This is a genomic window from Phenylobacterium sp., from assembly GCF_037189685.1.
GTDB lineage: Bacteria > Pseudomonadota > Alphaproteobacteria > Caulobacterales > Caulobacteraceae > Phenylobacterium.
In genome coordinates, this window is sequence record NZ_JBBCIT010000028.1 from 57,672 (window position 1) to 115,342 (window position 57,671).

Annotated in this window: 48 protein-coding genes (2 of these 48 cut by a window edge); 17 read left to right on the forward strand and 31 right to left on the reverse strand. The window is 69.1% G+C overall.

The features are described 5' to 3' along the window. Positions 1-962, forward strand: partial view of an acetyl-CoA hydrolase/transferase C-terminal domain-containing protein gene (locus WG212_RS16035; protein WP_337188117.1) — the 3' portion only. Its footprint begins 262 nt before the window's first position; only the last 962 of its 1,224 coding nucleotides appear in the window; its start codon lies beyond the left edge, outside the window; it ends in the stop codon at positions 960-962. Next, on the forward strand, positions 959-2,113 hold the full coding sequence (locus WG212_RS16040) for a CaiB/BaiF CoA-transferase family protein (RefSeq protein WP_337188118.1): 1,155 nt from the start codon (positions 959-961) through the stop codon (positions 2,111-2,113). The genes WG212_RS16035 and WG212_RS16040 overlap by 4 nt, the downstream gene beginning before the upstream one ends. Here WG212_RS16040 and WG212_RS16045 read toward each other — a convergent pair. The 4 genes from WG212_RS16045 to WG212_RS16060 form a co-directional block, all read right to left on the reverse strand. Next, positions 2,110-2,523, reverse strand: a complete 414-nt coding sequence (locus tag WG212_RS16045) for a Zn-ribbon domain-containing OB-fold protein (RefSeq protein ID WP_337188119.1) — start codon at positions 2,521-2,523, stop codon at positions 2,110-2,112. The genes WG212_RS16040 and WG212_RS16045 overlap by 4 nt on opposite strands. 2 nt (positions 2,524-2,525) lie before the next feature. Then, positions 2,526-3,722 carry a thiolase domain-containing protein gene (locus tag WG212_RS16050; protein ID WP_337188120.1) on the reverse strand — a complete coding sequence of 399 codons (1,197 nt, stop codon included), beginning with the start codon at positions 3,720-3,722 and terminating at the stop codon, positions 2,526-2,528. 124 nt (positions 3,723-3,846) lie between these two features. Further along, entirely contained in the window at positions 3,847-5,382 is a 1,536-nt protein-coding gene (locus WG212_RS16055; protein WP_337188121.1) for a long-chain-fatty-acid--CoA ligase, read from the reverse strand. Positions 5,383-5,588: 206 nt separating this feature from the next. Next, the gene (locus WG212_RS16060) at positions 5,589-6,059 is read right to left on the reverse strand and encodes a hypothetical protein (RefSeq protein WP_337188122.1); all 471 of its coding nucleotides are present in this window, start codon (positions 6,057-6,059) and stop codon (positions 5,589-5,591) included. Positions 6,060-7,026: 967 nt separating this feature from the next. Between WG212_RS16060 and WG212_RS16065 the strand changes: the two genes are divergently transcribed. Beyond that, positions 7,027-7,665 (forward strand): helix-turn-helix domain-containing protein, encoded by a 639-nt coding sequence (locus WG212_RS16065; RefSeq protein WP_337188123.1) that lies wholly within the window; start codon positions 7,027-7,029, stop codon positions 7,663-7,665. A gap of 134 nt (positions 7,666-7,799) precedes the next feature. Here WG212_RS16065 and WG212_RS16070 read toward each other — a convergent pair whose 3' ends face one another. Both WG212_RS16070 and WG212_RS16075 read right to left on the reverse strand, forming a co-directional pair. Next, entirely contained in the window at positions 7,800-8,576 is a 777-nt protein-coding gene (locus tag WG212_RS16070; RefSeq protein WP_337188124.1) for an enoyl-CoA hydratase/isomerase family protein, read from the reverse strand. Between the two features lie 137 nt (positions 8,577-8,713). Next, entirely contained in the window at positions 8,714-9,508 is a 795-nt protein-coding gene (locus WG212_RS16075; protein WP_337188125.1) for an SDR family oxidoreductase, read from the reverse strand. Positions 9,509-9,973: 465 nt separating this feature from the next. On the opposite strand from WG212_RS16075, the gene WG212_RS16080 reads away from it, so the two are divergent. Together WG212_RS16080 and WG212_RS16085 are read left to right on the forward strand one after the other, a co-directional pair. Next, on the forward strand, positions 9,974-10,399 hold the full coding sequence (locus tag WG212_RS16080; protein WP_337188126.1) for an OB-fold domain-containing protein: 426 nt from the start codon (positions 9,974-9,976) through the stop codon (positions 10,397-10,399). Next, positions 10,399-11,547 carry a thiolase family protein gene (locus WG212_RS16085; protein ID WP_337188127.1) on the forward strand — a complete coding sequence of 383 codons (1,149 nt, stop codon included), beginning with the start codon at positions 10,399-10,401 and terminating at the stop codon, positions 11,545-11,547. Before WG212_RS16080 ends, WG212_RS16085 begins: the two co-directional genes overlap by 1 nt. Before the next feature lie 124 nt (positions 11,548-11,671). On the opposite strand, the gene WG212_RS16090 is transcribed toward WG212_RS16085, so the two are convergent. The 11 genes from WG212_RS16090 to WG212_RS16140 all read right to left on the reverse strand — a co-directional run bounded on the left by WG212_RS16090 (position 11,672) and on the right by WG212_RS16140 (position 25,225). After that, on the reverse strand, positions 11,672-12,937 hold the full coding sequence (locus WG212_RS16090) for an acyl-CoA dehydrogenase family protein (protein WP_337188128.1): 1,266 nt from the start codon (positions 12,935-12,937) through the stop codon (positions 11,672-11,674). A gap of 13 nt (positions 12,938-12,950) precedes the next feature. After that, positions 12,951-14,081: an acyl-CoA dehydrogenase family protein gene (locus WG212_RS16095; protein ID WP_337188129.1), complete on the reverse strand. Its 1,131-nt coding sequence runs from the start codon at positions 14,079-14,081 to the stop codon at positions 12,951-12,953. A gap of 92 nt (positions 14,082-14,173) precedes the next feature. Beyond that, positions 14,174-15,022 (reverse strand): enoyl-CoA hydratase-related protein, encoded by an 849-nt coding sequence (locus WG212_RS16100; RefSeq protein WP_337188130.1) that lies wholly within the window; start codon positions 15,020-15,022, stop codon positions 14,174-14,176. 83 nt (positions 15,023-15,105) lie between these two features. Beyond that, a complete protein-coding gene (locus WG212_RS16105) occupies positions 15,106-16,140 on the reverse strand; it encodes a nitronate monooxygenase (RefSeq protein WP_337188131.1) in 1,035 nt (344 codons plus the stop codon). Between the two features lie 88 nt (positions 16,141-16,228). Further along, the gene (locus tag WG212_RS16110) at positions 16,229-17,023 is read right to left on the reverse strand and encodes an SDR family oxidoreductase (RefSeq protein ID WP_337188132.1); all 795 of its coding nucleotides are present in this window, start codon (positions 17,021-17,023) and stop codon (positions 16,229-16,231) included. 177 nt (positions 17,024-17,200) lie between these two features. Continuing rightward, positions 17,201-18,718, reverse strand: a complete 1,518-nt coding sequence (locus WG212_RS16115; RefSeq protein WP_337188133.1) for an MFS transporter — start codon at positions 18,716-18,718, stop codon at positions 17,201-17,203. A gap of 147 nt (positions 18,719-18,865) precedes the next feature. Continuing rightward, the gene (locus tag WG212_RS16120) at positions 18,866-19,678 is read right to left on the reverse strand and encodes an enoyl-CoA hydratase/isomerase family protein (RefSeq protein WP_337188134.1); all 813 of its coding nucleotides are present in this window, start codon (positions 19,676-19,678) and stop codon (positions 18,866-18,868) included. 53 nt (positions 19,679-19,731) lie between these two features. After that, the gene (locus tag WG212_RS16125; RefSeq protein ID WP_337188135.1) at positions 19,732-20,922 is read right to left on the reverse strand and encodes a CoA transferase; all 1,191 of its coding nucleotides are present in this window, start codon (positions 20,920-20,922) and stop codon (positions 19,732-19,734) included. A 69-nt stretch (positions 20,923-20,991) separates the two neighbouring features. Then, positions 20,992-22,545, reverse strand: coding sequence for an acyl-CoA synthetase (locus WG212_RS16130; protein ID WP_337188136.1), 1,554 nt, complete (start codon positions 22,543-22,545; stop codon positions 20,992-20,994). Positions 22,546-22,799: 254 nt separating this feature from the next. Continuing rightward, positions 22,800-24,011, reverse strand: coding sequence for a CoA transferase (locus WG212_RS16135; RefSeq protein ID WP_337188137.1), 1,212 nt, complete (start codon positions 24,009-24,011; stop codon positions 22,800-22,802). Beyond that, a complete protein-coding gene (locus tag WG212_RS16140) occupies positions 24,011-25,225 on the reverse strand; it encodes a CoA transferase (protein WP_337188138.1) in 1,215 nt (404 codons plus the stop codon). The genes WG212_RS16135 and WG212_RS16140 overlap by 1 nt, the downstream gene beginning before the upstream one ends. A 538-nt stretch (positions 25,226-25,763) precedes the next feature. Here WG212_RS16140 and WG212_RS16145 point away from each other — a divergent pair. After that, positions 25,764-26,900: an acyl-CoA dehydrogenase family protein gene (locus tag WG212_RS16145; protein WP_337188139.1), complete on the forward strand. Its 1,137-nt coding sequence runs from the start codon at positions 25,764-25,766 to the stop codon at positions 26,898-26,900. Between the two features lie 36 nt (positions 26,901-26,936). Here the strand turns inward: WG212_RS16145 and WG212_RS16150 are convergent, their stop codons facing one another. After that, entirely contained in the window at positions 26,937-27,917 is a 981-nt protein-coding gene (locus WG212_RS16150; protein WP_337188140.1) for a nitronate monooxygenase, read from the reverse strand. Between the two features lie 162 nt (positions 27,918-28,079). Here WG212_RS16150 and WG212_RS16155 point away from each other — a divergent pair, with 162 nt between their 5' ends. The 5 genes from WG212_RS16155 to WG212_RS16175 all read left to right on the forward strand — a co-directional run bounded on the left by WG212_RS16155 (position 28,080) and on the right by WG212_RS16175 (position 36,035). Further along, a complete protein-coding gene (locus WG212_RS16155) occupies positions 28,080-28,700 on the forward strand; it encodes a TetR/AcrR family transcriptional regulator (protein WP_337188141.1) in 621 nt (206 codons plus the stop codon). Between the two features lie 313 nt (positions 28,701-29,013). Then, positions 29,014-32,070: a TonB-dependent receptor gene (locus tag WG212_RS16160; protein WP_337188142.1), complete on the forward strand. Its 3,057-nt coding sequence runs from the start codon at positions 29,014-29,016 to the stop codon at positions 32,068-32,070. A gap of 216 nt (positions 32,071-32,286) precedes the next feature. Beyond that, the gene (locus WG212_RS16165; RefSeq protein ID WP_337188143.1) at positions 32,287-33,453 is read left to right on the forward strand and encodes an acyl-CoA dehydrogenase; all 1,167 of its coding nucleotides are present in this window, start codon (positions 32,287-32,289) and stop codon (positions 33,451-33,453) included. 146 nt (positions 33,454-33,599) lie between these two features. Beyond that, on the forward strand, positions 33,600-34,820 hold the full coding sequence (locus tag WG212_RS16170) for a CoA transferase (RefSeq protein WP_337188144.1): 1,221 nt from the start codon (positions 33,600-33,602) through the stop codon (positions 34,818-34,820). Continuing rightward, complete coding sequence (locus WG212_RS16175) at positions 34,821-36,035, forward strand: CoA transferase (RefSeq protein WP_337188145.1); 1,215 nt, start codon at positions 34,821-34,823, stop codon at positions 36,033-36,035. A gap of 34 nt (positions 36,036-36,069) precedes the next feature. On the opposite strand, the gene WG212_RS16180 is transcribed toward WG212_RS16175, so the two are convergent. After that, positions 36,070-37,539: an MFS transporter gene (locus tag WG212_RS16180; RefSeq protein WP_337188146.1), complete on the reverse strand. Its 1,470-nt coding sequence runs from the start codon at positions 37,537-37,539 to the stop codon at positions 36,070-36,072. A 386-nt stretch (positions 37,540-37,925) separates the two neighbouring features. Here WG212_RS16180 and WG212_RS16185 point away from each other — a divergent pair, with 386 nt between their 5' ends. Beyond that, the gene (locus tag WG212_RS16185; RefSeq protein ID WP_337188147.1) at positions 37,926-38,771 is read left to right on the forward strand and encodes an SDR family oxidoreductase; all 846 of its coding nucleotides are present in this window, start codon (positions 37,926-37,928) and stop codon (positions 38,769-38,771) included. 34 nt (positions 38,772-38,805) lie between these two features. On the opposite strand, the gene WG212_RS16190 is transcribed toward WG212_RS16185, so the two are convergent. The 9 genes from WG212_RS16190 to WG212_RS16230 form a co-directional block, all read right to left on the reverse strand. After that, positions 38,806-39,219: a RidA family protein gene (locus tag WG212_RS16190; protein ID WP_337188148.1), complete on the reverse strand. Its 414-nt coding sequence runs from the start codon at positions 39,217-39,219 to the stop codon at positions 38,806-38,808. Between the two features lie 25 nt (positions 39,220-39,244). Further along, entirely contained in the window at positions 39,245-40,408 is a 1,164-nt protein-coding gene (locus WG212_RS16195; RefSeq protein WP_337188149.1) for an acyl-CoA dehydrogenase family protein, read from the reverse strand. Position 40,409: 1 nt separating this feature from the next. Further along, positions 40,410-41,228 carry an enoyl-CoA hydratase family protein gene (locus WG212_RS16200; protein WP_337188150.1) on the reverse strand — a complete coding sequence of 273 codons (819 nt, stop codon included), beginning with the start codon at positions 41,226-41,228 and terminating at the stop codon, positions 40,410-40,412. After that, complete coding sequence (locus tag WG212_RS16205; protein ID WP_337188151.1) at positions 41,225-41,704, reverse strand: MarR family transcriptional regulator; 480 nt, start codon at positions 41,702-41,704, stop codon at positions 41,225-41,227. The genes WG212_RS16200 and WG212_RS16205 overlap by 4 nt, the downstream gene beginning before the upstream one ends. Next, positions 41,704-42,456, reverse strand: a complete 753-nt coding sequence (locus tag WG212_RS16210; RefSeq protein ID WP_337188152.1) for an SDR family oxidoreductase — start codon at positions 42,454-42,456, stop codon at positions 41,704-41,706. Before WG212_RS16210 ends, WG212_RS16205 begins: the two co-directional genes overlap by 1 nt. A gap of 12 nt (positions 42,457-42,468) precedes the next feature. Further along, a complete protein-coding gene (locus WG212_RS16215) occupies positions 42,469-44,775 on the reverse strand; it encodes a bifunctional salicylyl-CoA 5-hydroxylase/oxidoreductase (protein WP_337188153.1) in 2,307 nt (768 codons plus the stop codon). Positions 44,776-44,872: 97 nt separating this feature from the next. Further along, the gene (locus tag WG212_RS16220; RefSeq protein WP_337188154.1) at positions 44,873-45,754 is read right to left on the reverse strand and encodes an enoyl-CoA hydratase-related protein; all 882 of its coding nucleotides are present in this window, start codon (positions 45,752-45,754) and stop codon (positions 44,873-44,875) included. Beyond that, a complete protein-coding gene (locus WG212_RS16225; RefSeq protein WP_337188155.1) occupies positions 45,751-46,161 on the reverse strand; it encodes an ester cyclase in 411 nt (136 codons plus the stop codon). The genes WG212_RS16220 and WG212_RS16225 overlap by 4 nt, the downstream gene beginning before the upstream one ends. A gap of 32 nt (positions 46,162-46,193) precedes the next feature. After that, positions 46,194-47,213 (reverse strand): hypothetical protein, encoded by a 1,020-nt coding sequence (locus tag WG212_RS16230; protein WP_337188156.1) that lies wholly within the window; start codon positions 47,211-47,213, stop codon positions 46,194-46,196. Between the two features lie 68 nt (positions 47,214-47,281). Here WG212_RS16230 and WG212_RS16235 point away from each other — a divergent pair, with 68 nt between their 5' ends. Both WG212_RS16235 and WG212_RS16240 read left to right on the forward strand, forming a co-directional pair. Next, positions 47,282-49,612: a molybdopterin-dependent oxidoreductase gene (locus tag WG212_RS16235; protein WP_337188157.1), complete on the forward strand. Its 2,331-nt coding sequence runs from the start codon at positions 47,282-47,284 to the stop codon at positions 49,610-49,612. Continuing rightward, positions 49,612-50,943, forward strand: a complete 1,332-nt coding sequence (locus tag WG212_RS16240; protein WP_337188158.1) for an MFS transporter — start codon at positions 49,612-49,614, stop codon at positions 50,941-50,943. The genes WG212_RS16235 and WG212_RS16240 overlap by 1 nt, the downstream gene beginning before the upstream one ends. Positions 50,944-50,949: 6 nt before the next feature. Here the strand turns inward: WG212_RS16240 and WG212_RS16245 are convergent, their stop codons facing one another. From WG212_RS16245 to WG212_RS16255, 3 genes are read right to left on the reverse strand one after another with little or no spacing between them, the layout of a single operon-like run. Continuing rightward, positions 50,950-52,533: an AMP-binding protein gene (locus WG212_RS16245; RefSeq protein ID WP_337188159.1), complete on the reverse strand. Its 1,584-nt coding sequence runs from the start codon at positions 52,531-52,533 to the stop codon at positions 50,950-50,952. Further along, entirely contained in the window at positions 52,508-53,455 is a 948-nt protein-coding gene (locus WG212_RS16250) for an alpha/beta hydrolase (protein ID WP_337188160.1), read from the reverse strand. The genes WG212_RS16245 and WG212_RS16250 overlap by 26 nt, the downstream gene beginning before the upstream one ends. A gap of 13 nt (positions 53,456-53,468) precedes the next feature. Then, positions 53,469-54,602, reverse strand: coding sequence for an FAD-dependent monooxygenase (locus WG212_RS16255; protein ID WP_337188161.1), 1,134 nt, complete (start codon positions 54,600-54,602; stop codon positions 53,469-53,471). Between the two features lie 150 nt (positions 54,603-54,752). Between WG212_RS16255 and WG212_RS16260 the strand changes: the two genes are divergently transcribed. From WG212_RS16260 to WG212_RS16270, 3 genes are all read left to right on the forward strand, one after another. Then, the gene (locus WG212_RS16260; RefSeq protein ID WP_337188162.1) at positions 54,753-55,241 is read left to right on the forward strand and encodes a MarR family transcriptional regulator; all 489 of its coding nucleotides are present in this window, start codon (positions 54,753-54,755) and stop codon (positions 55,239-55,241) included. A gap of 69 nt (positions 55,242-55,310) precedes the next feature. Beyond that, on the forward strand, positions 55,311-56,981 hold the full coding sequence (locus tag WG212_RS16265) for an AMP-binding protein (RefSeq protein WP_337188163.1): 1,671 nt from the start codon (positions 55,311-55,313) through the stop codon (positions 56,979-56,981). Beyond that, positions 56,975-57,671 carry the 5' portion of an SDR family NAD(P)-dependent oxidoreductase gene (locus WG212_RS16270; RefSeq protein ID WP_337188164.1) on the forward strand. 227 nt of this gene lie beyond the right edge of the window, so the window shows 697 of its 924 coding nt (coding positions 1-697); its start codon is at positions 56,975-56,977; its stop codon lies beyond the right edge, outside the window. Before WG212_RS16265 ends, WG212_RS16270 begins: the two co-directional genes overlap by 7 nt.

The following is a 57,671-nucleotide window of genomic DNA, read 5'->3' on the forward strand; positions in this document are numbered from 1 at the left end:
GCGAGGTCTCGCAAGCCTTCGCCACGGGCCGGATTCGTGCGGACGTCGTGCTGCTGCAGCTGGCCAGGGCGCCGGACGGCCGTCTGGGCGCCACCCTGTCCAACGACTATGCCCTGGCCGCCGCCAGCAGCGCCCGGGTCGTGCTGGCCGAGATCAACGCCCAGGCCCCCTGGTGCTGCGGCGCAGAGCTCGACCCCGACCTCCGTATCGACCGGCTGATCGAGACCGACCGGCCTCTCGTCGCACTGGACAGCCCGCCCCTCGGAGACGCAGAGCGCGCCATCGGCCGGCACGTGGCCGGCCTCGTGCCGGACGGCGCGACCCTGCAACTCGGGATCGGCGCCTTGCCAGATGCGATCCTGGAGGCGCTGACGGGCCACCGTGACCTCGGCGTCCACTCCGGCATGATCGCCGACGGGCTCGTGCCGCTGCTGGAAGCCGGCGTCGTCACCAACGCGCGCAAGTCACGCGACCGCGGCGTCACGGTCACCAACACCGCGTTCGGCACGCGGCGGCTGTTCGACTTCGTCGACCGCAATGCCGAGGTCCGGCTCGCGCCGGCCGCCTACACCCATAGCTTCGAGGCGGTCGCGGGTCAGGCGGGCATCGTCGCCATCAACGCCGCACTCGAGGTGGACCTGGAGGGCAATGTGAACTGCGAGGTGTCGGAGGGGCGGATGCTGGGCGGGACAGGCGGCCTGCTGGACTTCACGCGTGGCGCGCGGGCCGCGGACCGCGGGCGCGCCGTGACCGTGCTGCGCGCGACGGATCGCACGGGCGCCGTCAATCGGATCGTGCCCAGGGTCGCGGCCGTCACCGTGCCGAAGACCGACGTGGATGTGGTGGTCACCGAGTTCGGCGTCGCCGATCTGCGCGGGCTTGGTCGCCGCGGCCGCGCGGAGGCCTTGATCGCCATCGCCCCGCCCTCTGCGCGCGAGGCGCTTGCAGAGGCGTGCCGATGAAGGGGCAAGGGCCGCTTGCCGGCCTGAAGGTCGTCGAGTTCGCCGGCATCGGCCCGGCGCCCATGGCCGCGATGCTGCTCGCCGACCTGGGCGCGGAGGTCATCACGCTCGATCGGCTGGAACCCAGCGGCCTCGGCATCCCACGCCCGCCGAAGTACGACGTCTACCGGCGCGGCCGCCCGTCGCTTGCCCTGAACCTGAAGCACCCGGACGGCCTGGCGACGGCCCTCGACCTGATCGCCCAGGCCGACGCCCTGATCGAAGGCTTCAGGCCGGGCGCGATGGAACGCATCGGTCTCAGTCCCGACGCCTGCCACGCGCGCAACCCGAGGCTCGTCTACGGACGCATCACCGGCTGGGGCCAGACCGGCCCGCTGGCCCAGGCCGCCGGCCACGATCTCAACTACATCGCGCTAACCGGCGTGCTGGCCGCTTTGGGCCGTGCGGGCGAGCCGCCCGCGGTTCCGCTCAACCTGATCGGCGACTATGGGGGCGGGGCGATGCTGGTCGCGTTCGGCATTGCCTGCGCCCTGGTCGAGGCGGGCCGCTCGGGCAAAGGCCAGGTGGTTGACGCGGCCATGGCGGAAGGCGCCGCCACGCTCTTCGCGCCTTTCTACGGCCTGATCGCCGCCGGCCTTCACAGCCTGGAGCGTGGCGCCAACCTGCTGGATTCCGGCGCGCCGCACTACGAGGTCTACGAGACCTTGGACGGCAAGTGGGTGTCCGTCGCGCCCATCGAGCCCAGGTTCCGCGAGGTTCTGCTGGAACGGATGGGGTTCGCACCGGCTGAGTTCCCCGACGTGCGTGATCCGGCTCAGTGGCCCACCGGCAAGGCCTCGCTCAAGGCTCGCTTCGCCGAACGGACCCGCGCCGAATGGTGCGAGCTGCTGGAAGGCACGGACGCCTGCTTCGCCCCCGTTCTGGACGCAGCAGAGGCCCCCCACCATCCACACCATGTGGCCCGCCAGGCCTTTTTGGACATCGGGGGCGTCATGCAGCCCGCGCCTGCGCCACGATTCTCGCGGACGCCAGCCGGCAAGCCCGGGCCGGCGGATGCGCCCGGCGCGAGCAGCGCGCAGATCCTCGCCGGCTGGGGCGTCCCGCCCGCCCGCGTCGCGGCGCTGGCTGCGAGCGGCGTAATCCCCGCCTAGGCGGGGGCGAACACCGGGGCGGGAGCCCCGAGCTCGCCTTCCGTCGGCTGGAACTTCACTTTCACGCGCATGCCGATCCGCAGGTCGTCAGGACCGACGTCGACGAGGTTCGTCAGCATGTACGGACCTTCGTCCAGCTTCACGTAGCCGATGGCGAACGGCCCGGTCGGGGCGCGGCGCATGATCGAGAAGGTGTAGACCTCGCCGGTCCCTGGGCTGTCCTCCCACACGGTCTCGGGCGAGTGGCAGTGCGGGCACATGGCGCGCGGGTACCAGAACGCCTCCTTGCAGGCCGTGCAGCGCTTCACGAGGAAGCGTCCTTCCCGCGCCGCATTCCAGAATTCCTGGGTTTCAAGCGTAATCGCCGGCGACGGGATCGGCCGCGACAGGGTGGTGTTGGTCCCGGACATCCTCAGCCCTCCCGTTCCATGATCAGCGTCGCAGACCCGTGGCGCGTGCCCAGCAGGCCGCCGGTGCCGTGGGCAAGCGCGAGGTCGCAGTTTGGAACCTGCACTTTCGGGTGCGCCTCGCCGCGAAGCTGGCGCACCGCCTCGATGATCTTGGTGATGCCCCCGCGGTTGGTGGGATGATTGTTGCAGAGGCCGCCGCCGTCGGTGTTGAACGGCAGCTTGCCGACACCTGAGATCAGCCCACCGTCGGCCACGAACCTGCCGCCCTCGCCCTTCGCGCAGAAGCCCAGGTCCTCCAGGGTCATCAGGACGGTGATCGTGAAGCTGTCGTAGATCGAAGCGTACTTGATGTCGGCCGCTGTCACGCCCGCCTCTTCGAACGCCCGCGGTCCCGACCAGACGGCGCCGGAATGGGTGAGGTCGAGGCCCACGCCGCCCAGCACGCCTTTCGGTGACTCGCCCGCGCCGACGATACGCACCTTGGGTCGGTTCAAGCTCCTGGCCACCTCCGGGGAGGTCACCACCACGGCTCCGCCGCCGTCCGTCACCACGCAGCAGTCGAGCAGATGCAGCGGGTCGGAGATGACCCTTGAGTTCACCACCTGCTCGACGGTGACCACGTCGCGTAGGAATGCGTGCTCGTTGTGCTGGGCGTGGTGGCTTGCGGCCACCTTGATCCAGGCCAGCTGCTCGCTGGTCGTCCCATATTCGTACATGTGCCGCATGGCGCACATGCCATAGAGGTTGTGTGTCGAGCCGCCCCAAATGTGCTCAAACCCGGCTTCCGGCGCCCCATCTGAGAGCTGCGCGCCGGCGCCGGCCGCCGCGAAGCGCGCGCCAGGCGGGCTGCCGCCGTTCTTCGGCCGCCCCGCCAGGGTGATCAGCGCCACGTGGCACTTGCCCGCAGCGATCGCCTCGGCGGCATGGGCGGCGTGGATCAGGTAGGAGGAGCCGCCCGTTTCGGTGGAGTCGACGTGCCGGACGTTCCGGAGCCCCATGTAGTCGACCATGGAGAGCGGCCCGAACCCGGGAGCGTCACCGGCGCAGAAGTAGGCGTCCACATCGTCGAAGGCCAGGCCGGCGTCATCCAGCGCGCCCTTCGCGCTCTCGGCGTGCAGCTGAACGGTCGTCTTATTCGGCTCGTTCCGCGTGGGGTGCTCATAGGCCCCCATCACATATGCCTTGCCCCTGATCCCCATCGAACCCTCGTGCACGATTGACCCGGGGGCTCTAGCAGCCGCCTTCCGGGACTGTCTTTGGGGCGAAAGACATCGATTTAGGCGAGGGCGTCCGGCGCGCTTGCGACGGCGCAAACCCCCAGCCTCAGGCGGGCGTGACGTCCGCGTGCAGACGACGGAGTTCGCGCTTCAGGATCTTTCCGCCGGCGTTTCTCGGGAGGGCGTCGACCAGCCGCAGCTGTTTGGGGGTCTTGTAGCCGGCCAACCGTTCCCGCGCCCACGCGACAAGGTCCGCTTCGGATGCGCGGGCGCCCGGGCGCAGAACGACCGCGGCGCGGACCTCCTCCCCCCAGCGTTCCGAGGGAACGCCGAAGACCCCGACCTCCGCGACGGACGGGTGGGCCGCGAGCACGTTCTCCACCTCGGTCGGATAGACGTTCTCACCGCCCGTGATGATCATGTCCTTGATGCGGTCCTTCAGAAAGAGGTAGCCGTCCTCGTCGATCAGGCCGCCGTCGCCGGTCCGGATCCAGCCGTCCGCAGATAGGGTCGCCGCAGTCTCTTCCGGCATCCGCCAGTAGCCGCTCATGTTGCCCGGGCTGCGGATGTTCACCTCGCCGAACGCCTTCGCCGGCAGGATCCGTCCATCGGGCGAGGTGATCCTGATCTCGACGCCGAGCCGCCCCGTCCCGACCGAGTTCATCTTCGGCCCGCCGACGGGGTGGTGGTCCTCCGGCCCCAGGACGGCGGCCAGGCCGCACGTCTCGGTCGATCCGTACGATTGGACGAAGCCGCATCCGAAGACCGAGATGCACTCGCTGAGCAGGGCCGGCGATATGGGAGAGCCGCCGTAGTAGACATACTTGATCCGGCTGAAGTCGGTCCGGGCGGCGTCGGGATGACGAGCCAGCATCTGCATGGCGGCCGGCACGAGCAGCAGACGCGTGACGTCCCGGGTGTGGATGATCGTCAGCACACGGGCGGCGTCGAACTCGGGGATGACCAGTACATGGCAGCCGTTGAACAGCGCGGCCACCCCCAGTCGGATGCCGGAGATGTGGAACAGGGGCATCGAGACGAGGCACACCTCCGGCGGCTGCCACCGGAGCCAGTCGGGACCGACAGCCTCCCGTCGCCGCAGTTCGACGAGCGAACGATGCGAGAGCATGGCCCCCTTCGGCCGTCCCGTGGTGCCGCTCGTGTAGAGGAGGATCGCGGCCTGCTCCGGATCGATCTGCGTCGCCTCGAACCCGGCGGCTGCCTGCCCGATCAAGTCCGCCAAGTCGCCGGCCGTCGCCTCGCCCAGCGGGAGCACGCGGGTGGTCGTTCGGGCGAGCGCGGAAGCTTGGGCCCACAGCCCGTCGCAGGCCTCGCCGACGAAGGTCACGGCCGGCTCGGCGTCGTCAAGGATATAGGCGATCTCAGGGGGCGCCAGCCGCCAGTTCAGCGGCGTGATCACAGCGGCCAGCTTGTTGGCCGCGAACATCAGCTCGAAGAACCGATCGGAATTCCGCCCGAGATAGGCGACGCGGTCGCCGCTTCCGACACCTAACGCCCGCAACCCAGCCGCTAGCCGGTCCGTCGCGGCGTCCAAGTCCGCGAACGTCACCGACCGCCCCTCGAATTCAAGCGCCGTGGCTTGCGGTCGCCAACGCGCGTGGGCCCGGACGATGTCGGGCATGGTTCGGATTTCTTCCTCGGCGGCCACGACCATGCGCTCGTCCAGACTGTCCCAGTTTCAGGATTTGTCCGGACAACCTACGGGCTTGATGCGTGGCATTCAAGCGCGCTGCGGCGCGGCGCACGCTGAATAGCGCCGCGCACTTCAACGCCCGATGAAAACGGAGACACTCCGCGCCTTGACTGCCCTCTTCGCCACCGGCCTCGTCATTTCCTGATCCGACGCAACGCCCGCCGCACGCCTCGCATCATCTTGGCCCAAGGCGTCTTCCGGCGGTCTGGCTTGAGAGGTTGCTCGTCGAGCAGAAAGGCGAGGATCGGGATGACGACGCCCGCCGCCATCATGAAGGTGAACACACCGGTCGCCCCGAGTAGCTTGCCAGTCTCCGCCGAGGTCAGCTGTGGCTCAAGGGCGCGCAGACATGCGGCCGCTGCAAGGCCGACACCGCAACCGACGCCAATCGACCAGACCGCGTCAATGATCCCAGGATGCTTTACGGCTCGGATGACGCCCACCACGAAGAAGGCCACAAAAATTACAAGACCGGCGTCCGGCGTGTTTCGCCGCGCCTGATCCACGACGAAGAGGACCAGCAGGGCATAGAGCCCCTGCAGATGCCGATCCGGCAACGCCTGGAATTGCCGAATGACGCGGCGTGTATGGGACAGAGTCGACATGAGGTTTCCTTCCGCTTCGAAACGGAGAGGCTGCTGTTTTCGTCCGAGGGACGGAAGGGAGCCGGTCGGCGACGCTGGTATCGCGCCGCCATGCTCGGACCGAACGGGGGGCCGCAATGACAAACGCGTCCGTCCCGACTTCGAAGGCGCATCTTGCCCGTGGACGATGCGCTGATCGCGGCGACGGCATTGGTTCACGGCTTGATCGTGACGCGGAATACTAGCGACTTCGAGGGAACCGGCCTTGTGCTTGTCGATCCCTGGCGAAGCTGACGCGGCAGGCGACGGCCAGGTCAGAGACAAGTTCACATCGGACTGCGGCCACCGCCATTCAGTCCGTGGGACTACGAGCGGCTCGGCAGCCCGAGGTGTTCCTGTCGGTGGTGAACCTGTTTGACCAAACGCCTCGCGTGGGACCGACCACCTCGTGCACCGCGGCGAACTGCCGAGTGTTCGACGGGAACCCGTACAACGTCATCGGACGCTACTTCACCCTGGGCTTCCGCTCGCGATTCCAGTGTGCTGGATCTGAAGTTCGCATGATTGTTGGACCGGGCGCGGAGCGAACTTCAGATCTCAAAAGCACACTTGAAAACATAGACTAGCTAGTGTGGCTCGAAATTCAGAAATCCGCTTTGAGCCCGCCATGAGGGCCGGCGAATTTCTGAATCGCCACACTAGGCCTGGGCGGGCTGCCTATGGCATCGAACCCAAACCGGGTCCGCGTTCCGGCGGCGGGTGGTGGGCTAGGCGCTACGGGAAGCTCAGGCCTCTTGTCGGGCGAAAGCGGACGGACCGACCGCCGCCCCGCCGGAGAACGGCGCGAAGACGCCGTCGCCATCCCGAACTCGGCGCGCACTCGAGTAAAGTTGTTGATTAGATAAAAAATTATTTCACCGAGTCTTGACAGTCAGCCCGCGGGCCGCCGTATTGGCTGTTTTGCTACCGAATGGTTTGAGCAGGACAGATGGCGGCAGTCAAACCGGCGCGTAAACAGGCTGAGCGTCGCGAGGAAGCGGAAGCGAAGATACTGAACGCCGCGATCAGGTTGCTTGTTGATCGAGGCTACGATCGCTTCACCCTGGCCGATGTCGGCGAGGCGGCTGGTTACAGCCGCGCCCTCCCCGCCCACTATTTCGGCAAGAAAGACGACCTGCTGAACGAAGTCGTCCGCTTTATTATCCAGCACTATCGCGCCAACCTGGCGGAAATCGACGCCGTTGCGCCGGGTCTTCCCTACCTCGTGGCGCGCATCCGGACGAACGCCGAGGCGGCGGGAACCCGCCAGGGACGCGCCCTCCTGCTCCTGCAGGCCGAAGCGACGGTACGCCGCCAGCTCAAGCGGACGATCATCGACTTCAACCTGCGGGGCGAAAAGAACTGGGAGGAAGCGATCCGGCGGGGCATGGACGCCGGCCACATCCGTCCGGACGTCAATGCGCGCCACGAGGCCCTGGTGATCTTCTCGTTCCTGCGCGGACAGAACGGGTTTGCGGCCATCGACCCGAAGTTCGACGTCAGCGGCACGACCGAATACTTCATCGCCACGCTCGTCTCCAGGATCGCCACCGCGGCCGGTCGCCGGGCGCACGCTTCCACGGGCTGAGCGCGCAGGCTTTCGCGAACGCGCCACCTGCCTGCCGGATAGGGGATTCACGCCGCAGACGACGCTCCTGGCCCGCTGCCCCGGAACCATGGTGAGGGCGGGGCTCCGCGGAAACCCGCGGAGCCGCGGCCGCGTCAGTCTCCGCCTTCGCGCTTGCTGAAGATGTTGGCGTAGGTCGCACTGCGCTCCGCCGCCTCGTCCCGCGCCTGCGCGCGCTCCTCGGCGGTGGCCATCTTGCCGATGAGCGTACGTTCGAATTCGAGCGCCGTGGCCAGGTCGACCTCGAGAGACTTGTTGAGGAGCTGCTTGGCGGTCCGCATGGCGAAGGGCGCGCGGGTGGCCAGGACTCCGGCGAGCTCGAAGGCGCGCTCCATCAGCTTGTCGTGCGGCAGGACCTCGTCGACCAGGCCCATGCTCAGCGCCTCCTGGGGACTCACCGGCTCGCCGATCATGATCAGGCGCTTGGCGTTGCTCAGGCCCACGATCCGCGGCGCTCGCGCGGTTCCGCCGCCGGCCGGCAGCGCCCCGAAGCGGATTTCCGTCAGGCCGATGTTCGCCTTGTCCGAGATCAGCCGGAAGTCGCAGGAGAGCGCGATCTCGCAGCCGCCGCCCATCGCCGCGCCGTTGATGGCCGCGATCACCGGCTTCGGAACCCAGTCGAAGCCGAGGCCCGGTCCCGGGGGGCTGACGCCCGTACGGTCGCGGGCGGTGCGAAGGTCGGCGCCGCCGCAGAAATGCCGGCCCGCGCCCGTGATGATCAACGCCCGGATGTTGGAATCGCTGGCCGCCTCGCGCGCGCGCGCCTGCATGGCGCCCATCAGCTCGGGGATGAGCGTGTTTGCGCGATCGGGCCGGTTGAGCGTCAGCACGGCGACGCGCTCGCGGACTTCATACAGGACGGTGTCGCTCATTTTTGGCTCCTGGCTTTTTGGGGGCGACGCATACCGGAGACGGGTGGCGTTCAACCGGTTGGAGAGGGAGGCGGGGCGCCCCATCGCCTCTGGCGATGCGGCGCGATCCCGGAGACGGCGTCGGACGGACGCGAAGCTCAGAGCGCGAGCGTGAATCCGCCGTTGACCGGATAGACTTGGCCGCTGATCCACGAACTCGCGTCGGAGGCCAGGAAGAGCACCATGTTGGCCACGTCCGAGGGCTCGCCGCGACGGCGGACGATGTACTTGTCGAAGATCCGCTTCTCGATGGCCGGGTCGATCTGCCGGGCCGTCTGGCGTTCCGTGTTCATCGCCGAGATCGCGACGGAATTGGCGGTGATCTGGTAGCGCGCCAGCGTTCGCGCGGCGCTGCGCATGAAGCCGGCCGCCCCGGCCTTGGCCGCCGCATAGGCCTCCATCCGCGGGTCGCCGTACCGCCCGGCGTCGGAGATGATCGTGACCAGCCGTCCCGGGGCGTTGCGGGCGATCATGTTCGGGATGACCGCCGCGGCGCAGTTCATCACCCCGTACAGGTTGACGCCGATGGCCTGGTTCCAGACATCCGGCCCGGTCTCCCAGAACGGCGTGCGCACCTCTGCGGTCGCGTTGGCGCCGTAGTTGCCGGCGTTGTTGACGAGGACGCCCACATGTCCGAGGTCGGCCTCGATCTTGGCGACCATCTCCTTCACCGACTTGAGGTCCGAGACATCCGCCTGGACCGCGATCGCCTTGCCGCCGGCCGCGCGGATCTCTTCGGCGACCCGTTCCGCACGGTCGAGATAATAGTCGTTGACGGCGACGCCGCCGCAGTCGTGCTGGGCCAGGTGAAGCGCGATCTGCCGACCCACGTTCTGACCGGCCCCGGTCACCAGGGCCACCCGCCCGCCCAAGCTCAGAATGTCGTTGCTCAACGATGCGCTCCTTCGTTCGAACTGTTGCGACCGCGGTCACGAACGGCGCGCACGGCCTCCGAGGGCGCTCGGGAGGTCCAACGGACCCGCACGACCACATGACCTGAAACCGCGAGCCGTCGCAGGCTCGGCATTTCGTTCCCCCCAGGAGCGCTGCCGCCCTGAAATCCCGTCGTTGCTCACAGACAATCACGATCTTACTTGTTGTCAAGCAAGATTATAATCTCGTCCTTTCGGCAGGTGAGCCGCCTCGCCGTCGGTGCGAGACCAAGCTGAGGGAGGCGTTCCGGTCGCCCGACATCTCCGGACCTAACCGCATTCTTGACTTGTCAGATAGATAGCAAATTTATTGCGCGCAGGCGTATGGGTCTGCTACTGCCGAGGGTAGAACTCGTCGCGCCGGTCCCTCGCCGCGCTGCGTTCGAGCGGGATCGTCAAGGCCGCTAGGCGGCAGGGAGGCACAGGATGGAAGAGGAAAAGAAGGCGTCACCCACGCCAAGACCGTTGTTCCAGGAGGCCGGAACCGGGGCGCTCCCGGACCATCCAGCCCTCTTCGGCGGCCGCTGCGAGAACTGCGGGTTCATGTTCTTCCCCATGCAGAAGTACGGCTGCGAGAGCTGCGGAAGCGTCAAGCTGACCGAGTGCGTCCTGACCGGCCGCGGCAAGATCCTGACCCTCGCCAAGGTGCACGAGCACAAGGGCCCGGGGCGCGAGGCTCCATTCACGGTCGCCGCGGTTCAGTTGGACGACGGCCCCATGGTGCGCGCCCTCCTCGACGCCGCCACGGCCGACGAGACGAAGTACGGCGACACGGTCGTCACCAAGCTCATCCCCGAAACCCGTCCCAACCGCGGCCCCTACGACCTGCGCTTTACGAGGCAAGCAAGCTGATGGCGAAACTGATTGGAGATCTTCGTCCCGTCTACGTCGTGGGCGTGGGCTGGCACAAATACCAGTACCCGACGGACACGCCGTATGTGGCGATGGGGCTGAAGGCCGTCCGCGACGCCCTGGCCGACGGCGGGCTGGAATGGTCCGCGGTCGAATCGTCCTACATTGCCCATATGCGGCTCGGCGGGGCGATCGGCCGGGCCATGCTGCGCCACCTGGGCGCGCTCGGCAAGCCGCTGGTGCATGTCGAGAACGCCTCGGCCTCCGGCTCGACCGCGTTCCGCCACGCCTGCATCGAGGTGGCCAGCGGGATCAGTGACGTGGCGCTGGCCCTGGGCATCGACAAGGTTCCGGAGGGGGGCGGCGCCCGCCCGGCGCGGGGCGGCGGGCTGCGCGGCCTGGCCGACGACGCCATCGTGCCCTTCACCTCCTTCGCGCTCCTGACCAACCGCTACGCCGCCCAGTTCGGCCTGCGTCCCGAGGACATCGCCCTCGTCGCGGTTAAGAACAGCGCCAACGGCGCGCTCAATCCGAACGCCCAGCGCCAGCAGGCCCGCACCCTCGAAGAGGTGCTGGGCGGACGGCCGATCTCGGGCACCCTGACCCCCTTGCAATGCACGCCCGTGGGCGAAGGCGCGGCCGCGGCCATCGTCGCGTCGGAAGAGGGCATCAAGCGCCTGGGCCTCGACATGGGCCGCGCCGTGCGCGTCCTGTCGTCGACCGCGGGCACAGAGACCGCCGAGGATCCCCTGAACCGCGACACCGTCCTGTCGCGCGAGGTGATGCAGCGCTCCATGCGGGAGGCCGGCGTCACCTCCAAGGACCTCGACGTGCTGGAAGTCCACGACGCCTTCACCATCGAGGAACTGCTCTACGCCGAAGCCACCGGCATCTGCCCCGAAGGGCAGTTCATCCCGATGCTGAAGGAAGGCGCGTTCGACATCGGCGGGCAGTGCGCGATCAGCCCGTCCGGCGGCCTGCTCTCCTGCGGCCATCCCATCGGGCCGACGGGCGTGGGACAGATCGGCGAGATCGTCACCCAGATCCGCGGTGAAGCCGGCGCCCGCCAGCACAAGGGTGCGCGGACGGGCCTCGCCCACATGGTGGGCGTGGGCGCCGTCTGCTACGTCCACGTCCTCCAGAAATAGGGTGGCGAATCCCGCCCCGGGCCGCATGCGCGGTCCGGGGCGATCCTCGGGAGAGATGCTCCCGAACGGCAGGGCCCTGTCGACGCGCCCCCCCGGATGCAAGCGTCGGCCTGCCGAACCCTCGTCAGCCGCCGACGGCGTTCCTCGGGATCTGGCGGAAGGACGCCTCCTGATCGGCGGTCGATTCCCGCGGCATCTTCAGCACCCGTTCGGCGATGATATTGCGCTGGATTTCGTCGGTCCCGCCCGCGATCGAAACCGCAGGCACCGAAACCAGGATCTCGGCGACGATCCCATCCAGCGGACCGTCCTCGCCCGCCAGCATCGCGTCCGCTCCCGAGATCATGGTGTGTACGCGGGCCGCGGCGCGGGCGACATGGCTGGCGGCGAGCTTCCCGATCGAGCCCTCCGGGCCTTGCGGACGGCCCAGCACCTGGGCGGCCCGGGCCCGCCGCGCCGTCCATTCGGCGCTCTTGGCGAGGATCAGAAGCTTGGCGATCTCCTCGCGGACGACCGGATCATGGATCGCACCCGTCGCCCTGGCGCGCTCCAGGATGAGATCCACGCGACCGGCCCGCTGGGGATACCACTTGTAGGGTTCCAGGGACGTGGCGGTCTCAGCCCGCTCCTCGTCGTAGATGCGGCCCTTGCGCGCCTCCGCCGCCGCCGCGCCGGAGGTCCCGCCGCCGCCCGCGTTGCGGCGCTCGTGCATCAGGGTCGTCGTGGCCACCGCCCAGCCGCCGCCCAACTGGCCGACCAGGTGTTCCTGCGGGACTTCGGCGTCGGTGAAGAACACCTGGTTGAACGAAGCATGGCCGTTCATCTGCCGGAGCGGCTGCACCTCGACGCCGGGCTGGCGCATGTCGATCACGAAGTAGGACAGCCCCGCATGCTTCGGCTTGTCCCAGTCGGTGCGGGCGAGCAGCAGGCCCCAGTCGGCGTGGTGGGCGCTGGTGGTCCAGAGCTTCTGTCCGTTGACGATCCAGCGCCCGTCCTTCAGGTCGGCGCGGGTCGTCGCGCCCGCCAGATCCGAACCGCTCCCGGGCTCGCTGAAGAGCTGGCACCAGGTGTCCTCGCCGGTCAGGCTGCGGCGCAGGAACTTCGTCTTCTGGAAGTCCGTGCCGTGGGCCAGCAGGGTCGCGGCGGCCAGCGTACGGATACCCGTACGGGCGACGCCGACCGCGCCGATCCGCCGGATCTCCTGGTCGACCACGGCCGCCACGGCGGCGGGCAGGTCGCGGCCGTGCCAGGCGCTGGGCCAGGCCGGCGCGCCCCAGCCCGCATCGATCAGCTTGTCGCGCCACTCGACCAGGCCCAGCTCAGGATCCCAGTTGGCCTCGAGCCACGCCCTGACTTCGGCGCGGACGCTCTCTTCGCTCGGTCGGCTCATGGTCGTTCCCTCCTCAATGGCCCCAGGCCGCGAGCATCTGTTCGCGGCGCCAAGAGGGACTGCCCAGAAACACCTCCGAGCTCTTGGCGCGCTTGAACCAGAGGTGCGTATCGTTGTCCCAGGTGAAGCCGATCCCGCCGTGGATCTGGATGGTGTGGATCGCCGTCTGCAGATAGGCCTCGGACGCTGCCGCCTTGGCGAGCGACGCCAGCGCCGGCGTCTCCGGGTCATCCTCGGCCGCGGCTTCGGCGGCGTAATAGGCGGCGGACCTGGCGAGCTCGACATCCACCAGCATGTCGGCCTGCTTGTGCTTCATCGACTGGAAGCTGGCGATGGGGCGGCCGAACTGCATGCGGAGCCCCGCGTACGCCAGCGCCGATTCCCTCAGCCGCTCGGCGCCGCCGACCATCTCGTGCGCCAGGCCAATGGCCGCCAGCATCATGGTCCGGGCGAAGGCCGCCCCGGCCTCGCCCGCCGCGCCGAGCAGCTCGGCCTCGACGTCGCGAAACTCGAGCCGGGCGATGCGACGCGTCGGATCCAGCGCGGCGAGGGCCCGGCGCCGAAGGCCTGGCGCATCACCCTTCACGGCGAAGAACGACAACCCCTCCCCGCTCGCCGTCCCCGGAGCCCGCGCCAGCACCACCACGAGGTCGGCCGTGTGGCCGTCGAGCACGAAGCTCTTCACCCCGTCCAGGCGGAAACCGCCGCCGGCCTCCCGCGCCGTCGTTTCGACGCCCTCGGCGTCCCAGCGGCCGTTCGGCTCGGTGAAGGCAAGCGCGGCGATCGTCTCCGCCGACACGATCCCGGGCAGCAGCGCGCGTTTCTGCTCCTCCGTGGCGGCGGCGAGAATGGCGTGTGTGGCGAGCACGGCGGACGAAAAATAGGGGGCGCAGACGAGCGCCCGGCCCATCTCCTCCAGCACGATGCAAAGCTCGACCGGCCCGAAGCCCTGCCCGCCGTAGGCCTCCGGCACGTGGACGCCGCACAGGCCGAGTTGGTCGTTCAGCTTGCGCCACCGCGCGATATCCCAACCGGCGTCCGTCTCCATGGCCCGGCGCGCCTCGCTGGTCGGGCAACTCTCTTCGAAGAGGCGCCGCAGGATCGAACGAAACTCCTGCTGCTCGCTGGTGAAACTGAACTGCATCGGGCCCTCGCTTCCTCGGCTCCGAGGTTAGCCCCCCGCGCGGCCGCGCGGGGACCGGATATCGCAATCACAACCGCTGAATCGCCCCGGGCTCAGAGGTCCGCGAAATTCGGGGGCCGCTTTTGGACGAAGCTCGCCACACCCTCGTCCTTGTCCGGGTGGCGGACGCTGATCCGCGTTTCGTCGAGGGCCGTGATCAGGGCGCTGTCGAAGCTCTCGAAATTGGCGTGCCAGACCTGGGCCTTCATCACGGCGACCGCACGCGGCGACATGGTGGTGGCGATCGCCTGGGCGTAGCTCACCGCCGCGGCGACCAGGTCCGCCTTGGGACTGACGAAGTTGACGAGGCCCATGGCGTGCGCCTCGGCGGCGGGCACGCGCCGCGACGAGATCAGCATGTCCGTGGTCCGCGCCGGCCCGATCAGCCGGCTCATCAGCCACGCCATGCCATGCTCGGCGATCAGGCCGCGCTGACCGAAAGCCGTCATGAAGAACGCCTCCTCGGCCGCGAACCGCACGTCGCAATACAGGGCCAGGACCAGGCCGAGGCCGACCGCGGAACCGTTGATCGCGCCGATGATCGGCTTCTTGCAGCGCAACAGATAGCCGAACCGCTGTGCGTTCTCGACCGCCTTGGAGATGTCAGGGCCCAGGTCGGAGGCGAAGGCGGCGTCGAGGGCCGCGATCTTCTCCGAATCCCCGCTCAGCGGAATGCCCCCGGCGAGGGAGCTCATGTCCGCGCCCGAACAGAACGCCCGGCCGGCGCCGGTCAGCACGATCGCCCGGACCTTGGGGTCCTCGACGGCCCGCGCCATGGCCGCCTTCAGCTCGGTGACCATCTCGCCGTTGAACGCGTTCATGCGATCGGGCCGGTTCAGCGCGACCACGGCCACGCGCTCCTGCAGCTCGTACGTGATCGTCGAATAGCTGTCTTCGGCCACAGTGGGACTCCTCGAGCTTGGATGGTTGGATATCCAGAGACTGGGTACGCAACAAAGTTCGGCGATGCTCGACATCCGAGACGCTAGGCGCCAGCGGCCGGGGTGACAATCTCACCCTCACAGCCGGACCCGACGCGGCCGCCGACGCGGTCCAGCGCCATGATGGCTTCGCTCATCAGATGGCGGACGATGTCGCCTGCCGGCTCCACGCTCTTCGTGAAGGCGCCGCCGGGCCCGAACGAGACGATGCCGGCGTCCGTCTCGCCATTCAGGTAGACCCGCTCGCGCGTGCGGGAAGACAGGATCAGGTCGCCATAGTCGCGATGTTCGCGGACCCCCTCCAGCTCCAGCCGCCGGACCTCCAGGGCCGTTTCATTGGCCATCACACGCCAGGTGCTGATGCGCTCCATGATGGTGATCGAGGCATGCTCGTCGCACTGCACGATGCGCTCCTTCAGCGCGTCGTGAGCCCAGATCTCCGTAGCGGCCATGAAGCGGCTGCCCATGACGACGCCGTCGGCCCCCATCGACAGGGCGGCGGCGATCTGCCGCCCGCTCCCGATCCCGCCCCCGACGACGAACGGAATGTCGCCCAGGCGCTCCAGCGCGAACGCGCCGCTCACGAAGGTGGACAGGCGATTGGCGCCCGGATGCCCCCCTTCCTCCATGCCGACCAGAGCGACGGCATCCACGCCGAGCCGTTCGGCGGCCAGGGCGTGGCGCACGCTGGGGCATTTGTGGATGAGGACGCCGTTCCCGTCGTGGATCATCGGAACGACGTCCTCCGGCGAGCGCCCCGCGGATTCGAAGTGTCGGACGCCTTCCTCGAAGGCCACGCGGATGTGCTCGGGCATCTCGCTGTTGTGCGCGGAACGACCCGCGAAGGTCAGGTTGACGCCGAAGGGCTTGCCGCCCGTCAGCTCCCGGCAAAGCCGCAGCTCGTCCCTGAAGACCTCCAGCGACGCGAACGAGCGCGGCGTGATGAAACCCATGGCTCCGGCGTTGACCACCGCGGCCACGATCCGGGCGTCGGACAGGTGCATCATGCCGCCGAGCAGGATCGGATGCTCGATGCCGAACAGCTCGGTGATGGGAGTCCGCACCCGTCGGCTGGTCATGTCTCTGTTCCCCCATCCACGCCGCCGACCGTCCTTCCGGACCACCGTCGCGGGCGGGCGCGACGGCGGGAACTTCGAGGCGGCGGGCCTAGAGCGCCAGCATGAAGCCGCCGTTGACAGGATAGGTCTGGCCCGAGATCCAGGAGCTCGCGTCGGAGGCCAGGAACAGCGCCATGTTGGCTATGTCTTCCGGTTCGCCGCGGCGGCGCACGATGTACTTGTCGAAGATCCGCTTCTCGATCGCCGGGTCGATGGCCCGCGGCCTTTCGCGGACCGTGTTCATCGCGGAGATGGCGATCGAGTTCGCCGTGATCTGGTAGCGGGCGAGGGTCCGCGCGGCGCTGCGCATGAAGCCCGCGGCGCCCGCCTTCGCGGCGGCGTAGGGCTCCATGCGGGCGTCGCCGAAGCGGCCGGCGTCGGAGATGATCGTGATGATCCGGGCCGGGGCGTTGCGCTCGATCATGCCCGGTATGACGGCGGCCGAGCAGTTCATGACGCCGTACAGGTTCACCCCGATCGACTGGTTCCACACGTCGGGGCCGCTCTCCCAGAAGGGCTTGCCGCGCTCGGCCGTCGGGTTCGCCCCGCCATTGCCGGCGTTGTTGACGAGGACGCCCACGGGGCCGAGCTCGGCCTGGATCTGCTCGTTCATGGCCTTGACGGCGGCAAGGTCGGTGACGTCGGCCTGCACCGCGATCGCCTTGCCGCCCGCGGCGCGGATCTCGGCCGCGACCGACTCGGCCCGGTCCAGATGGTAGTCGTTGACCGCCACGCCCCCGCAATCGTGCTGGGCGAGGTGCAGCGCGATCTGTCGGCCCACGTTCTGGCCCGCCCCGGTCACCAGCGCCACGCGGCCGCCCAGGCTCAAGATGTCGCTGCTCAATGACTTGCTCCGTGAAAGGCCGCCTCTCGTGCGGTGCGGCTGTTAACCCCCGAGCCCGGATGCGCCGAGCGCCGATCATCGGGAAGGTGAAAATAAAACTTACTATCTGTCAAGCAAAGAAAGTCATTGCCGGAGGAGAGGAAGACGCATCCGGCGCACATGATCGTCTCCTCCCGACTAGGTTGCGGGCCGGCGCGATCCGTCGGGATCGTCCTGCGGGGCTTGCGGCCGCTGGTTTCCGAGGTTGGCGACGTTGGCTTCGTGCTGCGACTTGGTCAGCCGATATCCGAGCAGGCATATCGCGGCGAGGAGGTAGACGGGCGCGAGGCCGAATGCGACGGTCGCCGCCAGGGCGTCCAGGGGCCCCTCAGCCACCTTCCCGGGCTTCGCGTTGTCGGGGAAGCCCGCGAAGGCGAGGATAAGCCCGGAACTGATGATGCCGAGGCCCGCGACCGCCTTCTGAAGCACGTTGTCGGCCGACAGCAGCAGCCCTTCCGAACGCCCGCCGTTCTTGAGCTGCATATCCTCGACCAGGTCGAGCATCATCGAGCTCATCAGCGTCGAGAACGCCACCCGCCCGAAGTCGCCGACGAAGCCCGCGGCTCCGAGCAGATAGAGCACTTCCGTGGAGCCCCGCGGCGGCGCGATCTCAAGGACGAAGGCGAGCAGCGGCACCGCGAGGCCGACGTAGCTCGTGAAGAGCGCGAGGATCGCGCCGTTCCGCTTTCCGAGCCAGCGCGCGATGTGCATCGCCGCGAGCGCGCCCAGGACCGAGCCCGCCAGGTCGATCGGGACGAGGATCGCGATCTGCGAGCTCTTGAGCCCGAAGACATAGGCGACGATGTAGATGTTGAGCCCCGAGACGGCACCCGCGCCCAAGGCCAGCAGTATCCCACCACCGACCGCCGCCAACATCGAGCGGTTCCTGAAGATCGCGACCACTTGGCGCAGGAAATCCATGAAGCCGGGCCTGCGGACGGGCGGGCGGTGCAGATGGCGGATCTGGTTGTGGGTTCCCAGGCAGCACCCGAGGATGGCCAGGAAGATGATCATGCCGCCGATGATGCCGTACTTCTGGAATCCTTCCCGGTTCAGCACGCCGCTGACGTCGGCGGCGGTCGGGACGAGCAGGACGCTGTAGGCGAGCATCCGCATGCCGAAGGCGCCGGATATGCCGAAGATGAACCGCATGCTTATGATCGCGGTCCGCTGTTCATAGTCCGTGGTGAGTTCGGCCAGCAGCGCAGCCGCCGGCACCTCGAAGAAGGTGTCGAAGACGCGGATCACGAAGACCAGCGTCACCATGTAGATCGTCAGATGGAGATCGGACCAGCCTTCCGGCGCCATCCAGAGCAGGACGAACCCGATCGAGACCGGCAGGATGGAGGCGTACATGAAGGGATGCCGCCGGCCCCAGCGGGAGCGCACGTTGTCGGACCAGTAGCCGACGAGCGGATCGAGCACGGCGTCGACGATCAGCGCGACCCCAAGGGCGGTCGCCACCTTCGCCGCGGGCAGTCCCACGACCTGATTGTAATAGAGCAGGAGGAAGCTGGCCAAGCCGCCTTTCTTGATGGCGTTGCCGATCGAGCCCGAGGCGTAGAAGAGCTTGGTGACGAACGGCACCCGCTGCGCTGGCGCACGTGCCTGACTGGCGGCCGAGGCCTGGCTGGCGCCGGGTGATACCGCGGTCATGGAACTCCTCCCGAACACATTGTTCAGCGTTCGCCTGTTCATCGACGCCTGGCGCCGTCGGTGGTCCTCGCCACCAACAAGAAGGAGCCACGTAGCTTGTTATATGACAAGCTACTTTCTAGGCCCGCTCCGCAGGCCGACGCAAATCTAGCGTCCCACGAAAGCTCCGGCCCGGCGTTCCGCGACCGCGCGTATGCCCTCGCGGAAATCTTCCGTGCCCCGCAGGATCATCTGTTCGCGGTTCTCGAGGTCGGTCTGCATGGCGATCCTGTCCGCGAGGCCCGCGCGGAGCGTCGCGCGGGTGGCGGCGACCGCAAGCGGCGCGCTCTCCGCGATCTCGCTGGCCAGGCGCATCGCCGCGGCCCGGAGATCCTCCGCAGGCACGAGATCGTCCGCCAGGCCCCAGGCCAGCGCCTCCTCGCCCTTTATCCGCCGTCCTGTCAGCATCATCAGCGCGGCCCCCTGCTCGCCGATCAGGCGCGGCAGGGCGTAGGTGATCCCGAACCCCGGATGAAAGCCGAGCTTGACGAAGTTGGCGGCGAAGCGGGCCTCCGGCGACGCCACGCGGAAATCGGCCACCAACGCGAGACCCAGGCCCGCGCCGATGGCGGCGCCCTGGACCGCCGCCACGATGGGCGTCCTGGCCGAATACAGCCGGATGGCCTCGGCGTAGAGCGGCGTCGCCCCGGGCGATGCGTCTCCGGCGGGGGCGTCTCCGGCGGGGGCGTCGCTGCCGGTCTCGCTCGGCCCGGAGAAGTCCGCCCCGGCCGAGAAGCTCTTGCCATCGGCCTGCAACACGATGGCCCGGGCCTGCGGGTCCGCGTCCACGGCGGCGAAGGCGTCGGCGAGGCTGCGCATCAGGGCGACGGAGACGAAGTTGTGAGGCGGCCGGTTCAGGGTGACGGCGGCGACATGGCCGACCCGTTCCACCGTGACGTTGGGGCCGTAGGTCGTTTGCATCGGAAATGTCCTTGATCGCAGATCAGGCTTCGGGACTCAGGGCGAGGCGCGCGTCAGTCCGCATCCGCGCCCTGTTCGGAAAGGCGCGACGGCTCGAGCTCGCGGAGGATCTCCTCCGTATCCTGGCCCGGACCGGGCGCGTGCCGCCGCAACCGGTAAGGCGCCTTGCTGAAGCGGATCGGGGATCGGAGCGCGTGGTAAGGCCCTTCGGTCGGGTGCTCGACCACCGGCATCAGCCCCACGGCCTGCACATGCGGGTCGTCGGCGAGCTCCGCCAGGCCAATGACCGGCATACAGGGGATGTCCGCGCTGTCGCAGAAGGCCACCCATTCCGCCGTGGTCCGCTTCGGCGCCTCCTCGCGGATCATCGCGTAGAGGATGTCGATGTGGGCGTTGCGCTGGTCACGCTCCCGGAAACGGTCATCCGATTTCCAATCCGAGCGTCCCACGAAATCGAGGAAGTCGAACCAGTTCTTCGCCGAGTACGGAAGAATGCAAGCATAGCCGTCCGCCGTGCGGAAGGGACGGCGCTCGCGGCTCTGTATCCGCGGGTAGCCCGGCGGGCCGCGCGCGGGAACATAGGTGGCCTGGCCGAACTGCTCGACGAGGTTGAAGTCGATGGCCGTCTCGAACATCGGCACTTCGACCGCCTGCCCACCGCCGCCGCGTTCGCGATGCAGCAGGGCGCCCAGGATGGCGTAGGCGATCGCCTGCCCGGCAAGCTTGTCGCAGATCACCGCCGATGCGTACGCGGGCTCTCCCGTCAGAGGAACGGCAGTGCTCGCGTAGCCCGACGACGCCTGGATCAGATCGTCGTAGGCGGGCTTGTGGCCATAGGGGCCGTCGCTTCCGAAGCCGTGGGCCGCGCAGTAGACGATATCCGGATTCAAGCGGCGGACCTCGGCATAGGTGAACCCGAGCCGGGCCATAACCTGAGGCCGCAGGTTGTGGACCAGCACGTCGGCCGTGCGGATCAGCGCACGCATCCGCTCGCGGTCGGGCTCCGTCTTGAGGTCGAGCGTGATGCTCCGCTTGTTCCGGTAGAGGTTCAGCATGTTGGCGCCGATCCGGCCGCCGGTGGCCGGCCGAAGGCCGTCGCCCTCGGGCGGCTCCACCTTGATCACATCGGCGCCCATGTCGGCCAGGATGCGGGTCCCGAAGGGCCCCATGATGACCGAGGTCAGGTCGACCACCCGGATACCCTCGAGGGGCGCAGCCGGGACCTCATGCTTCGCGTTGCGCAAGCCTTCACCTCCCTGCGCCGCGTCATGTGTGCGAACGCGCCGCGTAAGTTTCCACCTTCGCGCCGCGCCTCAACCCGAGAGCGACGCCTGCCCGCCCGCCGGCCAATACCGATCACGCAGGGACTTCTTGTAGAGCTTGCCGGTGGGCAGTCTCGGCAACTGGTCGACGAAATCCAGCGACCGGGGCGCGGCGTAGCGCGCAACGCGCGAGCGCACGAAATCGAGGAGTTCCCGGGCGAGTTCCTCCGCCGGCTGCACGTCCGGCCTCAGCTCGACCACCGCCTTCACCTCCTCCCCCATCTCCGCGTTGGGGACGCCGATGACGGCCACGTCCTGAACGGCCGGATGCATGATCAGGGCATCCTCGATCGCCTGGGGATAGATGTTGACGCCGCCCGAAATGATCATGAACGAGAGGCGGTCCGTCAGATAGAGGTAGCCCTCCTCGTCCAGTCGGCCGATGTCGCCTACCGTGGCCCAGTTGGCGTGCTGGGGATGCCGGGAGCTGGCGGTCTTGTCGGTGTCGTTGTGATAGGTGAAGAGCAGGCCCGGCTGCTCGAAATAGATGATCCCGGTCTCGCCGATCGGCAGCTCCCGGCCGGTTTCGTCGCAGATGTGTATCTTCGCCTCGCCGCCGGCGCGGCCGACCGAGCCCGGGTGGGCGAGCCACTCGGCGCTGTTGATCCGGGTCGAGCCGATCCGCTCGGTCGAGGCGTAGTATTCCTCCAGGATCGGCCCCCACCAGGCGATCATCTGCTGCTTCACGCCCACCGGACAGGGGGCCGCGGCGTGGATGGCGCACCGATGGCTGGAGAGATCGTAGCGGCTGCGTTCCGCCTCCGTCAGCTTGAGCATCCGGACGAACATCGTCGGCACCCACTGGCTGTGCGTGACCTTGTGCCGGTCCACCAGTTCCAGGGCCTCCAACGGATCGAACTTCTCCATCACGACGACAGAGCCGCCCTGGACCAGGGTGGCGAGGACGAAGCCGAGCGGCGCAGCGTGGTAGAGCGGCGCCGGCGAAAGGTAGACGGTCTGCGCATCGAAGCCGTAGTGGGCGGCCGTCGGAGGCGCATTCGCCCCCTGCCCATAGACGCCCTGGGCCAGCGCCCGCTTGATTCCCTTGGGCCGCCCCGTGGTGCCGGAACTGTAGAGCATGGTGTCGCCGGCGGCGGCGGGCGGCGGGTCCGCCGGGTAGGCCGCGATGGCGCGCTCATAGCTCGAGAACACGCCGGACGCCTCATCGACCATCAGGCGGATCCGGCAGCGGGGCGCCGACCGGACGGCCTCTTCGGCCACCGCGGCCAGCTTCGGCGAGGCGACCAGCGCCTGAGCCTCGCAATCCGTCAGGATGTAGGCGGCGTCCGGGCCCGGCAGGTAGCGATTGATCGCCGTCACGTAGAGTCCCGACCTGAGCGCGGCCAGCACCACCTCGAGGAAGCGCGGGTGGTTCTCCATGAGAAGGGCGATGTGGTCGCCGCGCTTCAATCCCTCGGCGCGCAGCAGATTGGCGAGGCGCGCGGCGTTTTCCTCCAGGGACCGATAGCTCACCACCGCGCCGCTCGGCTCGAAGATCAGCGCGGGCTTGTCGGGATGGTGCGCCGCATGCGCCTGAATCGGCATTCACTTCACTCCACCACACCGCCACCGGCGCCACGTCCCGCCGCCTCTTCCAAGGCCCCGACGCGCGATATCGCCAGGCCCGGGGACCGGCGCGTCGCCTGCCGGCCCCGCGACGTCTCGGACCGCTCCGCAAGACCGCGCCTTCGCGCTGGAAGATCAGAACCTTGTTTTAGCTATCTGACAAGCAAATTTTATTGCTTTGTCCTCCTCCGGAACGCCCCCGATCCAGGCGCGCGTCGGCCGCTCAGACGGGTCTACGTCAGGACGCCCGACGCCTTCAGGCGACCGATCTCGTCCGGCGAAAGGCCTAGGTGCTGCTCGAGGATCTGGTCGGTCGAATCCCCGATCCGCGGCCCGGCCCGGGTTTCCGCATGCGGCGTCCGGCGCAGGGCGAACTGCGGCCCGGGAATCCAGGACTCTCCGATCAGGGGGTCCGAAACGGGCTTGAAGAACGAGACGTGCTCGAGGTCCGGGTCCTCGGAAAGGTCAACATCCCGATGGATCGCGTGCGCGGGCACGCCCGCCGCCTGCAGGGTCGCTTCGGCCTCTTCCGCGGTCCGGCGCGCGGTCCAGGCCGCGATCCGGGCGTCCAGGTCCTCCCTGGCGCGCAGCCGTCCCACAAGGGTCGAGAACCGGTCGTCGGACAGGGGCTCGCCGACAATCTCCCGCAGGGCGGACCAGGCGGCCTCCTGCGCGGCGTCGACGACCACCCAGCGATCCTCCCCTTGGCTCGGGTAGGCGCCGCAGGGCGCGCGCAGCGGCGAGCCCGCGCGCCCGTCCCGCTCGGTCGTCACGCCGTTGACGACGTAGTCCATGTAGGCCGGGGTCAGGAACTGGAGACCGGCGTCGGCCTGGCCGAGGTCGATGTGTACGCCCTTGCCGGTGGCCTGCCTCCGATGGAGCGCCGCAAGCACGCTCACCGCGATGTAACGCGGCGCCACGGCGTCGGTCCACGGCCCGTGGGGGCCGTTCGGAACCCGGTCGGGCCAACCGACCAGTCCCGTGGCGCCGGCGAAGGCCGCCCCGGACATGCCGGTGCCGCTGGTGCCGACGCCCATGGGACCTTTCCGGCCGAGAATTCCCGTCGAGACCATCACCAGGCCCGGGTTCCGCTTCGAAACCTCGGCGTAGGAGAGGCCCATTTCGTCGATGGCGCCGGGCGTGAAGCTTTCGACGAAAACATCGGCCTCCGCCAACAACTCCCGGACGATCCTGAGGCCATCGGCCGACTTGATATCCACCGCCAGGCTGCGCTTGTTGGCGTTCGTCATGTGGTAGGACATGGAGCGTCCGAGCCCGGGCTCTCCGTTGCGGAACGGCCCCATCGCACGCAGTGGATCGGGTCGCTTTGCGGTCTCTACCTTGATCGTGGTCGCGCCGAGTTCCGCCAGATAGCGGGCGCTCACGGGGCCGACCATGATCCAGCCCATGTCCACGACCTTCAGGCCTTCCAGCGGCGCAGCCATCAGACGATTCCTTGTTCGAAGAGCGCCTGCACCTCGGTGCGGCTGAGGCCCGCGAGATCCGAGAGCACCTGGACCGTGTGCTCGGAGAGGGCGGGCGCGGGCCGCCGCACCTCGATCTCATAGTCGGAATACTGGGCGAACCGCGCGGGAACGTCGACCGTCGCGCTTCCGACGCGTTGGGGCGCGAAGAGGCCGCGTTCGCGGAAGTGCGCGAAGTGGGCGATGTCGGCCATGGTCATGACGGGGGCGGCCATGAAGCGGTAGCGATGCGCGATCTCGGCGATCTCGGCCTTGGTCTTGCCCACGAGGGTCTCGCGCAGCACCTCGATAATGCGCGGGATGGGATCCGGCGGGGACCGACCGAGGCTCGCCTCGCGCGCCACGGCGGCCAGGTCGACGGCGGCCAGGTCGGAGGCCAGCGCGCCTTCGTCGGCCAGCCACTGCACCATGCGCTGGGTCATCGGGGCGAAGGCCGCCGAGAACGAGAGGCTGACGTAGGCGAAGCCGTCCTTGCAGGCGTACATGGCGGGGATCGGCGGCAACAGGCCGATCGGGCCAGGCCTCTGGCGCGAAGACGGTTTGTCGCCCGCGCGACCCGAGACGAGACGCCCCAATGCCGCCGGCATCGCCGCGATGCGGGCCTGCAGGTCCACCGTCTGGCCGCCGCCCAGGCGGTCGCGCGCCGCCAGGGCCGAAAGCGCCGCCACCGCGGCCTCGGCGCCGGCTTCCATGATCGACTGTGGCGTCGGAAAGAACGTGGGCGGTCGGTCCGGCGGCCCCGCCAGGGACGGCGCTGAACTCGCGGCCATGATCACCGGATCCGTCGCCTTGTAGGCCGCCTTCGGGCCATCCCGCGAGAACTGCGAGATCAGGCAGACCACGAGATCCTCGGGCGGGCCGGCCTCGTTCAGCAGCGGCTCGATCTCGGCCGGCGCGATGAGGACATCGACCTTGTCGAGAATAGCCTTGAAGATCGCCCGGCCGTCAGCCGTCGACAGCGCCAGCGTCGCTCCGCGCTTGTTGCGGTTGAGGGCATGCCAGCTCAGGCTGCGCTCCAGGCCCGGCTGGCCGTCCACATAGGGACCCAGCCGGCGTCCCGCGGCGCCCGACGGCGGCTCCAGGGCGATGACGTCGGCGCCTAGGTCCCCCAGGATCTGGCCAGCCAGCATCGTCTCCGGAACCGAGACTTCCAGAACACGCACATCAGCAAGCATGGGACGCTCCCCAATCCAATCTTCGCCTCGTCCGGCCCGCGTCGGCTTCGACAGGCGACGCGCGACGCGCCGGATTCTTTTTTGATGTCATCGTCCCGCCGGCGGCGTCGGTTCCGCCCGCGCCGTAACGGATGTCCCCAGACGCGCCGACACCCTCACGCAATACTCGAAATTCCATAAACTTGTCATTTCACAAGCAAATAAAGTGGCTCACTGTTCGCTGACGCATCGCTCATCGTCAAGCAAAACAATCGGCGGCGGCCCCCGGCGGGCCCGCCTGTCTTACGCTCGGCGCGCGAGGGGGCGCATGCCGACGTGGCGGTCCGATTTCGCCGATCCGAAACGCTCGCCGCCAGTGGCTCAGGCCGCGACGATTAATTTGCTTTTCGGTTGACAAATTTATGGCGATTGGGCTCTGCGTAACCCCCGACCGCGTAGCTCTGTCGTAACAGAGCGCCAGAGCGCGGGCTCCAGGCGTCGCCCTTCGAGCGCATCTTATGATCTTTGTCGAACAGCAAATACCATCGGGAGGACGGTGATGGATTTCGAGCTCTCTCAGGAAACCAAGGCGCTCAAGGATCTCGTCCGCAAACTGATCGAAAAGCACCAGATGCCCCTGGAGCGGAAGCTTCTCCAGGGCGAGGCCATCACCGCCGAGGATCTCGCGCCTGGCCGCAAGGCCGCCAAGGACGCTGGCCTGTGGGGGCTCAGCCTTCCCAAGGAGTACGGCGGCGCCGACCTGTCGACCGTCGACAACGTCGCCGTGGCCGAGGAGAACGCCAGGTGCCTGGTCCCCCTGGCGTTCGGAGGGCGCGTGCCCGCCTTCGTGCGCCGGCTGAACGACCGCCAGAAGGAGAAGTATTTCCATCCGCTCCTGAGGGACGAGAAATCCTATGCCTTCGCCCAGACCGAACCCAGCGGCGGATCCGATCCCGGCGGCCAGATCCGCACCAACGCCGTGCGGAAGGGCGACCGCTGGGTGCTCAACGGGTCCAAGATCTTCATCTCCAATGTCGCCCGCGCCGACTTCTTCATCGTCGTCGCGGTCACCGACCTGGAAAAGCGGCAGCATGGCGGGATCACGCTCTTCCTGGTGGACAGGGACGCGCCCGGCGTCCGGATCGGCCGCGCCATTCCAATGATCGGCGCGCGCACCACCCATGAGCTGTTCTTCGAGGACGTGGAGCTGGACGACGACGCCGTCGTGGGCCGTCAGGGCACGGGATTCGCCTCGGCTCAGGGCCTCCTTTCGGGCGCCCGCCTGAACATCGGGGCCAGGGCGCTGGGCGTCGCGGAGCGTTGCGTCGAGATGATGATCGAGCACGCCAAGGCCCGGGTGGCCTTCGGCGAACTCCTCGCGAGCAAGCAGGCCGTCCAGGCGTCCATCGTCGACTCGTGGGTCGATGTCCACCAGACGCGGCTGGTCACGTATCACGCCGCCTGGAAGCAGGATCGCGGGCTCGACACGCGCGTGGAGGCGGGGCTGGTGAAGTTCCTCGGCAGCGAGATGGTGGGACGCGTGGTGGACCGCGCCCTCCAGCTTCACGGGGCCGCGGGGGCGGCCTTCGATTCCCCCCTCGCCCACTGGTACACCGACGTGCGGACCATGCGCATCTTCGAGGGCCCCACCGACGTGCAGCGCTACCAGGTCGTCGCGAGATCCCTGCTGAAGTGACCGGCGCGGCCGGGAAGGCGGCGCTCCGCCGGATCGTCAGGCCGGAACCGGCGCGCCATACCGCGCGACTTCGTACTCGCGACGCGTGATCTCCACCACTTCGCCGGCCGGAAGGACGCCCTGGACGCCCGAGACCGTGTGGCCGGCGCTCTTGATATCGGTCCACCGCCTGGGCCCCCCGCCCGCCGCGTCCCCGCCGTAGACCTCCCGCGAGCGGGCGACCGTCATGCCTTCGTCCAGGGCCGCCGGATCGATGCCCGCCGCGACGATGGACGGGCGAAGGACGTTGGTCTGCAACCCGGTGAAGTTCCGCGTCAGCATCACATCATCCATCGAGGAGTCGACGAGCAGGTCGCGGTAGGCGTCGGCCGCCATGCTTTCGGCCGTGGCGATGAACTTGGTCCCCATGTAGCCCAGGTCGCAGCCCAGCACCTGTGCGGCCCACAGGGCATGGCCGTCGATCATCCCGCCTCCCAGGACGATCGGGCCATCGAAGAAGGCGCGGACCGCCCGGACGTAGGCGAACGGGTTGAGCCAGCCGGTCTGGCCGCCGGCGCCCGCGGTCAGAAGGACCAGCCCGTCGGCCCCCGCTTCGACGGCGCGCCTGGCGTGATGCACCGTGGCCACATCGGCGAACACGAGGCAGCCGTGGTCATGAAACGTCTGCACGACCGGCGCCGGCGATCCCACGCTGGTGATCACCAGTTCGACGCCGTGCCGGTTCACGCACGCCGCGTGCTCCTGCACGTCGGGGCTCCGCATGATGATGTTGGGACAATGCGGCGCGAAGGGACGGTCCGCGGCGCGTGCAGCCTCGTCGATGCGGGTGAGCCAGGCGTCGAGTTCCTCGACCGAGCGCGCATTCTTCGTGGGAAAGCTGCCGATCGCCCCGGCGCGGCAGGTCGCGATGACCAGGTCGGGCCCGGACACGCGAAGCATCGGCGCGACGATCAGCGGCGCCGACAGGCGTTCGGAGATGCGCGCGGGCAACCTCTGCGGAATCTGGGTCATGGCCATGTGCATCCTCCCGGGGTGTCAGGCAGGGACGCGGCGCGCCCGCCCAGGAGAATTATGTCGACAACTGACTTGTTGCATAGCAAATTTTTTGCATTGCGCCTTTCGATGTGGGGAAGCGAAATCTCCGGATCGCCGGGGAACGATTGAACGACTGGAGCCATCTTGGCCACGAAGCCAGCGAGAACCCAGGCCGAACGGCGGGAAGAGGCCGAGCGGCGCATCCTTCAGGCGGCGATACGCCTCCTGGTCGAGAAGGGCTACGATCGCTTTTCGCTGGCTGAGGTCGGGGATCTTGCAGGCTACAGCCGCGGCTTGCCGGGCCATTACTTCGGCAAGAAGGAGGATCTGCTGTCGCAGGTCGCCATGTTCATCGTCGCCGGCTATCGCGAGTCGGTGGCGGTGGACGGGGGCCACGCCCGCGGCCTCCCACTCGTGCTCGCGCGCATCAGAGCCTACGTCAGAGGTTTCGGCACGCGTCCAAATCGCGCGCTCAACGTCCTGATCGCAGAGGCGAGGTTCCGCCCCGCCCTGCGGCGCACGATCATGGAGTTGAATCAACGATCCCGGGAGCGCTGGCAGAACGAGATCCGCATGGGCGTCGAGGCGGGCAATGTGCGGGCCGACATCAATCCCGTGGCGATCGGCTCGATGATCCATGCGTTTCTGCGGGGACAATCGACATTCGCCGACCTCGACCCGGGTTACGACGTGAACGCGACGATGGAAGCGTTCGTGCGCCATCTCGAACAGATCCTCGGCCCTCATCCGACGTCCGCCGGTTGAATCCTGACGCTCGAGACAGGTGACTCCGGTTGCTTATGATCTCACAAGCTAATTATCTCTCCTTCCCGACAGTCTCCCACTCCATCCCAGAATCCGGTGATCACCAATAATATCTATATATTTCATGTATTTACTTTGATCCAAGTCCGGTCCGAACGCTTGGGAAAAACAGCCCTGTATTTATATTACTTGCTAGATAGCAAATATGGTGACACCGTCCGCCCCGGTCGCGGACTTGACTTCGCGGCTCTCCGCGACGTCGCGGGCCTCGCCTCGCGACTCTCTCGGCAACACGAAACCCTGGGGAGGGGACATGAAGAGTTCCAAAGCCGCGCTCGTGGCCGCCGCCGGCCTGCTTACGCCCGCGCTTGCCCATGCGCAGACGCGCCCGCCGGAATCCGCAGAGGTGGAAGAAGTGGTGGTGACGGGCTCCTACCTTCCGCAGGTGAGGGAGAGCCTGGCCCAGCCGGTCGACGTGGTGACCCGGGAGAACCTGGAGGCCCAGGGTGGTCCGAACACGACGCAGCTCATCAAGTCCATCACCACGGGCGGCGTCTACATCGGCGAAGCCAACCGCGGGCAGGGCCGCGCGCCCGCGGGCAACGCGACGATCAACCTGCGCAACCTCGGATCGGCGCGTACCCTGACGCTCATGAACGGCCGGCGCATGGCCGAGGGCGCCAACGGCGGCGTCAGCCTGGGCGCCAACCTCCGCTTTATTCCGTTCTCCGTGGTCGACCGCGTGGAGGTCCTGCGCGACGGGGCCTCGGCCACCTACGGGTCGGACGCCGTCGGCGGCGTGGTCAACTTCATCACCCGGCGCGACCTGGAAGGGTTCGAGGCCGAGTTCGAGTATTCGAGCATCCAGGACTCCGGCGGCGACTACAACGTCAGCGTCGCCTGGGGCAAACAGACCGACGGGGGCAACCTGCTGTTCGCGGCCCAGTATCGGCATGCGGGTCAGCTCATGGGCCAGGAACGGGAGTGGTTCGCCAACCTCTCCTATGACCATCCGCAGTCGGCGAACTGGACCGCTGCGCACGACATCACCTTCTATCGCCGCGCCAATGCGCCCTTCAGCACCATCTTCCGGGACAACGGTTGTCAGGAACTCGGCGGCGTGCTGGTCGAATCCAGCACGCTGAACGGCGAGCCTTGGGGCAAGCCCATCACCGCGGCGCCCACCACGGGGAACATCTGCCGCTTCCCGAACGCCGCCAGGGTCAGCGACCTGGTGAGCCGGCAGGACGACTACCACCTGCACGCCGAGATCAACCAGAGCCTGGGCGACGGCCTCCAGTTCCATGCCGAGGCCACCTGGTTCCGGTCCAGCGTGCCGGACCAGCGGGCCTCGACCTCCAACGTGACGGGCCAGTTCCCGACACCCAGCGGCCTCGGCGGCACCGCGGACTCGGCCGTGCCTCCGCTCGCGCTGAACAACTGGGTCCCCTTCCACGTCCCGGGCCGCAACCCCGGCTTCCAGCAACTCGCGGCGGACTGCGCCGCCAACGGCAACGTCTTCGGCGTCTTCTCGGCGGCCCAATGCAGCTACATCCGCCAGGCCGCCGTCGCCAACGCGTTCGGCTCGGGCGTGGACGGCGTGGACATAGGCCAGACGACGTGGCGTCCCGCCGCGTTCGCGGGCAATCCGCTCCATCCCGACGGGACGAGCCGGGCGAAGACCGAGAACACGGGCTATCGGATCTCCGCCGGCCTTTCGGGCGAACTGCCGTACGGGATACGCTTCGACAGCGCCGTCACCTTCCACGAAATGCGGTCCGTCAACTACGCGGACGACATGCTGGTCAATCGGGTCCAGGACGCGCTCAACGGCTTCGGCAGCCGCCTCGGCGACGCCAACCAGTGCACGGCGGAAGAGCGGCGTAATCCCGCCAACGCCGGGAACGCCGCAGCGGGCTGCTACTACTTCAACCCGTTCTCCAACAGCATCAACGTCAGCCCGGTCACGAACCAGCAGAATCCTTTCTTCCGGCCGAACGTCGCGAACGACCCGCTCGTCGTCGCGAACATGTACGGCTCCTGGACGGGGGACTGGACGAACCAGATGGCGGTCGCCGACGCCGTGCTTTCGGGCGAAGCGCCCATCCAGTTGTCCGGCGGCGCCGTGGCCTGGGCCGTGGGCGGGCAATTGCGCTACGACCGGAGCCAGCAGACTCCCGGCGGCTTCGCCGATCGGTCGCGCTATCCCTGCGTGGACTCGATCGACGACGGCATTCCGGGTTGTACGTCGCCCTCGGGCCCGATGATCTTCATCGGCGCCGACGACGCCTACGACCTCGACCGTGTGGTGGGTAGCGTCTTCGCGGAACTCCGCCTGCCGCTGACCGACCGGCTCGAAGCGAACCTCGCCCTGCGGCACGAGCGCTATGGCCGGCAGACGGGCTCAACCACGGACCCGCGCGTGGCTCTGCGGTGGGAGGCCACCGACTGGCTGGCGTTCCGCACCTCCTACACCACCTCCTTCCGCGCGCCGCCCCAGTACTGGGTGGTCGAAGGCTTCACCCGCGGCGCCGGGGTCATCGGCGGCCAGTTCCGCCAGGGCCGCCTGTTCGGCCACGCCGACCTCAAGCCCGAGACGGCCACGACCTACAACATCGGGACCATCATCCAGCTTCCCGCGCTTCGCGTGACGGCGGACTACTGGCGCTATCGCTTCCGCAACGTGCTCACGACCGAGGCCGTCGCGGACGTCTACAACGCCACGTTCGGGCCCGGCGCAGCCGGTTGCGCCTCGCCGCAGGCGCTCCTCGATCGCTTCGTGTTCGACAGCGTCTGTAGCGCGACCAACTTCATCACCGTCGACACCAACCGCGTCAACGGCGAGGGGCTGAAGACCTCGGGCATCGACCTGCGCTTCGACTACGACCTCACCGAGACCATCGGGCAGGTCTTCGAGGGCGATATCCGGCTGGGCGCCGAGGTCACCTACCTGATCAACTTCAACGTCGCCGCCCAGACGTTGCCGGGGGACGACAGCGTCATCATCCAGGACGCCGAGCGCCTGGCCGGCCAGCGCGACTTCCCCCGCGTGCGCGCCAACGCCTACGCCGCCTGGTCGCGCGGGCCGTTGAGCCTTCGCTGGCAGGCGCGCTTCGCGTCCGCCACGAAGCCCCAGGTCAGCGACCCTCAGTTCCGGTGGGTTCCGTCTGGCACGGACTTCGTCCAGAGGCCCGTGAAGATCAGCTCCTACTTCCAGAACGACATGACGGCCCGCTGGGCGGTGCGTGAGGACGTCGTCCTCATCGGCTCCGTCCTCAACATCTTCAACGAGAAGCCTCCGAACCGGGACCTCTCGCTCGGCAGCGCGCTGGGCCGGGTTTACGAAATGGGCTTCCGCCTGAAGTTCTGAGGCGATCGCCCTCGGCACGGAATTGAAGGTCGGGCTGCGCAGGCCCGACCTTCTCGTTTCTGCGGCGGCCACGGCCCCCGCCCCCCGACGTTGCTCCGAAGAGGCCTTTATAGCTTGTCATATAGCAAGCAAATATCTGGCATGGCGAAGGTGTCGCCGGGTATTCTCGGCGACCGATGAGCGCCCGCGCGCAACCCAGGCATGGAGACCCAACCTATGGCGAGCGATGAACAAGCCTCGATGATCCGGGACCTGGTGCGCCGCTTCGTCGTCCGGGAGCTCGCACCCCTGGAGCCAAAGGTGCTCGCCCGACAGGCGCGGAACGAACCCAGCCTGACCGCCGAGGAATCGGAGCGCCTGCGAAAGGTCTCGAAGGAGTTGGGCCTCTGGGGGCTGGACGCGCCGACCGACATGGGCGGCATGGACCTGCCGGCTACCGTGATGATGGGCGTGGCCGAGGAACTCGCGAAGACGATGACGCCCTTCACCATCCCGCCGGACTCCCCCAACCTGCGCATGATGCAGGCCGTGGGTAGCCCGGCCCAGAAGGAAAAGTACCTGCAGCCCTACATCGAGGGCCGGCTGACTTCCGCCATCGCGATCTCCGAGCCCGGCGCCGGGGGCGATCCGGCCGGGATGAAGACCCGGGCCGTGCGCGACGCGGACGGCTGGGTCATCGACGGCCGGAAGATCTGGATCAGCAACGCCAGGAACGCCGACTTCACGATCGTGATGGCGCGCGTGGGCGAGGGCGAGCGCCAGGAAGGCGTCACTGCCTTCATCGTGGAACGCGGGACGCCGGGCTTCATCATCGAACGCGAAATTCCGATGCTGGGCGCGGCCACCACCTACGAGATCGTCTTCGACGAATGCCGCGTGCCGGAGGACGCCGTGCTGGGCCAGATCGGCCAGGGCTACGGGCCCATGCAGCTCCGTCTGCAGACGCGGCGGCTTCAGATGGCCGCAACGGCGCTCGGCTATACGGAGAGGGCCGTGGCGCTGCTCTCGGAGCATGCGCGCCAGCGGGTGACGTTCGGCGTGGCGCTGGCGGATCGCCAAGCGATCCAGTGGTGGGTCGCCGACACTACGATCAAGGCGCATGCCTGCCGCCTGATGATCGAGGACGCCGCCGCGAAGGCCGATGCGGGCGAGGACGTGCGTCACGAGATCAGCATAGTGAAGGTCTTCGCCACCGAGACCGCCTACGCCGCCGTCGACCACGCCATGCAGACCCTGGGCGCGCTGGGCATGACGCAGGAGACGCCGCTGTATCCCATGTGGCTCCGCGCCCGCCTCATGCGCATCTACGAGGGGCCGAGCGAGGTCCATCGCCAGACCATCGCACGTCGGGTCATGGGACGCCCGCGGACGCCGGCCGCATGACTGGCCGGCCATCCCCTGCGCCGCGGCGCGAGCCATTTCGCCACCGGGCGGGCGATCCGGGTGACACATATAATTGCTATTTGTATAACTAATTACATCAGCGCGGCGCATGGCATGCGACGCGAGCGGAGCGGGATATGGGACTGTTGAGGGACGTACGTGTGCTCGAGATCTCCTCGCCGCCTACGATGCTCGCGGGGCGGATCCTCGGGGACCTAGGCGCGGACGTGGTCGCGATCGAACCGCCCAGGGGCGCGCCCGGGCGGCGGATAGAACCGTTCGCCGACGGCGAACCGGGGCTGGAGCGCAGCCTCACCTGGCAGGCGCTCAACTACAACAAGCGCGGGATGACACTGGACACGGCCTCGGCAGACGGGCGCGCGCTTCTCTCCGACCTGCTCGAACGCTTCGACATCGTGATCGAGGCGACGTCACCGTCGGAGCCGTCGCCCCTGGAGGAAATCTCCCTGCGGCCGGAGCTTATCCGCGTCCAGGTGCGGCCGTTCTCGCCCCACGGGCCGAAGGCGGCCTATCGGACCACCGACCTCATCCTCATGGCGGCCGGCGGAGCACCCGCCCTCGCCGGCGAAAGCGATCGCCCGCCGCTCTTCTTCCCCATACCGCAGGCGATGATGGAAGCTGGCGCCGAGGCGGCCGTGGCCACGCTGAGCGCCCTGATCGCGCGCGAGCGCGACGGCGAAGGCCAGATCGTGGACACGCCGGCGCGGATCGCGGCCATGGCCGGGGCGATGGGCCGGATCGTCAGCGGCTTCTCGGGCGACACGATGTCTCGCCGGATGCCGCCCGCCAGCGAGAACACGTCGCCCCTGGCCACGTCGAACATACCCTGCGCCGATGGCTACGTGGTCCTTTCCCTCGCCTTCGCCGGGGCGTTCGCGGCCATGTCCGCGAACCTCATCGGCTGGGTCCGGGACGAGGGCGAGCTCACGCCGGACATCGCGGCGACCGACTGGTCCCGCTACGCCCGCGGCGCGGAAGGGTCGCCGCCCCCCGAACCCCTGCAGGAACTGGGGGCCGCCCTCCGGCGGCTCTGTGGCCGCCTGACGAAGTTCGAGATCGTCGAGGCGTCACGCAAGCACGGGTTCATGGCCGCGCCGGTCATGACCATGAAGGACATCGACCTGTTCCCGCACTATCGCGAACGCGGACTCTTCGTCGCGTCCACCGCCGGGCCCGACGGCCGACCCATCGAGGTGCCGGCCCGGTTCGTTCAGCTCGAGGACGACGAGATCGAGATCCGGTCGCCCGCCCCCCGCCTGTCCCAGCATACGACCGAAGTCCTGGCCCAGGAGCTCGGGCTCACCAAGACCGAGATCCAGGCCCTCTACGTCCACGAGGTGATCTAGATGGCGCGTCCGCCCCTTCAAGGCCTGAAAGTCATCGACATGGCCTGGCTCATGGCCGCGCCGGAATGCGCCCGCTATCTGGCGGACCTCGGCGCGGATGTGATCAAGATCGAGAGCGGCGTCCGCCGCGACCCGCTGCGCAGCCTGGGCAACTACAAGGACGGCGTGCCCGGGCCGAACCGCTCCCTCAGCTATCATGCGATCAACGCCGGCAAGCGAAGCCTGACCCTGGACATGAAGGCCCGGGGCGGGCGAGAGGCCTTCCTGCGCCTCGTGCGATGGGCGGACGTCATCATCGAGGCGTTCACGCCCGGCGTCGCGGACAGCCTCGAAGTCTCCTATCCGCACCTCAAGCCACTGAATCCGGGACTCATCATGGTCTCGACGTCGATCCTGGGCTCGAAGGGGCCGGCTTCGCAGGGCCTGAGCGGGACCGGCAGCACGGGCCTGGCCTTCGCGGGCGCGAAGTATCTGGTGGGCTGGCCGGACCGACCGCCCGAAGGCCCCAACGGGCCGTGGACCGACTCCGTGACCCCCCGCTTCATCACCTCGACCATTCTCTCGGCCCTGCACCGCCGGCAGCGCACGGGCCAGGGTTGCTTCATCGACGCATCGCAGGCCGAGTGCGGGATCCACTTCCTGATGCCCGCCTGGTTCGACTATGCCGTCAACGGGGTTTCGCCGGAGCGGCGCGGCTCGGCCGGCTCGCCGCTCAGGGCGCCGTGCGGCGTCTACCCCTGCGCGGGCGACGACCGCTGGGTGGCCATAGACGCTTCCGACGCGCCCGCCTGGTCCGCGCTTCGGACGATCGTCGGCCCCGCGCTCGACGACCTGCGCTTCGACACGCTGGTCGGCCGCCTGCGGAACAGGGACGCCCTGGACGCCGCCATCTCGGCCTTCACCCGCGACAAGTCCGCCGACGCGGTCGAACACATGCTGCAGGCGGCGGGCGCTCCGGCGCACGTGGTCTGCACCGCTGCGGACTTCGCCACCGACGAAGACCTCCAGGCCGAGGGCTACTATCGGCTGATCAACGACCCCGAGATCGGCTCGACCATGACCCGCGGGCCTCAGGTCAACTTCAGCCGCACGCCGCACCCGCCCGTTCGGCCCGGCCCCAGGCTGGGCGACTCGACCCGTGATCTCCTGCGCGAGGTCGCCGGCTACAGCGACGCCGAGATCGATGCTCTGGATGCGGAAGGCGCCCTGCGCTGAGCCTTCGCCGCCGAGCAGCCGGCGGATGCGCAATTCAGGAAGCCTCTCCCCGGCTGCGGGACAGGGCGGCCACGTTCGCCTCGTGCCGGCGGCGGTCGATGACGTAGGCCATCAGGGTGATCGCTGCGGCCGCGTAGAACGGCGCGAGCCCGACGAGGACGATGGCGCCCAGGGAGTCGATCACCTCCGGCGCGACGCTGCCGGGCTTCGCGCCGCGCGGGAAGTCGACGAAGGTGAGGATGAGCCCCGAAATGAAGACGCCCATGCCGGCGACCGCCTTCTGAAGCACGTTGTCGGCCGACAGGATGAGACCCTCGGATCTCCGGCCGGTCTTGAGCTGGGCCTCTTCAACGACGTCCAGCATCATGGAGACGAGCAGGATGGAGAAGATCACCCGACCGCTTTCCATGACGAAGTTGCCCGCGCCCAGCAGGACCAGAAGCATGGGATCGTCGGGCGGCGGCGCCTGGCCGGCGAAGCGCAGCAGCAGCGGCGCGGCCAGGCCGACATAGCTCAGCAGCAACGCCAGCACGGCCGCGTTGCGCTTTCCGAGCCGGCGCGAGATGTGCATCGCCGAGAGCGCGCCCAGAACACCGCCGGCCATGTCCAGCGGCACGATGACCGCGACCTGCTTGGCGGTCAGACCCCAGAAGTAGATCTTGAGGTAGACCTGAAGACCGGCCAGGGAGCCCAGCCCCACGGTCATGAACATCGCCGCGCCGGCCGCGGACAGCATCGAGCGGTTGGTGAAGATGACCGCCGCCTCCTTCAGGACCGACAGAAGGCCGTGACGGCGCTGCGGCGGCGTGTGGAGGCGGTGAATCTGGCCGTGGGTCCCGAGGCAGCAGCAGGTAATGGCCGTGAAGATGACGATTCCGGACACGAGGCCGTAGGTCGCGAAACCCTCGCGATTGGTTATCCCGCTGGGATCCGCCAGGGTCGGGGCGAGGAATACGCCATAGGCCAGAATCCGCATGCCGTAGGCGCCGATGACCCCGAAGATGTAGCGCATGCTGGTGAGGGCCGTGCGCTCGTCGTACTCCTGGGTCAACTCGGCCAGCAGCGCCGCCGCTGGCACCTCGAAGAAGGTGTCGAACACCCGCACGACGACCACGAGCGCCGTCATGTAGACCAGCAGCATCGCCGGTGACCAGGTCTGCGGGGCCATCCACAGGAGGGCAAAACCGATGGAGACCGGAATGATCGAGGCGTACAGGAAGGGGTGGCGGCGACCCAGGCGCGAACGGGTGTTGTCCGACCAATAACCGATGATGGGGTCCAGGAAGCCGTCGAGGATCACGGCGAAGCCGAGCACCGCGCCGACCATCGCCGCGTCCAGGCCGACCACCTGATTGTAGTAGATCAGAAGAAACCCCGCGAGACCGCCCTTCTTGATGGCGTTGCCCACGGACCCGGAGGCGTAGAGCGTCTTCGTCAGAAAGCTGAGGCGACGCGACGGCGTGGCAGCGTTCGTCCCGGCCGACGGCGGGCTGTCCGCGGTCATCTGAGCCTTCCTCCATTCGTGTCCGTCGCCGGTTCTCCGCGGTCGTCCGGACGTCGCGCGGCTTCACCGCCATGGGTGGCGATCCGCGTCATCCAGCGGATCAATACACATTGCTTGCTATATGACAAGAAAGCTGTTCTTGCGCGACGGAAAGCGCCGCCCGGAAGGCTCGACGTCTTCCGGGCGGCAGGTAGGGCCGTGGAGGAACGGCGCGAAGGCCATCAAAGGCGACAAGTCTCCGAAGTCGCGCTTATCATCTTGCTGTTTATATAACAAGTTTATAATCAATCCCAGGCCGATCGATCACACCACGCGGGGCCGTCACAGGGCGGCCGGGTCGGGCTGGGCTGGGCTGGGCTCGCAAGCGGAAACCTGGAGATGAGACCATGTTCGAGACCGACCTGCTTCAGGGCAAGCGCGTCCTCGTCACCGGCGGCGGCACGGGGCTGGGGCGCAGTATGGGCGCGCGGTTCGCCGAGCTCGGGGCCGATCTCGTGATCTGCGGCCGACGCGCCGACGTGCTCGAAGAGGCCGCCGGCCAGCTACGCCGGCTCCGGCCCGGCGGCGTCGATGTGGAGACCCAGGTCTGCGACCTCCGCGATCCCGAGGCGGTCGACGCCATGATGGCGCAGACCTGGCGGCGTCGCCCCCTGGACGTGCTGGTGAACAACGCCGCGGCGAACTTCATCGCCCAGACGCACAAGATGTCTTACCGGGCCGCGGATTCCATCCTCAACATCACGCTCCATGGAGCGCTCTACGCGACCATGGCCGCCGGGAGCCGGTGGATCGAGGAAGGGCGGCGCGGGACCGTCCTCAGCATCCTCTCGACCTCGGTCTTCACGGGCCGGGCCTTCACGACCCCCTCGGCCATGGCGAAGTCGGGCCTGCTGGCGATGACCCGGAGCCTGGCCGTCGAGTGGGGGCCGCGGGGCGTGCGCACGGTGGCCATCGCGCCGGGCCCCTTCCCCACCCCGGGTGCGATGGAGCGCCTGCGGCCCGGCCCGCGCGCCGCCGGCGGCAATACGGCCTCCAGCAATCCGCTGGGGCGCGTGGGCGAGCATGCGGAGCTCGCCAACCTCGCCGCGTTCATGATTTCCGACGCCGCCGGCTACATCAACGGCGAGGTGGTCACCATCGACGGAGGGCAACATCTTCGCGCCTCCGGAGCCGAGGATCTGCTCGGCTGGACGGACGCCCAATGGGCCTCGCTTCGCGCCACGCGATCATAGCGGCGCCGGACGGCGCGGGTGTCGGGACGCACCCTCAGGCGGTCGCCACATGGTCGGTCTCGGACGGCGCCACCGCCGTGGCCTCGATCTCGACCAGGGCCTCGTCCTCGACAAGTCCCGCCACGACCACCACCGACATCGTGGGGTAATTCCGTCCCATGACCTCCCGGTAGGCACGGCCGATCTCTGGCAGATCGCGCAGGTAGGCGGCCTTGTCCGTGATGTACCAAGTCATGCGCGCCACGTGCCCGGGCCCCAGACCGGCCTCCTCCAGGACCGCAACGATATTGCGCAGGGCCTGGCTGAACTGGCCGACGAAGTCCCCCGGAAAACAGCCGCGTTCGTCCCAGCCGATCTGCCCGGCCACGAAGACGAGGCGGCCGCTCGCCTCAAGACCATTGCTGTAGCCCTTGGGCCGAGGCCACCCCGGCGGCTGCAGGATACGCATCGACATTCCCCTTCGAACTCGATCCCTAGGCGACGGCGGCCAGCGCCTGGCGCGCGATCACGACTTTCTGGACCTCACTGGCGCCCTCGTAGATCCGCAGGGCGCGTATCTCCCGATAGAGCCGCTCGACGATCTCACCGCTCACGACGCCCTGCCCTCCGAACAGTTGCAGGGCGGCGTCGATGATCCTCTGGGCGGATTCCGTGGCGTGCAGCTTGGCCATGGCGGCCTCGCGTGTGACGCGGGGCTGTCCGCGATCCTTCGCCCAGGCGGCGCGGTAGACCAGCAGAGCGCTGCTATCGATCGCCACGGCCATGTCGGCCAGGCTGGCCTGGGTCATCTGCAGATCGGCGAGCGGCCTCCCGAACAGCTTGCGGCCGAGGGCGTGCCGGAGGGCTTCGTCATTGGCCCGTCGCGCGAAGCCGAGTGCGGCGGCGCCCACGGTGGAGCGAAAGACATCCAGCGTCGCCATCGCGATCCTGAACCCCTCCCCCGGTCCCCCGATCAGATGATCGTCGGGCACGAAGCAGTCGTTGAACCGGATCGTCGCCAAGGGGTGCGGCGCCATCACATCGATGCGCTCCACGATCTCAAAGCCGGCCGTCGCCGTCTGGACCACAAAGGCGGCGAGGCCTTCGGCTCCTGGCGCCTCGCCCACCCTTGCGAAGACCGTCAGCACGTCGGCGATGGCGCCGTTCGAGATCCAGGTCTTCTCGCCGGAGAGCCGATAGCCGCCGTCCACCCTGACGGCGCGCGTCGTCAAGGCGGCGACATCCGAACCCGCCTCTCGCTCCGACAGGGCGAAACCGGCGATGGAAATCCCCTCCGCAACGCCCGGAAGATAGGCTTGCTTGAGCGCTTCGCTTCCAAACAGGCTTATGGCGCCTGAGCCCAGGCCCTGCATGGCGAAGCTGAAGTCCGCGAGCGCCGAGTGATAGCCTAGTATCTCGCGGGCCAAGCACAGCGCCCGGACGTCCAGGGTCTCGGACATGCCGCCATAGGCGGCCGGGACGCAGTACCGCAGCCACCCCCCTCCCCCCAGCTGAGCAACAAGGGCCCGGCAAGCCGCCTCCACATCGTCGTGGCGCGCGTCGGCCAGGCCCTGCCCACACCAGGACACGAGCCCGGCGTGCAGCGCCTGATGGCGCGCCTCGAAGAACGGCCAATCCAGGAACGTCTTGTCCGGCATCTCAGTCGCCCTGGAACTCGGGTTGGCGCTTGTCGCGAAACGCCTCGAAGGCGCGCCGGAAGTCCTTCGTCTGCATGCAGATGGCCTGGGCTTGCGCCTCCATCTCGATGGCCGTCTCCAGGCTCACGCTCCATTCGGTATTGAGCTGGGTCTTGGTGACGCCGTGCGCGAAGGTCGGCCCGGCGACGAGGTCCCGCGCCAGCCCCATCGCCGCCGCGACCACCTCGTCCGGCGGGACGAGGCGGTTGTAGAAGCCCCAGCGCTCGCCTTCCTCGGCCGACATGACCCGACCGGAGAAGAGCAGCTCGCTCGCCCGGCCCTGGCCGATGATGCGGGGCAGGACCGCGCACGCGCCCATGTCGCAGCCGGCCAGCCCGACGCGCGTGAACAGGAAGGCGGTCTTGGTGCGGGGTGTGCCGATGCGCAGATCCGAGGCCATAGCCATGATGGCGCCCGCGCCGACGCAGACGCCATCCACTGCGGCGATGATGGGTTGGGGACAGGCTCGCATGGCCTTGACGAGGTCGCCGGTCATCCGGGTGAACGCGAGCAATCCGGTCATGTCGCGACGGGTCAAAGGCTCGATGATCTCGAACACGTCGCCGCCGGAGCTGAAGTTGCCGCCCTCGCCGGTGACGACGACCGCCTTGACCGCCGGCGTGTAGACCAGCGCCCGAAACGTATCGCGCAGCTCGGCATAGCTCTCGAAGGTGAGCGGATTCTTCCGCTCCGGCCGGTTCAGCGTGACGGTGGCCACGCCCTCCTCGAACGCCCAGCGGAAATGGCGCGGCGCGAATGCGCCGGGATCCAGGTCTGTCATATCGGGTTTTCCTCGATGGATTGGCGCAGGCGCTGAAGGCTGGCGAGAAGGTCTTCCACCTCCGGGGCGGAGAGCCCGGCCATGATATGATCGAGCCACGCCTCGTGGGCCGCGGCCATCCGGACGAACTGCGCCCGGCCCGGTGGCGTCAGGCGCACCCGCAGGATCCGACGGTCGCTTTCGTCCTGCAGCCGCTCCACAGCCCCATCGCCGATCAGTCGGTCCACGATGGCCGTGACATTGCCCTTCGAGACCAGCAGCCAGTCCGACAACTCGCTCATCTTCAGGCCGTCGGGGTTCCGGTCCAGCGCAGCCAGGACATCGAAGCGCGGGAGCGTCGTGCCGAAGCTCTCCGCCAGCCGCGTGCGCACGCGTTTCTCTATGACGATCGAACAACTCAGCAGCCGCAACCACAGGCGCAGCGACTGCTTGCTGTGCGGCGCGCCGCCCAGTTTTTCCACGGGGGGCCGGACCATCACATGACCTCGCCGCCGGCGACGACGAGCGCCTGTCCGGTCACCGACCGGGCTCCGTCGCCGACCAGCCAGCAGACCGCATCCGCCACTTCTTTCGGGTCGATCAGGCGGCCCTGGGGGTTGGCGCCGGAGAACACGGCGCGCGCCTCGCTGGCCGTCCGGCCGGTTCGTCGAACGATCGAGCCGACCGCCTCGCGAATGATCTCCGTGTCCGCGTACCCCGGGCATACGGCGTTCACGGTCACGGCCGTCGACGCGAGTTCCAGCGCCAGGGCGCGCGTGAGGCCCAGGAGGGCGTGCTTGGTCGCCACATAGCCCGAGACTTGGCTGTAGCCCTTCAACGACGCCGTGCTGGCGATATTGACGATCCGTCCGCCGCCCGGGTCGCTCCGCATCGCCGGCAGGACGGCGCGAATGCAATGGACGGCGCCCATCACGTTCGTCCGCCACATGGCTTCCCAGTCCGCGTCGGACTGGCGGGCGAACGTTGCCGGGCACACGACTCCGGCGTTGTTGACCAGCACGGAGACCGGGCCGACGCGCTCGACGGCCGCCTCGACCATGCGCCCCACCTGCGCCGTGTCCGTCACATCGCAGGCCAGGGCCTGGGCATGCGCCAACCCGGCGGCGGCGGCCGACACCCGGCCGGCGTCACGTCCGGCGAGCGTCAGCGCAAAGCCGCGGCGCGACAGCGCATGCGCGACCGCCAGGCCGATCCCACTCCCTCCGCCCGTCACCAGCGCGTGCCGCATCGCCGATCCCGCCTAGGCCAGCAGGGTCATCTGACCCGCACGCTCGAGATTGATAGCGAGCTGGCGGTAGCCGCTGTGGTACTGGGACGGAACCGGGGGCTCGGCGAAGGCCTGCTGCGCCGCGGCGCGCAGCGTCCAGTTGGGATCCATCTGATGGGGCCGCGCAAGGGCGCACAGGTCGGCGCGGCCAGCCACCAGGATCGAATTCACGTGGTCGATCTCGTAGATATTGCCCACCGCCATGGTGGCGACGCCCAGCTCGTTGCGGATCTTGTCCGCGAACGGCGTCTGGAACATGCGGCCGTAGACGGGACGTTCCGCCTTGGTCACCTGCCCCGAGGAGACGTCGATGATGTCGACGCCGGCCTCCACGAACGCGCGGCTGATCTCGACCGCCTCCGCAGGCGTGACCCCCGCCTCGCCGACCCAGTCGTGCGCCGAGATGCGGACCGACATCGGCTTCCGTTCCGGCCAGGCCGCGCGCATCGCACGGAAGACTTCCAGAGGGTAGCGCAGCCGGCTCTCCAGGGACCCGCCGTATGCGTCGCGGCGATGGTTCTGTGTCGGGCTGATGAACGCGGAAAGCAGGTAGCCATGCGCGCAATGCAACTCCAGCATGTCGAACCCGGCCCGGTCCGCGCGGCGCGTCGCCTGGACGAATTGCTCGCGCACGGCGTCCATGTCGGCCCGCGTCATCGGTCGCGGCCGGGCGTTGTCGTCTGACCACGGCACATCGGAAGGCGCCAGCAGCGGCCAGTCGCCGACGCCCAGCGGCAGGTCGATGCCCTCCCAGGCCACCCGGGTCGAGCCCTTGGCGCCGCTGTGCCCAAGCTGGACGCAAAGGCGGGCGTCCGTGTGGGTGTGGACGAAGTCGACGATCCGTCCCCACGCCGCCGCCTGCGCGTCGTTCCACAGCCCGGGGCAGCCCGGTGTGATGCGCCCCTCGGGGGAGACACAGGTCATCTCGGTGTAGACCAGCCCCGCACCCCCGAGCGCACGGGCGCCGTAATGCACCATATGAAAGTCGCCGGGCTGGCCGTCGCGAGCCGAGTACATGGCCATCGGCGAGACGACGATCCGGTTCTTGAGCTCGAGGTCGCGCAGGCGGAAGGGGGTGAACATGGGCGGCGTGGGCCGCGGCGGCGCGACGCCGGTGGCGCGTTCCGCGAACCAGCGCTCGACATCGGCCAACCATCGGGGATCGCGCAGCCGCAGGTTCTCGTGGCTGACCCTCTGGCTCCGCGTCAGCAGGGCGTAGGCGAACTGTGGCGGCTCGAACCGCAGATAGCGTTCCAGGTCCTCGAACCAGTCGGTGGAATTGCGCGCCGCGCTCTGGAGCTTCAAGACCTCGAGCTGGCGTGTCTCGCGGTACTGCTCGAGCGCGGCCTCGGCGGGCAGGTCTCCATCGTTCAGGACCTGGGACAACTTGATGGCGTCCTCGAACGCCAGCTTGGTGCCCGAGCCGATCGAGAAGTGCGCCGTGTGCGCCGCGTCGCCCAGCAGGATGCAGTTCCGGTAGCGCCAGGCGCCGCAGAGAATCCGCCGGAAGTTCAGCCACGCGGAGCCTCGCAGATGGGCCGCGTTGGTCATCAGGGAATGGCCGCCCAGGTAGCGCTCGAAGATCCGCTCGCAGGCGCGGCAGGTCTCGTCCTGGCTCATCTCATCGAAGCCGAAGCGCGCGAAGGTCTCCGGCGCGCACTCCACGATGAAGGTCGCGGTCTCCCGGTCGAACGGGTAGGCGTGCGCCCAGACCCAGCCGTGCTCCGTCTTCACGAAGATGAAGGTGAAGGCGTCGAACCGCTGGCGGACGCCCAGCCACATGAACCGGTTGCGGCGCACCTCGACGTCGCAGTCGAAGTGTTCGGCGTAGCGCTCGCGCAGCTTGCTGTTGACGCCGTCGGCGGCGATCACGAGGTCGTACGCGCCGAGCAGGGCGTCATCGGGTTCGACATCGACTTCGAAACGGAGCTCGACACCCAGTTCCACCGCCCGCGCCTGCAGGATCTGGAGCAGGCGCTTGCGGCCGATGCCGATGAAGCCGTGTCCCGAGGAGGTGACCTTCGCGCGCCGTTCGCCGTCGTCGACATGGACGTCGATATCGTCCCAGTGCGCGAGTTCGTCGCGCATGGCCTTCGCACTGACGGGGTCGTTCGCTTCCAGGTTCTCCATCGTCTGATCCGAGAACACGACGCCCCAGCCGAACGTGTCGCCGGCGCGGTTGCGCTCGAACACCACGAGTTCGTGCTCGGGATTCCGCAGCTTCATGGAGATGGCGAAGTAGAGGCCCGCCGGGCCTCCGCCCACACACGCGATCCGCATCCGATGCTCCGTTCCACCCGTCGCGGGGCTCTTGGCCCAGGGGCTAAATTATTTCAAGTATAAAATAACTGATTGAGCGAAGTCGCCCACTCGCGTGTCAAAGGAACCTTCGCTCGCCTTCCCAAGGATGGAAATTCGGAAGATCGCGGGATACGCGCCCGCTGAAGGCCGGAGAGCGACGCGCCTTGAAGGCGGCCACGCCTTCGCGGCAGTCCTCGGTCGCCCCGAGGGCGTGCAGCGCCCGGCTTTCCAGCGCGTGGGCCGTCATGGGATGGTCGGCCGTCATCATGCTCCAAACCAGGCGACGCGAAAGCGCCACCGCCACGGGCGCGGCATTCTCCGCGATCTCACGGGCCAGGGATCGCGCGGCGGGCATGAGGTCGGCCGGCGCATGGATCGCACGCACCAGGCCGGCCTCGAGGGCCTCCTGGGCGGACACCATGCGGCCGGCGCATATCCACTCCAGCGCCCGGGACGGGCCGACCAGGCGCGGCAGGAACCAGCTGGAGCAGGCTTCCGGCGTCAGCCCCCTGCGGGTGAAGACGAAGCCGAAACGGGCGTCGGACGAGGCCAGGCGCACGTCCATCGGCAGTTGCATCGTGACCCCGACTCCGACGGCCGGGCCGTTCACGGCGGCGATCACCGGCTTGAGGCAGGCGAAGATGCGCAGCGCAACCCGCCCACCGCCGTCGCGCTGGACGCCCGCGACCTTCTGGTCGCCCGGCGCCCCGGCCCCGGCGCCATCGAAATCGAAGATGTCGGCGCCGGCCGCGATGTCCGCGCCGGCGCAGAACGCCCGCCCGTCGCCCGTCACGATGACCGCGCGCACGGCATCGTCGGCGTCCGCGCGGTCGAAGGCGTCGATGAGGTCCAGCATCATCTGCGAATTGAAGGCGTTCAGCCGCTCCGGCCGCCGCAGGGTGATCGTCGCCACGCCCTCGTCCACATCGTAGGCAAGGGTTTCATGCGGGGCGCTCACTTCACCAGGCCGAGCTGGCGCATGAAGCCGAGGCGGTCGACCGCGTCCCAGTGCTCCTTCAGCCGCCCGTCCTCGACCCGCCACATGTCCATGCCCCGGATCTCCAGGGGCTGGCCGGTCGGCGAGACGCCGTTCAGCACGCCCTCGTGCCTGCCCGCAATGACGAAGCGCGCCGCCACCATGTCGCCCTCGGCCACCAGGCTCTCGACCCTCATCTGCAGGTTCGGAATGCCCTGGCGCAGGTTGCGGATCATGGCCTTTACGGGCTCCCGCCCGGGACCCAGGTGATTGTGCTGGATATAGTCGTCGGCCAGCACCGCATCGATCTCGGAGAGGTCTCCGGTCTCCATGCATTCGAGCGCGCGACGCGCGAGCGCCTTGCCCAGTTCCAGGTCCGTGGTGCTCATCCAATGTCCTCCTTCGTCGATGATCGGCCGCGTCAGGCGGCGTGAACGCAATGGGCCTCCAGCACGGCCCTCAGGGTCCCCGCGCCGCGCCGGCCCAGGCCGCAGGACGTCGCGACGCCGAAATCCGCGCGATACGCCCGGGCCTGCCGGATGGCGTCTTCGGCTCCCCCAGGGGCGTCGGCGTCGATCAGCCCCAGGAAGAGCTCCCCATCGAACGCCGCGAGGTCGGCGAGGGGCGCGAAGAAGGCCGGGGATGCGCAGCCGGCCGGGACCGCCAGGTGCGCCCAGGTCAGCTTCCGGCCGGCGGCGGACAGGGCGCCCCGGAGCAGGTCGACCTGCACCCTCAGGCTTGTCGGCCGGATGAAGGGCCGCCCGCCGGCGTCGCCGTAGCAGAAATGCAGGCCGACCTCCGCCGGCTCGGGAACCAGGTCCACGAGGCGAGCCACCTGCGCCGGAAGCCCTGCCGTCCCGCCGACGAAGGCGGGATCGAAGACGCCTTCGATCATTCCCACCTCGACGGGCAGCTCCCACTGGATTGCGAGGAGGGCCGCCGGGACGGCCTCGAAGATGCGGCCGAGTTCCGCGCGCAGCGCCCGGAGATAGGGGCCGGCCAGCGCACCACGGCTCTCCGGCGCCACGCGCGTGGCGAGGAACGCCAGCGGGCTGGGGACGCCGACCTGAAAGCGCGCGCGCCCAGGCAGCACGCCTTCCGCCTGGAGTCGGCGGAAGACCCGGAAGGACGCCAGGGCGGCGTCGGCGATCCCGAGGTCGCCGATCTCCAGGTCGGCCGGCTGCGCCCCGGCCGCCAGGCGGAGTTGTGGTGTCGGCGGGTAGGAGCCCGCGGCGGGCGGAACCAGCTCCAGGTCCGGGAGCCCGAGGAACGCCGCCATCTGGGCGCCCACCCACTCGCGGCGCGCGCCGGTCTCGCCGTCAGGAAAGCGCGCCAAGCGTTCGCCCAGGGCGTCGGCGGCGAGCCGGAAGGCAGCCTCGGCGTCAGGAACATTCAGGCTGCCCACCAGATGCGCCCCGCGCCCGATGCCTTCGTCGCCCATGCCCGCTCCCGCGTTGACCATTCTATTATTTTAGACATAAAATACCTGACTTGCAAAGGGGGACGCGAATGCCGCCACGGCGGGGCTGGACATCGGCGGCGAGCCACTGGGGCGTCTATCAGGTCCGAGCCGAGGGCGGCCGCGTCGCGGCCGTGAGGCCCTGGGCCCACGATCCGGACCCCAGCCCGATCGGCCGCTCGCTGCTCGACGCACAGGACCCCGGGGTGCGCATCGCCAGCCCCGCGGTGCGGAAGGGTTACCTCGAAGGCCGCGGGGACGGGGCCCGGCGGGGGCAGGAGCCGTTCGTCGAAGTCTCCTGGGACGAGGCCCAGCGGCTGGTGGCGGAGGCGCTGCGAGGCGCGCAGGCGCAGGGGGGCAATCGGGCGATCTACGGCGGCTCATACGGCTGGGCCAGCGCGGGCCGCTTCCATCACGCCCAGAGCCAGCTCCACCGGTTCCTCAACCTGTTCGGCGGCTATACCTCGTCGCGCAACACCTATTCGTTCGCCGCGGCGGAAGTGATCGTCCCCCACGTGCTGGGCGCCGACTTCCGGACGCTCCTCGCCGAGAACCCGCCCTGGTCCGAGATCGCGGACCACGCGGACCTGGTCGTCGCGTTCGGCGGCATGGCGGCCAAGAACATGCAGGTCAACAACGGCGGCGTGGCGGCGCACACGTCCGCCGCGCAGATGGCGGCCGCAGTGGAGCGAGGCCTGCGGATCGTCAACATCAGTCCCTTGCAGGATGACGTCGCCCCCGGGCTGGCTCCGGATTGGCTCCCCATCCGGCCGGGGACGGACGTGGCCCTCATGCTGGGCCTCTGCCAGACGCTGCTGGCGGAAGGGCTTCACGACCGCGCCTTCCTGGACCGGTGCTGCTCGGGGTTCGAGACCTTCGCCGCCTACCTCGCCGGCGCATCCGACGGGACGCCGAAGGACGCGGCCTGGGCGTCAGGCCTCACCGGGGTCCCTGCGGCCGCCATCGCGGCGCTGGCCCGCCGCATGGCCCACGCGCGGACCTTCATCAACGTGAGCTGGTCGCTGCAACGGGCGGAACACGGCGAGCAACCCTACTGGGCCGCCATCGCACTGGCGGCGATGCTGGGCCAGATCGGCCTGCCCGGCCGCGGGATCGGCCTGGGCGTTGGCGCCATCCACGGGCCTTCGACGCTGGGCCGGCGAATCCCCGACTTCCGGGTCGCCGCCCTGCCGCAGGGACGCAATCCGGTCGAGGACTTCATCCCGGTCGCGCGGATCGCCGACATGCTCCTGAATCCGGGCGGCGTCTGCGCCTACGACGGCGCGACCCTGACCTATCCCGACATCCGGCTCGTCTATTGGGCCGGAGGCAACCCGTTCCACCATCACCAGGACCTGAACCGGCTCCGCGCCGCGTGGGCGCGGCCGGACACCGTCGTGGTCCACGACTCGGTCTGGACGGCCACGGCGAGGCACGCCGACCTGGTCCTGCCGGCGACGACCTTCCTTGAGCGCGACGACTTCGCCGCGGCGGGGCTGGACCACCACGTCACGCCGATGCCGCGCGTGGTCCCGCCCTTCGGAGAGGCGAGAAGCGATTTCGCCATCTTCGCCGGTCTCGCCCGCCGCCTCGGCTTCGAGGCGGAATTCACCGAGGGGCTGTCGGAGCTTGCGTGGGTGGAGCGGCTCTACGAGGAGACCCGGGCCGGCGCGGCTGGGAAAGGCGTCGCCCTGCCGCCCTTCGCCGAGTTCTTCGCGGGCGGGCCGATCGATCTGGGTCCCCAGATCAGGCCGCGCCGCTTCCGGCTGGAGCGTTTCCGCGACGACCCCGACGGCGCCCCGCTGGGCACGCCCTCGGGCCGGATCGAGATCGCCTCCCAGCGCATCGCCGCCTTCGGCTACGCCGACTGCCGCGGCCACCCCGCCTGGTACCCGAAGCGGGAGATCCTGGGGGCCGAAGGCGCGGCGCCGGACGACCTCCACCTCATCTCGAACCAGCCGCGGACACGGCTCCACAGCCAGTTCGACCACGGCCGGACCAGCCGGCAGGCGAAGGTCGCCGGCCGCGAGCCCCTGCGGATCCATCCCCGCGACGCCGCCGCTCGCCGGATCAACGACGGAGCCCTCGTGCGCGTTCATAACGCCCGCGGCGCCTGTCTCGCCGGCGCCGTCCTGACCGACGCGGTGACGCCGGGCGTCGTCGAGCTCTCGACAGGCGCTTGGTACGATCCTCTCGATCCGGCCTCGCCCCAACCATTGGACCTGCACGGCAACCCCAACGCGGTGACCGCCGACATCGGCTGCTCGTCCCTTTCGCAGGGACCGGCGGCGCACAGTTGCCTGGTCAAGGTGGAGCCCGCCGCGCCGGCGCCCGCCGTCCGCATCTTCACCCTCCCACCGATCCTGAAGTCCGAGGCCTGATGTCCCCCGACCCCAACCCATCGGCCGACCAGGCCTCCGGCTATGCCTACTACGTCGTGGCCGTGCTGATGGTCGCGTACATGTTCTCGTTCATCGACCGCATGATCCTCAGCCTGGTCATCGATCCCGTGCGGCAGGACCTGGGGCTGAGCGAGACGCAGGTCAGCCTGCTCGTGGGCTTCGCCTTCGCCATGTTCTACACCCTGCTCGGCCTGCCCTTCGGGCGATGGGTCGACACGCGGGGACGCCGGAACCTGATCGCGTTCGGGATCGCCCTCTGGAGCCTCGCCACGATCGCCTGCGGCCTGGCCAACGGCTTCGCGCGCCTGTTCCTGGCCCGCATGACCGTGGGCGTCGGCGAGGCCACCCTAACCCCGGCCGCCTATTCCCTGATCCCCGACTATTTCCCGCCACGGCGTCTGGGCCTGGCGATGTCGCTCTACACCTGCGGCCTGACGATCGGCGGCGGCCTGGCCATGCTCCTGGGCGGGATGGTCGTCCAGTGGGCAACGGCCTTGCAACTCACCGTCCCGGGCCTGCCGCATCTGCGGCCCTGGCAGGTGGCGTTCCTCGTGGTGGGCGCCCCCGGCCTGCTCGTCGCCGCCCTCGTGGCCCTGACCGTGCGAGAACCGCCGCGGCGAGTCCAGCCGGGGGCGGACGCGGACGCCCCCAGCCTCGCCGAGGTCTTCGCCTACCTGCGCGGCAATGCGGGGCTGTTCGCGCCGCTCTTCCTGGGCTTCACGGCGGTGGTCACGGCGAGCTATTCGCTCAACGTCTGGGGTCCCAGCTACTTCATGCGGGTCCACGGCCTGACCCCGCTTCAGGTCGGCCAGCTCTTCGCCGTGGCCTTCGGGGTCGCGGGCACGGTCGGCGTCCTGGCCGGCGGCGCCTGGTCCGACGCCGCCGTCCGACGCGGGCGGACGGATGCGCCCTTGCGCGTGACCCTTTGGTCGATCCTGCTCCAGGCGCCGTTCGTGGTCGGGTTCGGCCTGCTCTCCGAGACCCGCCTGGCCGGCGCCGCCTTCGTGTTCGCGATGCTGTTCGGCAGCATGTTCGGCGGCCTCCAGGCGGCGGCGGTCCAGTCGCTCACCCCCAACCGGATGCGCGGCCAGATCGGCGCGATCTACCTGACCCTCGCCAACCTGATCGGGCTCGGGATCGCGCCGACGCTCACGGCGCTCGGCACCGAGCGGCTGTTCGGCGGCGCAACCGGCGTCGGGCGCTCGATCGCGCTGACGGCGGGCGTCTCCCTGGCGCTGGCGTCCGTGCTGCTGGCGATCGCCGCCGCGCCGGCCCGCAACCGCATCAGGGCCCTTCAGGGCGGGACGTGAGCGGCGTCAGGACACCTGGCGCGAGGCGTCCGCCCAGAACCGGGCGCGGATGGCTTTCTTGTCGATCTTGCCGACCGAGGTGGTGGGCAGGCCGCTCACGAACTCGACCTCCTTGGGGCAGGCGACCGGTCCTTTGCGCTCGCGCACGAACGCCCGCAGGCCGTCGGCGTCGACTTCGTGGCCCGACCGCAGGACCACGAGCGCGCGGACCGCCTCGCCCCACACGGCGTCGGGGACGCCGATCACGGCGGCGGCGGCCACCGCCTCATGCGCCATCAGGGCATCCTCCACCTCGCGGGGATAGACGTTGAAGCCGCCCGAGATGACCATGTCCTTGGCGCGGTCCACGATGTAGAGGAACCCGTCCTCGTCCTGCCGGGCCAGGTCGCCGGTGTGCAGCCAGCCTTCCCGCAGGGCCTCCGCGGTCTCCTCGGGGCGGCGCCAGTAGCCCTGCATGACGGTGGGCCCGCGGACGCAGATCTCCCCCACGTCCCCGGGCGCGACGGACCGGCCCTGCGGGTCCAGCAGGCGCAGGTTCACGCCCGCGACGGGCTGACCGCAGGAAGCGAGCCTGTGCGCGCGCGCCGGCGCATGGTCGCCCTTGCGCAGATAGGTGATGGAGCACGGGCACTCCGACTGGGCGTAGAGCTGGCAGAAGACCGGCCCGAACACATCGAGCGCCGCCTGCAGCCGGGCCGGCGACATCGGCGCGGCGCCGTAGATCACCATCTGGAGGCTGGAGAGGTCGAAGTCCCGAAGCCGCGGATGGTCCAGCAGGCGGTAGAGCATCGTGGGCACCAGGAAGGTCGCCGTGATCGCCTCGCGCTCGATCGCGGCGAGGAACGCCTCGGGATCGAAGGCCCGCATCATGTGGAAGGCGCCGCCCCGCAGCAGCGTCGGCGGCAGCATGCCGGCCGCCACGTGCGACACGGGCGTGGCCGCGAGGAACCGACACTCGGCCGGCCACTCCCACTCCGCGAGCTGCAGCAGCGCCCCGACGACGGCGGTCCTGTGCGAGTGCACCACGCCCTTCGGCCGGCCCGTCGTCCCGCCAGTGTACATCACCGACCAGATGTCGGCCTCCGAGGCCTCGACCTCCAGCGGCGAAGGGCCAGCGTCGGCCATCGCGCGGTGGAGGTCGGGCGCGAAGTCGGCCGGGCCGATGGCGAACACGCAGCGCAACGCAGCCCCGGCCCCGTGCTTCAGCTCGCGGCCGCGCTGCGCATGGGCCTCGGCGTCCACCACGAGGGCGGCGATCTCGGCGTCCTCCAGGATGAACGCATGGTCCGCGAGCGACCCCATGGGATGGAGGGCGCTGTAGCGGAGGCCCATGGCGTGGGCCGCCGCCATCACGAACAGCACTTCCGGGCCGTTCGCCGCGATCATCGCCAGGCCGTCGCCACGGCGCAGACCGGCCGCCTTGAAGACCGCGACCACCCGACCAGTCGCCTCGGCGAACGCACGGTAGGTGAAGCGGTCCTCCCCGCACACCACGGCCTCGCGGTCCGCGAACCGCAGGGTCGCCAGGCGGATGAGGTCGCCCAGACTCCCGACGCCGTGAACGTCAGGAGCCGAGCGGGACTGTGGCATCTCGGACTCCGACCGTGGGCGTCAAAAGCGGGACTGCGAGCGCGCGCGACATGTCGTCGACGAGGCGCTCGAGTTCGGGCGCCGCACGCGCGAACACGAGCGGCGCGGTCATGAAGCCGTGGATCATCCCCGCGACCACCCGAAGCTGGACATCGACGCCCGCGGCGGCGAGGCGGCCCGCATAGGCGATCGCTTCGTCGCGCAGGGGATCGCGGCCGCCCACCAGCAGCAGGGCCGGCGGCGCGTGACCCAGGTCGGTGCGGAGCGCGGGCGAGAGTTCGCCGTCCTCACGGGGACCCGTGGGGGCGAAACAGTCGTAGCAGAACGCGATGGCCGGGCTCTCGAGCCCGTAGCCCGTCCCGAACTCGGCGTGGCTCGCGCCGCCGCAGCTGAGGTCCAGGGCCGGATACAGCAGCACCTGGAGCGCCGCGGGCCGCCGCAACGCCACCTGCGCCGCCAGCCAGCCGCCCGCGCTGTCGCCCATGACGACCACCGGCCCGCAACCGTCGGTCAGCGCGGGGAGCGCGTCGTAGGCCGCCAGCGCGTCGTCCAGGGCGGCGGGATGGGGCGCCTCCGGCGCGAGGCGATAGTCCACGGCGACCACGCGCCATCCCGTCCTGAGGGCCAGGTCGCGGCAGAGCCCGTCATGGCTGTCCAGCGATCCGAGGACGAAGCCGCCCCCATGGAAGAACAGGATGACCGGCGAACCGCCGGAGCCGCCGGGCGTATAGGTGCGGACGCGCGGCCCGCTCGCCCCGGGACTGGCCTGCGCTTCGGCCACATCGGCCAGCGGCCGGGGCGGATAGCCGGCGGCCAGCGCCGCGGCGAAACGCCGCCGGATCGCCGGCAGGGCCTTGAGGGTCATGGGCGGTTGCGGCGCGGCGCGCAGGCGGGCGAGATGTTCGTCGACGTCGGAGGTCATTGCGCCGGGTCCCTCAATCGTACTGGCCCATGACGATCCGCCGCATGAGGTCGTAGCCGTATGTGCCGACGAGGGTGTCGCGGAAGGTCGCCAGGTCCGGTTCGCCGACGATGTGGGCGAGTTGCCCGAACAACCGCGACCGTTCCTGTGTCGCCCGCACCGGCCCCAGGCGCGCGGCCACGAACGCCTCGAGCGCCGCATCCCAGTCCGGGTCGGCCCCGAGCCTGTCCGCCAGGGCCACGGCGTCGAGAATCGCCATCACCCCGCCCTGCCCCAGGTTCGGCGTGATCGCGTGCGCGGCGTCGCCGATGAGGACCACCCGCCCCCGCGTCCAGGGATGGTCGATGAGCTCGTGGATGTCGGTCCGGATGAGCTGCTCGGGGCGCAGCACCCGATCGTAGACGTGGCGGAACGGCTCGCCGAACTCGGCGAACGTCCGCCGGAAGAGGTCCAGGTTTCCTTCGGGCGAGAGCTCCTCCCCCTCCTCGGCCAGGAGCGTGACGTAGCAGTAGGTCTCGGCGTCGTTGATGCTGCTGACGCCGATCCGGCCGTCGACGCCCCAGATCTCGACCAGGCCCTCCAGGCCCGGCGCCCGCTCCACGAGGCAGCGGAACGAGGTCTGCCCGGAATAGGTCAGGGCGCACGGGCCGAAGATCAGGTCGCGGACCTGGGAGCGGATCCCGTCGGCCCCCACGACCAGGTCGTAGCGGGCTTCCATCCCGTCAGTGAACCGCGCCAGGACCCCGTCGTCCAGCAGATCAAGCGCGGCAAGGCTGGTTCCCATCCGGATGCGCGCGCCGCCCGTCGCGGCCAGCAGGACCTCGTGCAGATGCGCCCTGTGGATGCTGACGGAATTCACGCCGTGGCGGGCCGCAATCGGCCCGAAGTCGAACCGGTGGAGCCGTCGCCCGGCCAGGGTCAGGATCTCCCAGGCGCTCAACGGCTGGCCTCGCGCGGTGATCGCGTCGGCGAGGCCGAGCCTCGCCATGGCGGTCATGCCGTTGACGCCGATCCCGATTCCCGCGCCCACCAGCGCCCAGCCCGGAGCCCGCTCGATCAGATCGACCTCGTGAGATCCGCCGGAAAGGGCCGCCGCCAAGGTGAGCCCCGCGATTCCACCGCCCACGATCAGTATGCGCCCGCCCATTGAACCTCCGCCTATTTATTTTATGTATAAAATATATTCCGCCATATGGCAAGCTGGTTTGCGCCGGCGCTGGCGCTCCGACAGGCATCCGCCCTATGGTCGAGCGGTCAGCGCGCCTCCTGTCCGGCGGGCGGAAGGGTGGAGAATCCCGTGGGAACCACAGGCCATTCGGTCTCGGAGAAGCCGGCGAACCGGTCCCGCAAAAGCCGGCAGGCGCTGCGGCTCTGGCTGCGCCTGCTGACGAGCACCCGCTTCGTGGAAAAGCGCATCCAGGCGCTGATGCGCGACCAGGACACGACCCTTCCGCGCTTCGACGCCCTGGCCGCCCTCTCGCGGAATCCCGAAGGCGTCACCATGGGAGAGCTTTCGCGCCGCCTCCTTGTCTCCAACGGCAACGTCACAGGGATCATCACCCGCCTGGAAGAGGAGGGGCTGGTCGCCCGCGAGCCGCTCGAGACCGACCGCCGCACCTATGTGACCCGGATCACGCCTACAGGCGAGGCCGATCTCCAGCGCGTCCTGCCGCTGCATGAGGACCTGATCGATTCGATGTTCTCGGACATGACCTCCGCCGAGATGGAAGTCCTCATCACGCTGCTCGACAAGGTGCGCGCTTCCCTGAAGCGCCATGGCGCCTGAGCCTGCCTGTCCCTTGACGCAATTAGTTTAAGTATGAAATAACTTCCGGGCTTCCGGGAGTTCAGCGTCATGCTTCGGCCGTCGCGTCACACCGACACTTTCACGCGTTCGCACCTTCCGCCCGTGGAGCTCTGGCCCGAGCTCGTCTTCCGCCTGCCGGCGCTGGCCTATCCCGACGAGATGAACTGCGCCGAGGCCCTGCTGGAGCGCGCCGTCGCGAAGCGAGGGCCGGCGGCGGTCGCGATCCTGGCGGGCGACCAAGTCTGGTCCTACGCCGACCTGATCGACGCCACGGACCGTATCGCCCGTGTCCTGGTCGAGGACTTCGGCCTCGAGGCGGGCGGGCGCGTGCTGCTGCGCGGCGGCAACACGCCTGAGCTCTTCGCCGCCTGGCTGGGGGTGATCAAGGTCGGGGGCGTGGCCGTGAGCACCATGCCCATGCTGCGGAGCGCCGAGCTCGCCGGGATCGTGGGAAAGTCCCGCCCGGTCCTAGCCCTGTGCCATCAGGACCTCATTGACGAGCTGGTCGCGGGCGCCCCCGACCTGCGCCTCGTCGCCTTCGGTGAGCCGGGCGCGGAACTGGAGCGGCGGGCGTCGACAAAGTCCGGAAGCTTCCGCGCCCGGCGCGCGAGCCAGGACGACGTCTGCCTGATCGCCTTCACCTCCGGCACGACGGGAGAGCCGAAGGCCGCCGCGCATTTCCATCGCGACGTCCTCTCGATGTGCCACACCTACGGCGCGCATGTGCTGGCGGATGGCGAGGCGCCGGTCTTCAGCGGGACGCCGCCGATCGCCTTCACCTTCGGCCTGGGCGGGCTGCTCGTCTTCCCGCTCTTCTTCGGGGCGCCCGTGGTGCTGCCCGAACCGGGCGGCGCGACGCGCCTGGCCGACGCGATCGCGGCGCACCAAGTCACGCACCTGTTTACCTCGCCGACCGGCTATCGCCAGCTCCTGGCCGCCGCGGCGCCGGGCCAGCTCGCCAGCCTGCGGGCCTGCGTCTCGGCGGGCGAGCACCTGTCGGCGGCGACCTGGAACGCCTGGCGGGAGGCGACCGGCCTGCCGCTGCTCGACGGCCTGGGCGCCACCGAGATGATGCACATCTTCCTGTCCGCCACCGCCCGGGACGCGCAGCCGGGCTGTTGCGGCCGTCCCGTCCCCGGCTTCGAGATCGCCCTCCTCGGCGACGACGGTCGGGAGATCCCGGGGCCGGGCGAGGGCCGGCTGGCGGTGCGCGGGCCCGTCGGCTGCCGCTATCTCGCCGACGCGCGCCAGCGGGAGTATGTCCAGCGCGGCTGGAACGTCACCGGCGACATCTTCCGCCGGGACGCCGAGGGGCGCTACTGGTACGTCGCCCGAGCCGACGACATGATCATCTCGTCCGGCTACAATATCGCCGGACCCGAGGTCGAGGCGGCGATCGCGACGCATCCGGACGTGACCGAGTGCGCGGTCGTCGGGACGCCCGACGCCGAGCGGGGCCAGATCGCGACGGCCTATGTGGTCCTGGGGCCTGGAGCCACACCCGGCCCGGCCATGGCGCGGGCGCTGCAGGATCACGTGAAGCGCGCGCTGGCGCCCTACAAGTACCCGCGGTCGGTGCGGTTCGTCGCCGCCCTCCCGCGCACCGCGACCGGAAAGGTCTCGAGGCGCGCCCTCCGGGAGGCGCCGCCGGAGGCCGCCGGCGGGCCTCCCGCCGACTCCCGAAGCGCCGACGCGAAAAGGCGGCGGCGGTCATGCTGAAGGTCGATCTCAGCGGGCGGACCGCGCTGGTGACCGGGGCGTCGTCGGGGCTGGGCCGGCGCTTCGCCCTGGTGCTGGGTGGCCAGGGCGCCGAGGTCGTCGTGGCGGCCCGGCGGATCGAGGCGCTGGAGGCCCTCGTCGCCGAGATCCGGGGCCGCGGCGGCAGCGCCCGCGCCCTGGCTCTCAACGTGGGCGACGAAGCCGCCGTGGCCGCGCTCGTCTCGAGCCCTGCCCGACCTCGACATCGTGGTCAACAATGCGGGCGTGGCCGGGGCCAGCCGCGCCCTGGACTGCCCGGACGACGAGTGGCGGCGGACCTACGACGTCAACGTGCAGGGCGTGTTCTCCGTCGTCCGGCACGCGGCCCGTCGCATGCGCGCGCTCGGCCATGGCGGCTCGATCATCAATATCGCCTCGATCACCGGCCTGCGGCCGGGCGCCAGCGCGACGGCCTATTCCTCCTCCAAGGCCGCCGTGATCCAGATGACGAAGGCCCTTCGGCGCGCGAGCCCGAGCGCGTCGCCCGCGTCCTCGGCCGCATTATCGATGGCGAGGTGATGCCGTTCCCGGTCGTCACCGGAGCCTGGGTCGCCATCGCCCGAGACGGATCCGGCTGCGGAATCGAAGTCGTGCCCGCCGCCACGCGCCACTATCCCGGTATCGGAGAGGCCGACCCGGCCCGCCCCGCCA

Excerpts from the sequence above, each read along its gene's own strand:
- WG212_RS16160 (WP_337188142.1), top strand. The coding sequence starts at position 29,014 with ATGAAGAGTTCCAAAGCCGCGCTCGTGGCCGCCGCCGGCCTGCTTACG.
- WG212_RS16130 (WP_337188136.1), bottom strand. The coding sequence starts at position 22,545 with ATGCCGATTCAGGCGCATGCGGCGCACCATCCCGACAAGCCCGCGCTG.
- WG212_RS16045 (WP_337188119.1), bottom strand. The coding sequence starts at position 2,523 with ATGTCCGGGACCAACACCACCCTGTCGCGGCCGATCCCGTCGCCGGCG.
- WG212_RS16085 (WP_337188127.1), top strand. The coding sequence starts at position 10,399 with ATGGCGAAACTGATTGGAGATCTTCGTCCCGTCTACGTCGTGGGCGTG.
- WG212_RS16145 (WP_337188139.1), top strand. The coding sequence starts at position 25,764 with ATGGATTTCGAGCTCTCTCAGGAAACCAAGGCGCTCAAGGATCTCGTC.
- WG212_RS16265 (WP_337188163.1), top strand. The coding sequence starts at position 55,311 with ATGCTTCGGCCGTCGCGTCACACCGACACTTTCACGCGTTCGCACCTT.
- WG212_RS16215 (WP_337188153.1), bottom strand. The coding sequence starts at position 44,775 with ATGCGGATCGCGTGTGTGGGCGGAGGCCCGGCGGGCCTCTACTTCGCC.
- WG212_RS16090 (WP_337188128.1), bottom strand. The coding sequence starts at position 12,937 with ATGAGCCGACCGAGCGAAGAGAGCGTCCGCGCCGAAGTCAGGGCGTGG.
- WG212_RS16150 (WP_337188140.1), bottom strand. The coding sequence starts at position 27,917 with ATGGCCATGACCCAGATTCCGCAGAGGTTGCCCGCGCGCATCTCCGAA.
- WG212_RS16245 (WP_337188159.1), bottom strand. The coding sequence starts at position 52,533 with ATGCCACAGTCCCGCTCGGCTCCTGACGTTCACGGCGTCGGGAGTCTG.
- WG212_RS16240 (WP_337188158.1), top strand. The coding sequence starts at position 49,612 with ATGTCCCCCGACCCCAACCCATCGGCCGACCAGGCCTCCGGCTATGCC.
- WG212_RS16070 (WP_337188124.1), bottom strand. The coding sequence starts at position 8,576 with ATGAGCGACACCGTCCTGTATGAAGTCCGCGAGCGCGTCGCCGTGCTG.
- WG212_RS16055 (WP_337188121.1), bottom strand. The coding sequence starts at position 5,382 with ATGCCCGACATCGTCCGGGCCCACGCGCGTTGGCGACCGCAAGCCACG.
- WG212_RS16250 (WP_337188160.1), bottom strand. The coding sequence starts at position 53,455 with ATGACCTCCGACGTCGACGAACATCTCGCCCGCCTGCGCGCCGCGCCG.
- WG212_RS16060 (WP_337188122.1), bottom strand. The coding sequence starts at position 6,059 with ATGTCGACTCTGTCCCATACACGCCGCGTCATTCGGCAATTCCAGGCG.
- WG212_RS16115 (WP_337188133.1), bottom strand. The coding sequence starts at position 18,718 with ATGACCGCGGTATCACCCGGCGCCAGCCAGGCCTCGGCCGCCAGTCAG.
- WG212_RS16120 (WP_337188134.1), bottom strand. The coding sequence starts at position 19,678 with ATGCAAACGACCTACGGCCCCAACGTCACGGTGGAACGGGTCGGCCAT.
- WG212_RS16185 (WP_337188147.1), top strand. The coding sequence starts at position 37,926 with ATGTTCGAGACCGACCTGCTTCAGGGCAAGCGCGTCCTCGTCACCGGC.
- WG212_RS16080 (WP_337188126.1), top strand. The coding sequence starts at position 9,974 with ATGGAAGAGGAAAAGAAGGCGTCACCCACGCCAAGACCGTTGTTCCAG.
- WG212_RS16040 (WP_337188118.1), top strand. The coding sequence starts at position 959 with ATGAAGGGGCAAGGGCCGCTTGCCGGCCTGAAGGTCGTCGAGTTCGCC.
- WG212_RS16200 (WP_337188150.1), bottom strand. The coding sequence starts at position 41,228 with ATGACAGACCTGGATCCCGGCGCATTCGCGCCGCGCCATTTCCGCTGG.
- WG212_RS16105 (WP_337188131.1), bottom strand. The coding sequence starts at position 16,140 with ATGACCAGCCGACGGGTGCGGACTCCCATCACCGAGCTGTTCGGCATC.
- WG212_RS16205 (WP_337188151.1), bottom strand. The coding sequence starts at position 41,704 with ATGGTCCGGCCCCCCGTGGAAAAACTGGGCGGCGCGCCGCACAGCAAG.
- WG212_RS16210 (WP_337188152.1), bottom strand. The coding sequence starts at position 42,456 with ATGCGGCACGCGCTGGTGACGGGCGGAGGGAGTGGGATCGGCCTGGCG.
- WG212_RS16225 (WP_337188155.1), bottom strand. The coding sequence starts at position 46,161 with ATGAGCACCACGGACCTGGAACTGGGCAAGGCGCTCGCGCGTCGCGCG.
- WG212_RS16165 (WP_337188143.1), top strand. The coding sequence starts at position 32,287 with ATGGCGAGCGATGAACAAGCCTCGATGATCCGGGACCTGGTGCGCCGC.
- WG212_RS16180 (WP_337188146.1), bottom strand. The coding sequence starts at position 37,539 with ATGACCGCGGACAGCCCGCCGTCGGCCGGGACGAACGCTGCCACGCCG.
- WG212_RS16255 (WP_337188161.1), bottom strand. The coding sequence starts at position 54,602 with ATGGGCGGGCGCATACTGATCGTGGGCGGTGGAATCGCGGGGCTCACC.
- WG212_RS16140 (WP_337188138.1), bottom strand. The coding sequence starts at position 25,225 with ATGCTTGCTGATGTGCGTGTTCTGGAAGTCTCGGTTCCGGAGACGATG.
- WG212_RS16175 (WP_337188145.1), top strand. The coding sequence starts at position 34,821 with ATGGCGCGTCCGCCCCTTCAAGGCCTGAAAGTCATCGACATGGCCTGG.
- WG212_RS16065 (WP_337188123.1), top strand. The coding sequence starts at position 7,027 with ATGGCGGCAGTCAAACCGGCGCGTAAACAGGCTGAGCGTCGCGAGGAA.
- WG212_RS16095 (WP_337188129.1), bottom strand. The coding sequence starts at position 14,081 with ATGCAGTTCAGTTTCACCAGCGAGCAGCAGGAGTTTCGTTCGATCCTG.
- WG212_RS16195 (WP_337188149.1), bottom strand. The coding sequence starts at position 40,408 with ATGCCGGACAAGACGTTCCTGGATTGGCCGTTCTTCGAGGCGCGCCAT.
- WG212_RS16230 (WP_337188156.1), bottom strand. The coding sequence starts at position 47,213 with ATGGGCGACGAAGGCATCGGGCGCGGGGCGCATCTGGTGGGCAGCCTG.
- WG212_RS16190 (WP_337188148.1), bottom strand. The coding sequence starts at position 39,219 with ATGCGTATCCTGCAGCCGCCGGGGTGGCCTCGGCCCAAGGGCTACAGC.
- WG212_RS16135 (WP_337188137.1), bottom strand. The coding sequence starts at position 24,011 with ATGGCTGCGCCGCTGGAAGGCCTGAAGGTCGTGGACATGGGCTGGATC.
- WG212_RS16235 (WP_337188157.1), top strand. The coding sequence starts at position 47,282 with ATGCCGCCACGGCGGGGCTGGACATCGGCGGCGAGCCACTGGGGCGTC.
- WG212_RS16050 (WP_337188120.1), bottom strand. The coding sequence starts at position 3,722 with ATGGGGATCAGGGGCAAGGCATATGTGATGGGGGCCTATGAGCACCCC.